The organism is Rathayibacter festucae DSM 15932, from assembly GCF_004011135.1.
In the GTDB taxonomy this organism is placed as follows: Bacteria; Actinomycetota; Actinomycetes; order Actinomycetales; family Microbacteriaceae; genus Rathayibacter; species Rathayibacter festucae.
The window spans coordinates 3,343,909-3,400,222 of record NZ_CP028137.1 but is presented as its reverse complement, the minus strand read 5'-3'; the positions used below and the strand labels follow the sequence as shown (position 1 = coordinate 3,400,222).

Sequence of the window (56,314 nt, the reverse complement as noted above, 5' to 3'; positions counted from 1 at the left end):
CTGCCAGGCGACGGCGTAGGCGTAGTCGCGGATCCACCAGACGGCGTCGCGGACGAGGTGCGTCATGCGGGCACCGGGGACGGGTCGGCGTCGGGCGCCGGGGCGGCGCCGGGGCGGCGTCGGGGGCGGCCTCGGGCGCCGGGGTGGTGTCCGGAGCGATGTCGGCGGCGAAGGACGCGAGGGCGAGCGCGAGCGACTCCGGCTGCGTGCGCGGGACGACGTGGCGGGAGCCGGCGAACTCGAGGAGGCGCCCGTCCGCCGCGTGGGCGAGGAGGCGCTCGCACCAGTCGCGGGTGGCGATCGGGTCGTCCTGTCCGCGCACGATCAGCACGGGCGCGGTGACCGCGGCGAGCCGCCGCTGGATCGGGTAGTGCAGCATCTCGGGCAGCTGGCGCAGGTACCAGCCGAGACCGCCGCGGACGTAGTCGGCGAAGAGCAGGGCGTCGACGCCGAGCGGCTCGCCCAGGCAGTCGCGGGCGAGCGCGAGGCCCTGCCGGACGGCGCCGGGGCGCTGCGGATCGACGACTGGGCCGATGAGGACCGCGCCCGCGACGAGGCCGGGCGCGCGGGCGGCGAGCTCGACCGCCACCTGGGCGCCCATCGAGTGGCCGACGACGACCGCCCGGGTGACGCCCTGCTCCGCCAGCGCTCTCTCGACGAGGCGGGCGTGGTCGGCGATGCCGATGCGGCGGCGGGGCGAGCGGTTGGCGCCGAAGCCGGCGAGGTCGACGGCGACGACGCGGCCGTGCGCGCGGAGGGCGACGGCGAGGGTCGAGAAGGTGTGGTGCGACATCCCGATGCCGTGGATCAGGACGAAGGTGCGCTCGGCGTCGGCGCGACCGGTCGCGAGGGTCCGGAGCTCGATCCCGTCGATCCGGTGGCGGACGACGGGCGAGGGGCGGGGCATGCCCTCCAGGCTAGGCACGGCGGTGCCGGCGCGCGCGGGGGTGCGCGGCGCCGGTCGGGTGGGCTAGGCGGTCGGGCGGGACGGTCGGCGGGGCGGGGAGTGTCAAGCGGCTGCTGCGGCGGGGGAGCGGTGCCTAGCCTCGGAGCAGGACGGCGGACGCCGCCCTCGGAGGGACATCATGCGGATCGCGATCGTCGGAGCGACGGGCAACCTGGGCACGGCCCTGCTGAGGCGCCTCCAGCGGGAGGCCGCGGTGACGGAGATCGTCGGGATCGCCCGGCGCGAGCCGCGACCCGGAGCGGACGAGTACCGCGACGTGCGCTGGCACGAGGTCGACGTGGCCTCGAGCGACGCGGAGCGGCAGCTGCGGGAGGCGTTCACCGGCGTGGACGCGGTCGTGCACCTGGCCTGGGCGCTGCAGCCGAGCCACGACGAGCCGTTCCAGCGCCTCGTCGACGTCGGCGGCACCGCGGCGGTGCTGGCGGCCGCGGCGGCGAGCGGAGTCGGCCAGGTCGCGGTGGCGTCGTCCGTCGGCGCCTACAGCGCGGCGCCGAAGAGCCTGCGCGTGGACGAGACCTGGCCGACCGGCGGGCTGCACACCTCGACCTACAGCCGGCACAAGGCGGCGAACGAGCGCGCGATGGACGCGTTCGAGACGGAGCACCCGGAGGTGGTGCTCACCCGGCTGCGCCCGGGGCTGGTGTTCCAGCGCGGGGCGGCGACCGAGATCGCCGGGCTCTTCGCCGGGCCGAGGTACCCGACGCGCTGGCTGCGGGCGGTCCGGCCGCCGGTGCTGCCGCTGCCGCGGACGCTGATCTTCCAGGGCGTGCACGCCGACGACGTCGCGGACGCGTTCTGGCGCGCGCTCGACCGCCGGGCCGGCGGGGCCTTCAACATCGCCGCGGAGCCGGTGCTCACGCCGCAGCGGATCGCGAACGTCGTCGGCGCGCGGCTCGTGACGGTGCCCGCGGGGCTGCTCCGCTCGATCGTCACGGCGACCTGGCGGCTCCGGCTGCAGCGCACCGACGCGGGCTGGCTCGACATAGCCACGAACACGCCGGTCATGTCGACGGAGAAGGCGCGCACCGTCCTCGGCTGGGAGCCGACGACCACCGCCGAGGAGGCGCTGCGCGAGCTGCTCGACGGCCTCGCCGACCGCGCGACGGTCGCGGGCTCCCCGCCGCTGCGCGGCTGACCGCGGATCTCGATGCGCCCGCTCCGCGGGCTGCTCGATCAGCATGCATCGACCCAGCGGCGCGAGCACGCAGAGACGGGCACGGGCGCGCCGCACCGCAGGGGTGGGCATGCGCCCTCCATGCTGGTCGAGTAGCGCGCAGCGCGTATCGAGACCCGCCCACCGGATGACGGCGGATCTCGATACGCCCTCTGCGAGGGCTACTCGATCAGCATGCCTACTCCGCGGCGACGCGGATCAGCACCTTGCCCGTCACTCCGCTCTCGACGGCGTCGTGGGCGGCGGCGGTCTCCTCGAGCGGGAACCAGGTCAGCGGCAGGCCGGCCTCCTCGCCGACGGGAAGGGCTCCGTCGTGCAGGGCCGCGGTGATGTCCTCGGCCGCGGCCTGGAGCGGCGCCTCGCCGACCGTGTAGAGCAGCAGACCCTGCCAGCGGGCGTTCTTGGCGAAGCTCGGCACGATCGGGATGGTGAACTCGTCGCCGTTGTTGTTCGCGTAGTAGCCGATGCTCCCGTGGTTCGCGAGCACCTCGACGTCGAGCGCGGCGTTCTGCGTCGGCGCGACCTCGACGATCTGCTGGACGCCGTCGGGGGCGAGCTCCAGGATCCTCTCCGCGAGCTGCTCGTCGGGGTACTGCAGTACGTGCTGAGCGCCGGCGGCCGTCGCGAGCCGCGCCTTCGCATCGCTGCTGACCGTGGCGATGACGGTCGCCCCGGCCCAGACGGCGAGCTGGATGGCGGCGTGGCCGACCGCTCCCGCGCCGCCCTGCACCAGGACGGTGCGGCCGGCGAGCGCGCCGGGGGAGAGGCGGGCGGGCCCCTCCTCGTGCACGGTCAGGGCGCGGTGCGCGGTCATCGCGGGGACGCCGAGGCTCGCTCCGAGCTCGGCGTCGATGCCCTCGGGGAGGCGCACGACGTGCTCGGCGGCGAGGACGGTCGACTCCTGCGCGGAGCCGGTCGGCCGCTGGTGGGCGGCGAGGTAGAACCAGACGCGGTCGCCGACCGCGAACCCGTCGACGCCCTCGCCGACGGCGTCGATCACGCCGGCGCCGTCCTGGTTGGGGACGACCTCGTCGAAGGGCGGCTCGCCACCGGCGCGCGCCTTCCAGTCGGTCGGATTGACGCCGGAGACGAGGACGCGGACGCGCACCTCGCCGGTGCCCGGCGTGCCGGCCTCCCGGTCGACGAGCGAGAGGACGGAGGAGGAACCGGAGCGGGAGTAGACGATGGATCGCATACGACCCAGAAGCCCCGCGAGCCGCCCCCTATTCCCGCGCACCCCGTCCCGGACAGCGAGATGCCACTTGTGTACGCGACACGCCGTGAAAGGCGTACACAAGTGGCATCTCGCGGGGAGGGGGAGTTACGAGCGGTCGCTGTCCTGCGTCACGTTCTCCTGCACCGCGTGCTTGGCCTCTCGGGCGGAGTCCTTCACGTCCTCGGCGGCGGAGCCACCCGCCTCCTTGACGTTCTGCGCGGCGTCGGTCGCGGTGTCCTTCACCGAGGCGAAGGCCTGCTGCGCCGGCTCGCGGAGCTCGTTCGCGACGTCCTTCGCGGCACCGGTCACGGAGTCGACGACGGGCTGCGCCTGCTCCTTGACCTTGCCGGCCGCGTCCTTCTCGGCGTCCGAGGCGGGGATGAGCGACGCGATCAGGAGCCCGGCGCCGAAGGCCATCAAGCCCACCGCGAAGGGGTTGCCGTTCGCCTTGCTCTTCACCGATCCGGCCGTGCCGGAGAGCGAGTCGCCGGCGTCGTGCGCCGAGCCCATCACCCGGTCGCGCACGGAGCCCACGGCCGCCTTGACCTTGTCGGTCTGCCGGTCGACGATCGCGCTCGGGCTGACCTTCTCGGCCAGCGCGTCCACGTCTCCGCCGAGCTCGAGCCGCGTGCGCTCGATGTCGGCCCGGATCTCCTCCGGAGTCTTGCTCTGTCCTGCGTCGTACGTCATCGTCCTGCCCCGTTCGGCTTGAGGGTTTCGGGAATCTGCTTGAGGGTGTCGACCGTCTCGGGGACTCCGTCGACCTGCTTGAGGCTCTTGCGGCCGACGGCGAAGAGGATCGCCGCGACGACGCCCCAGATCACGGCGACGATCACACCCGACCAGCCGTTGCCGACCAGCGTCCCGAGCGCCCACCAGAGGGCGATCGAGAGGAAGAGCACGGCCATCAGCGCCGCGTAGCCCGCGCCGCCGAGGAGTCCGGCGCCCTTGCCGGCCTTGCCGGCCGACTCCTTGATCTCGGCCTTGGCCAGCGCCATCTCCTGACGGATCAGCGTCGAGAGGTCGCGGGAGACCTCGCCGAGCAGATCGCCCAGGGAGGTCGAGCCCGCGCGCTCTCCGGGCGTCGGCTCGGCGGAGGCGCGATGCGCGCCCAGCGGATCGCTCACGGCCGGGTTCCGTTCGGGAAGGCGTCGTAGCCGGGGGTGATCGGCGTGCTCAGCGGGTCGGCGACGGGCTCGGTCGGCGCGAAGTCGCCGCGCTCGTCGAACGAGGTCGTCGTGGTCGCGCCACCGGAGTAGTCCGCGGCGGCGGGAGCGGCGAACTCGGGTCCGGAGGTGTCCGCGGTCGCGGCCTTCTCGTCCTTCGCCTCGGCGGTCAGCGCGCGGACGAGGCGTCCGGCGACCAGGCCGGTCGCGGCGGCGATCAGGATGAACGCACCCGGACGGCGGCGCGCGAACGAGCGGACGTCGTCCAGCAGCTCGGAGGGGTCGCGGTTCTCGAGCCACGAGGCGACGCCCTGGACGCGCTCGGCGGCCTGCGAGACGAGCTTCGACGCCGCGTTGTCGTCGCCGCCCTCGCCGTTCGCGAGCGCGGTGAGGTCGTCGCTGAAGGCGCGGGCGCCCTTGGCGGCGTTCTCCTTCTGGGCGTGCGCCTGCTCGGTGAGCTGGGTGCGGCTCTGGTCGAGGAGGTCCTTGACCTGCACCTTCGCCTCCTGGGCGACGTTGGCGGCCTCCTCCTTGCCGGTGGCGAGCACGTCGCCCGCGGCCTGCTTGGCGTCGCCGGCGACGGCGCCGGCCTGCTCCTTCGCCGCGCCCGCGGTCTCGGCGGCCTTCTCCTTGGCGGAGCCGGCGGCGTCCGAGACGCTGCCCGAGGTGCCCCCGCCGACGCTGTGCGCGCCGGAGGTCGTGTCCGTGGTCGTCGTGTCCGACGAGTACGGCTCGGAGGTGAGCGGTGCGTCGTAGGTGCTGTCGTACGAGGGGTCGGCGGCGCGGGCGTTCGCCGCGCCGTCTCCGAACGGAGGTGAAGCGGGATCGATGTTCGACATCGTCTGTCCCTTCCAGGATCGAGAAATGGTGGTCTGCGTGCCGGCGTCGCCAGTCTGGACAGTGCGCCGCGCACCGAGATAGGGCGTAGCGGACAGAAGGCGTGAGGGCGTACGATCCCGCGCATCCGTGCTCTGACGCCGCTGCGGCGCTTCCTGGACGTCGGCTCCGGATCCGGTCGACCGCGGCGTCAAGCCCTTCTCGCCGGCGAGGAGCCCTGCCTAGCGTCGAGGGGGACGGGGGCACGACCGCCCCGTCTCCGCTTCCGGAAAGGCACCCCATGCTCAGCACTCGACCGTCCCGCACCGTGCGCGTCCTCGGCGCGCTCGGCGCCTCCGCCCTGACCATCGGCCTGCTCGCGGGCTGCACCGGCGACGCGCAGACCCCGAATCAGTCCGGGAGCGCCGTGCCCACCAGCGCCGACGACGGCTCGACCCGCACGCCGACGATGGAGCCGACGCAGACCGCGCCGTCGGACACCGCGACGCCCGTCATGTGACCCCGCCGGGAGCGGGCAACCGACGATCGTGGCACCTCGGCGATCGTCCGGGCAAGCCCCTTCCGGCTCCCAGCCGACGAGCAGAAACGGCTCCTACCTTCGGGTGACAGTTCAGCGCACGACGATCACGAAGGAGGCACCACTATGGGGCTCGATGACAAGATCAAGAACGCCGCTCAGGACATCGCCGGCAAGGCGAAGGAAGCCCTGGGCGACCACAAGAACGACGACAGCCTGAAGGCCGAGGGCCAGAAGGACCAGGCCTCGGCCTCCGCGAAGCAGACCGGCGAGGACATCAAGGACGTCTTCAAGTAGGTCTTCCCCGCACCACGACTCAGGCGGCGCCCCCTCGGGGACGCCGCCTTCGTCGTGTCCGGGCGGGTGGATCTCGATACGCCGCGTGCCGCGGCTACTCGATCAGCATGAGCGGCCCATGCTGGTCGAGTAGCGCCGCCAGGCGCGTATCGAGACCCCGCGCCGCCGCTACGGCTGCAGGACGACCTTGATGCAGCCGTCCTCCTTCTTCTGGAAGGTCTCGTAGAGGCCGGGGGCGTCCTCGAGCGGGGCGCGGTGGGTGACGAGGTCGTTGACGCCCAGCGGGTCGCTCGAGTCCTCGACCAGCGGCAGCAGGTCGTCGATCCAGCGCTTGACGTTGCACTGGCCCATCGTCAGGGTGATCTGCTTGTCGAACATCGACTTCAGGGGCAGCGGGTCCGCCTCGCCGCCGTAGACGCCGCTCAGCGAGACCGTGCCGCCGCGGCGCACCAGATCGAGCGAGGAGACGACCGCGGCGAGCCGGTCGACGCCGACCGTGTCCATCGCCTTCCGCGCGATCGGGTCGGGCAGCAGCCCGGCGACGGTCTGGGCGAACGAGCCCATCGGCGAGCCGTGCGCCTCCATGCCGACCGCGTCGACGACGGAGTCGGGGCCGCGGCCGTCGGTGAGGTCGCGCAGCTGGTCGTTGATGTCGTCGGTGAAGTCGAAGACCTCGATACCGTGACGGGCGGCCATCGCGCGGCGCTCGGCGACCGGGTCGACCGCGAGCACGCGGTAGCCCTTGTGCGCGCCGATGCGGGCCGCGAACTGGCCGACCGGCCCGAGGCCGAAGACGACGAGCGAGCCGCCGTCGGGGACGTTCGCGTACTCGACGCCCTGCCAGGCCGTCGGCACGATGTCGCTGAGGAAGAGGTAGTTCTCGTCCGGCAGGACGGTGTCGACGACGACGGTGTTGTAGTCGGCGAGCGGCACGCGGAGGAACTCCGCCTGGCCGCCGGGGACCTGGCCGTACATCTTCGTGTAGCCGAAGAGCGAGGCTCCGGAGCCGTACTCCGTCACCTGGGTGGTCTCGCACTGAGACTGCAGGCCGCGGCGGCACATGAAGCACTCGCCGCAGGAGATGTTGAACGGGACGACGACGCGGTCGCCGACCTTGAGCTTCGTAATGCCGGCGCCGACCTCCTCGACGACTCCCATCGGCTCGTGGCCGAGGATGTCGCCCTTGTCGAGGTACGGGCCGAGCAGGCGGTACAGGTGCAGGTCCGAGCCGCAGATGGCGGTCGAGGTGATCCGGACGATGGCGTCCGTCGGCTGCTGGATGCGGGGATCGGGAACCGTCTCGACCGAGACCTTCTCGACGCCCTGCCACGTGAGTGCGCGCATGCTTCCTCCTTCTCCCGGCGCTGACGCCGGTGGTTCTCCGGCGCTCGCCGGGTACCTCTCCAGGCCACACCCGGCGGCGCGGAGTCGCGAGGGGGTTGACGGCCGGACGGCGCGGTTCGGAGGCTCTTCCCTGGCAGCGGCCGTGCCGTGCGGTGGCGATGTCGAGAGGACGTGCACCCGACGCTCACCCCGCTCCCGGCCGCGCAGTGGTGTGATGGAGGGATGGATGCTCTCTACACCGCCATCGCCCACGCCTCCGGTGGAGGACGCGACGGCCACGTCCGCACCGAGGACGACCGGCTCGACCTCGACACCCGCCCGCCCCAGGAGCTCGGCGGCTCCGGCGAGGGCACGAACCCCGAGCAGCTCTTCGCCGCCGGCTTCGCCGCCTGCTTCCTGAGCGCGCTGCACGGCTCCGGCAAGGCGCTCTCGATCGACACCACCGACGCGCAGGTGTCGGCGAGCGTCTCGATCGGCAAAAACGACGACGACGGCTTCGGCCTCGCGGTCGAGCTCGACATCCACGTGCCCAAGGCGAGCTCGGAGGACGCGCACGCCGTCGCCGAGAAGGCGCACACCATGTGCCCGTACTCGAACGCGACCCGCGGCAACGTGGACGTCGTCCTCAACATCGTCGACTGACGCCGCCTCTCCTCGAAGGCCCCTGCCCGGTGACGGGCGGGGGCCTTCGTCGTGCCGCCGCGGGTCGTCCGGTGCCGGTCCGTTAGGGTCGGAGGCATGATCGAGGAACCGTCGCGCGAGGGGTCGGACGCCGAGGCGCTGGCCGAGCTCGAGCAGATCCGTCAGAGCATCGACAACATCGACGCGGCGCTGATCCACCTGCTCGCCGAGCGCTTCAAGTTCACTCAGAAGGTCGGGCGGCTGAAGGCGGCGCACGGGCTGCCGCCCGCCGACCTCGAGCGCGAGTCGCGCCAGATCGCGCGCCTGCGGGCCCTGGCGGAGGACGCGCACCTCGACCCGGCCTTCGCGGAGAAGTTCCTCGGCTTCATCGTCGCCGAGGTCATCCACCACCACGAGCAGATCGCGAGCGGCGCGGCGGACTGACGGCGGCCCGGCGGGCTTGCCTGGGGTCTCGATACGCCCCTGCCGGGCTACTCGACCAGCATGGGTGGCGCCTGCGGCGGCTGCTCGACCGGCAGGGGAGGGTGCCCGCCCGGCAGGGTGGGCGGCCGCTCACCGAGCGGGCCTCCTTCCTGCTGATCGAGCAGCGCGCGCAGCGAGATCCGGTGGTCAGCGGAAGTCGAGGAGCACCTTGCTGGAGCGCTCGGGGTCGCGGGCGATCTCGAAGGCCTCGAGCGCGCGCGACGCCGGCAGGACGTGCGTCACGACGGCGTCGACCGCCAGGCTCCCGTCCGCCAGCGCCGCCAGCACGTCGCTCATCTCCTCGACGAAGCGGAACGAGCCGACCAGCCGCAGCTCGCGGGTGATCGCGAGCGACAGCAGCGCCGGCTGCTCGCCCGAGGGCAGCAGCCCCACCATGACGACGGTGCCGCCGCGGGCGGCGCCGCGCACCGCCGAGGCGAGCCCGCGCGGGTTGCCCGACGACTCGAAGACGACGTCGGCGGCCACCGCGGCGATCGCCTCGGCGTCGGTCGCCAGGAGCGTGCGGGTGGCTCCGGCGGCGCGCGCGACCGCGAGCGGAGCCTCCGCGAGGTCGACGGCGACGATCTCCCGCGCGCCCGCCCTCTTCAGCACCGCGATGATCAGGGCGCCGATCGGCCCGCTGCCGAGGACGAGCGCCCGCGTCCCGGCGACCTCGCCGGCGCGGGAGACGGCGTGCCAGGCGACCGCCGCGGGCTCGGCCAGCGCCGCCCGCCGCAGACTCAGGCCGGCGGGCAGCCGGCGCAGCATCCGCGCGGGGAGGACGGCGTGCTGCGCGAAGGCCCCCTGCGTGTGCGGCAGCCGGGCCGCGCTGCCGAGGTAGGTGCCCTCGGCGGCGAGGTTCGGCCGGCCGGGCGGGTGCTCGCCGTGCGCGGTCCCGGGATGGACGGCGACCTCCGCGCCCACCGGCGGTCCGGACCCGTCGGCCGCCGCCTCGACGACCGTGCCGACCACTTCGTGACCGAGCACCAGCGGCTCGCGCAGGATCGACTCGCCGGCGGCGCCGTGCGTCCAGTAGTGCAGATCGGAGCCGCAGACGCCCCCGTAGGCGACCGCGACCACGGCGTCGGAGGCGGCGCGCGCGGGCAGCGGCGCCTCCTCGATCCGGAGGTCGCCGGCGGCGTGCACGACGACCCGGGTCGTGGTGGCGGGGACGGCGGCGGGCGCTGCGCTCATGCTGTTCTGCTCCTGGTGAGGGGGTCGGCGCTCAGACGACGATCGTCATGCCGCCGTCGACGAAGACGACCTGGCCGTTGACGTAGTCGGAGCCGTCGGAGGCCAGCCAGACCGCCGGGCCGACGAGGTCCTCGACGCGACCCCAGCGCGCCGCGGGCGTGCGGCCGAGGATCCAGGCGTTGAAGGCCTCGTCGTCGACGAGTCCCTGCGTCATCTCGGTGTGGATGTAGCCCGGGGCGATCGCGTTGACCTGGATGCCGTGCTGCGCCCACTCCGCGGTCATCGCGCGGGTGAGGTTGCGCACCCCGCCCTTGGCCGCGGTGTAGGCCGCGATGGTGGGGCGGGCGAGGTCGGCCTGCACCGAGGCGACGTTGACGATCTTGCCGGCGCCGCGCGGGATCATCCGGCGGGCGGCGGCCCGGCCGACGACGAACGCGCTGGTCAGGTTGGTGCGCAGCACCCGCTCCCAGTCGGCGACCTCGAGGTCGAGAAGGGGCACCCGGTGCTGCACGCCGGCGTTGTTGACGAGGATGCGCAGCGGACCGACGGCCTCCTCGATCCAGGCGACTCCCTCCTCCGCCCGGGCGTCGTCGGTGACGTCGAACGCGCGGGCTCGGATGCGGGGCCGGCCCGACGCGTCGTCGCCGAAGCGCTCCGCGAGCTGGGCGCGCGTCCGCTCGAGGCGCTCGGGGTCGAGGCCGTTGAGCACCACGGTGGCGCCGGCCTCGGCCAGGCCGATGGCGACGGCGCGGCCGATGCCCCGGCTCGAACCGGTGACGAGGGCGATGCGCCCGGTGAGGTCGAAGAGCAAGGGGTCCTCCAGGAGGGGCTGGGCGGGGGAGTGCGCGGGGGTCGGGGCCGTCAGGGTGCCGGCGGAGCGCCCCGCGCAGGACCCGCGACCGTGCGGTTGACGAGCTCGCCGAGGCCGGCGACGCCGATCCGCACCTCCTGCCCCGGCTGCACCGGGACCGCCGTGCCCGGCGAGCCGGTCAGCACGACGTCGCCGGGCCGCAGCGTCAGGTGCGCGGACAGGTGGACGAGGATCTCGCGGGCCTTCCAGCCGAGCGCCGCCGTCGAGGAGCTCGCGCGGAGGACGCCGTCGACGTGGACGGTGAGGGCGGCGGCGTCGGGGTCGAGGGTCGTCTCGATCCAGGGTCCGAGCGGAGTCCAGCCGTCGCCGTTCTTGCCCTGGAGGAAGAGGCTGTCCGCGGCGATCTGCGCGGGAGCCGTGACGTCGTTCGCGATCGTCGCTCCGAGGACGTGGTCGAGCGCGTTCTCCGCGGTGAGCCGCCGAGCGGTGCGCCCGATCACGAGGGCGAGCTCGCCCTCGGCGTCGATCGGCCCGATGCCCTCGTCGAGCACGATCGCGTCGCCGGGGCCGGCGAGGGTGTGCGCGGTCTTGTGGAAGGCCTGCGGCGGGCGGGACCGGTCGGACGCCGAGGCGTTGTGCGCCATGCCGAGGATCACCCGGGGGAGGACGGGGGCGAGCAGGCGTGCACCGTCGAGCGGCCAGGAGCCGCCGGTCTCGCGCGGTGCCGCGGCGAACGGGTCGTCGATCGCCCGCCACGCGCCGTCGCGCTCGAGGACGGCGACCGGGCCGGAGGACGTGTCCAGGCGGGCGATCCTCATCGGGCTGCCCGTGTCTCGTCGCGCATCCGCAGCCCTCGCTCGCCTCACCGCCCGCGCCGGCGGGATGCCCCGAAGCTATCAGTACTCTGAACCGGGTTCAATCCTGTGAACGCCCATCGTGCGGTCAGGCGGAGGGCTCCGGTCCCAGTCGGGGGCGTCCCAGGGTGCGAGCGGCCTGCCGCAGCGCCTCGACGACGGGGGCGCGGTCCTCCTCCGCTGTCCGCGGGCGCACCAGCGAGACGCCGATGGCGAGGGACAGGTCCGCGCGCTCGGGGGACGGGATCGCGACGGCGAGGCCGACGACACTGGGGTGCAGCTCGCCGTCGTCGACGGCGTAGCCGCGCTCGCGCGCCCGGCGCACCTTCTCGAGGAGACCGGCGAGGGAGGACGTCGACCGGTCGGTGAAGACGACGAGGTCGCGGTCGTCCGCGAAGCGCGCCTCCAGCTCGGCGTCGGTCAGGCCGGCGAGCAGGGCGGTGCCGACGGCGGTCGCGGAGGCGGGGTAGCGGTCGCCGACGCTCGCCGAGAGGGCGAAGCGCTCCCGCCCCTCGTGCACCGCGAGGTAGAGCACCCGGGTGCCGTCGAGGAGCGCGATCTGGACGAGCCGGCGCGAGAGGACGGGCGAGTCCTCGCAGAGCCGGTAGAACTCGCGCACGGAGTCGAACCCGGCGAGATAAGAGCTGCCCAGCTCGACCGTCCGGCGTCCGAGCAGGTATCCCGAGCCGACCCGGCGGACGAGCCGGCCGTCCTCGAGCGCCGCGCACAGGTTCGAGGTCGACGACTTCGCGATCCCGAGCTCGCGGGCGATGTCGGTCAGCGTCCGGGGCTGCCCGCCCGCCTCGGCGAGGTAGTCGAGGATCCGCACCGAGCGCTCGACGGCGGGCGCGCCCGAGCCCTTCTCCGCGTCGGCGGGGCCGTCCGCGCTCGTGCCGGAGCGTGCCATGTCGTCCTCTCGCCGGAGCGGTGTCCGCGGTGTCAGTAGAACTCCACCGTATCGACCCGGTTGATCAGCTCCTCGCCGTCGAGGTAGCGGGTGGCGTTGCGGGCGAAGAGCTCGGCGATCAGGCGGTCCTCGGCCGCGTTCAGCGCGGCGGTGTGCGGGCTGAGCAGCACGTTCGGGTGGCTCCAGAGCGGGCTGTCCTGCGCGAGCGGCTCCTCCGCCACGACGTCGAGGGCCGCGAAGCCGACCCGGCCGTCTTCGAGCGCGGCGAGCAGCGCGTCCTCGTCGATCACGGTGCCGCGGCCGACGCTGACGAGCGTCGCTCCGGGGCGCAGCGCGGCGAAGAAGTCCGCGCCGACGAGCTTCTCGGTCTGCTCGGTGCCGGGGAGGGTGACGACGACGCCGTCGATCCGCCCGGCGACGTCGGCGATCGCCGACGGCTGGACGATCTCGTCGACGTGCTCGACGGAGTCGGCGTGCCGGCTGGTGCCGATCACCCGGGCGCCCAGCGCCGACAGCTTCTGCGCGGTCGCCCGGCCGATGGTGCCCAGCCCGACGATCAGGATCGTCTGCTCCGAGAGCAGCCCCATCGTCCAGCGCGAGCCCCACTCGCGGGCGCCCTGCAGCGCCTGCAGCTTCGGCAGCGTCTTCGCGCCCGCCAGCAGGCCGAAGAGGGAGAACTCGGCCAGCGGGTCGGAGTGCACTCCCGCGGAGGTGGAGAACGCGACCCGTGCGAGCTGCTCCTCGCTCAGGCCGGCCTTCTTCACCTGCGCGCCGCCGCCCGCGGGCATCGTCTGCACCCAGCGCAGCGCCGGGTTCGCGGCGACCGTGCGGGCCAGCTCCGACGGGTCCTCGTCCGGGATCCCGTAGAGCACCTCGGCCGAGTCGACCAGCTCCTCGAACGCGGCCTGCTGCTCCGCAGTCCGCTCGAAGGCCGGGTCGCCGCCGTGATCGCCCGGGTGCCGCATCGGCGGCAGCAGACTCTGGTCCGCGACGAAGTCGATCCGCGGCTCCAGCTCCACCACCCGTGCGATCAGCTCCTCGCTGATCGGCGTGGCGGCCACCACGCGCAGGCGTCCGGGCGCGGGGTCGAGGCGATCGATCACGGGGTGTCCTTCCGCGGACCGAGTGCGGTGCTGCGAGTGGCTCCGCTCGGTTCGGCCCGTGGCCACTGTAGCCGCCTTCCACTCCACTGAACCGCGTTCGGTACGCTGGCCGCATGACCTCGACGGCCTCAGCCTCCTCTCCGACGCCCCTGCGAGTCGGCCTCGTCGGCCTCGGCAGCATGGGTGCTCCGATGGCGCGTCGCGTGCTCGCCGCGGGCTTCGCGCTGGGCATCACGGCGCGCCCCGCCTCGGCCGATCGCGCCAGGGCGGCGGCCCCGGGGGCGGTGTGGCGCGACTCGCCCCGCGCGCTCGCCCTGGCGTCCGACGTGCTCCTGCTGATGGTGCCCGACCTCCCGCAGATCGAGGAGCTGCTGTCCGGGGACGAGAGCGTGCCGGTCGACGGCACCGGCCCCCTGCTCGTCGTGTGCTCCAGCGTCTCGCCGGAGGGGCTGCGCGCCCTCGCCCGGCGGCACCCGCGGCTGCGGCTGATCGACGCGCCCGTCAGCGGCGGGACCGAGGGCGCGGAGGCGGGGACGCTCTCGATCATGGTCGGCGGCGAGGAGGACGACGTCGCCTGCGCGCTCCCCGTGCTCGCCGCCTGCGGGACGGCGCTGCACCTCGGCCCGCTCGGAGCCGGGGAGGTGGCCAAGGCCTGCAACCAGCTGATCGTCGCGGCGACGATGACGGCGATCGCCGAGGCCGCGGTGATCGCGGAGCGCTCGGGTCTCGACCTCGGCGCGCTGCTGGAGCTGCTGCAGGGCGGCTACGCGGGCAGCCGCGTCCTCGAGACCAAGCGGGCCGCGCTGGTCGCCCGCGACTACCGGCCGACCGGGGTCGCCTCCTACATGGTGAAGGATCTCCGCGCGGCCGCCGACGAGGCGGAGGCGACCGGCACCGCGGCGCCCGTGCTGGCGACGGTGGCCGACGTCTTCCGCGAGCTCACCGAGGCCGGCCTCGGCGACCAGGACCTCTCGGTGGTGCACCGCTTCGTCGCCGAGCGTCCCTGATCCACGGCGACGGCGACGGCGGGGTCAGTCCGCCATCGCCTCGGTGGCGCGGAGGACGCGCATCGTGTTGCGGCCGGCGAGGTCGAGGAGGTCGTCCGGCGACCAGCCGCGCGCTGAGAGCTCGGCGAGCAGGAGCGGATAGCCCGCGACGTCGCCGAGCCCGTCCGGCAGGTCGGCGACGCCGTCGAAGTCGCTGCCGAGGCCGACGTGCGCGACGCCCATCGTGTCGCGGGCGGCCTCGACGTGGTCCGCGACGTGCCCCACGGTGACCCGCGGTGCCGGATGCGCCAGCGCCCAGCGCGAGAACGCCTCCAGGGCCGACGGGTCCTGGGCGGGCATCGCGCTCCTGTTCGCGGCGCGCGCCGCGTCGGCCGTCTCCGCCGGTCGCGGAGCGCGCGGCCACGGCAGGGAGGTGTCGATCCCGAGCCGGCCGCGCTCGCCGTCCGCCTCCGCCGACCAGTCGGCGAACTCGCGCGAGAGGAACTGCGCGACGAAGGCGACCTGGAGGACACCGCCCTGACCCGCGAGCCGGTGGAGGACGTCCTCGCCGACGTTCCGCGGGTGCTCGGCGACGGCGGCGACCCCCGAGTGCGAGAAGAACAGGGGCGCGCGGGCGACGTCCAGCACCGCCCGCTGGGTGCGCTCGGAGGTGTGCGACAGGTCGACGACGACGCCCAGGCGCTCGAGCTCGCCGACGATCGCGACGCCGTCCGCGGTGAGCCCGCCGGCGCGGGCGGTGTCGGTGGCGGAGTCCGCCCAGTCGAGCGAGGTGGTGTGCGTGAGCGAGAACAGGCGCACGCCGAGCCGGGCCAGCATCCGGAGCACGCCCAGCGACCCCGCGATCGACTGCCCGCCCTCGACGCCCAGGAAGGAGGCGATCCGGCCCTGGGCGATCGCGCGCTCGGCCTCGTCGGCCGTGCGGACGATCGCCAGGTCGCGGGGGTGGGCCGCCGCGAACCGGTGGGCGGCGTCGATCTGCTCCAGGGTGCCGACCACGGCCTCCGCCTCCGGCTGCTGCGACGAGGCGAACACCGACCAGACCTGGGCCGAGACCGCGCCGGCGCGCAGCCGCGGGAGGTCGGTGTGGAAGGAGGGGCGGGCGCCGTCGAAGCCGTCGACGGCGTAGCCCTCCCATCGGCGGAGGCCGCAGAGCAGGTCGTTGTGAGTGTCGATCAGCACGCGGCCCTCGAGGAGCCGCCGGATCTGCGCCGGGGAGAGCGGAGCGTCCGTCACTCCGACGGCCCGTCCGGCAGGGGGCCCCTGCCGCGCCAGCGAGAGAAGACGAGTGTCGTGTAGGTGTCGGCGACGACCGGATCCGAGGTGACGCAGTCGAGGACGAAGTCGCTGAGGTCGTCGGGGCTGCTCGCGACGACCTCGATCAGGTAGTCGTCCTCGCCGGCGACGAGCCAGAGGTTCACGACCTGCGGGAGCTGGGCCATGGCCGCGGCGAACCGGGCGTTCTCCGCCCGCGAGTGCTCCTTGAGCTGCACGCGGAGGATGGCGCGGATCCCCTTGCCGAGGAGCCGGGCGTCCACCTCGGCGTGGAAGCCCGAGATGACGCCGCTCTCGATCAGTGCGCGCACCCGGGCCAGCGAGGAGGACGGCGCGAGGCCGACCTTGTCGGCGAGGTCCTTGTTCGGGATGCGGCCGTCCGTGACCAGCACATCGATGATCGCGCGGTCGATGTCGTCGAGTCGGACGGACCTAATAATGTTCGGCAAGTGGGGCGCCTTTCCCGGTCGCGGTGCGGTTCCGTGCAGAGTGTGGAGCTTTAGCAGCACAGGATACAGAGTGTTTGCCTCCAAGTGCATGAGAGTGCAGACTTTCGGGGTATCGACCGAATGCGCTGCAGCACCTCCCCCACCGGCACCGCGTCCTCCGCACCCCCACCCGACTCAGCCGAGTCCTCCGATGCATCTCCCGAAAGGGCACCTCCTCCCATGAAAAAGCTCTCGAAGCTCCTGACCGCCGCGGTCGCCCTGACCGCGGCCGTCGGTCTGCTCTCCGCCTGCAGCACCGATCCGGCGACCAGCGCCTCCGGCGGCGCCTCGTCGCACGTGCTGACCGTCGGCAAGCTCCTCCCCCTCCAGGCCGTCGATCCGCACAAGGTGAACGACGGCATGTCGAACGAGGTCCTCACGGCCGTGTTCGACGGGCTCTACACGCTCGACGCGGACGGCGAGATCGACCCGCTGATGGCCGAGAGCTTCGAGAAGTCGGAGGACGGGCTCACCTACACGTTCACCATCCGCGACGCGACCTGGAGCGACGGGACGCCGGTCACCGCGCAGGACTTCGAGTTCTCCTGGAAGCGCCTGGTGAACCCCGCCACCGCCGCACCGAACAGCAACGAGGCGGTGGCCGCGGGCATCAAGAACGCCAACGAGATCGTCAACCAGGGCATGGACTACGACCAGCTCGGCGTCACGGCGCTCGACGACAAGACCCTGCAGGTCGAGCTCGCCGCCGACGTGCCCTACTTCCAGGCGCTGCTCGTGCGCCCCGCCTTCCTGCCGGTCAACGAGGCGTACCTCGCCGAGGTCGGCGACAAGTACGGCCAGACGCCGGAGACCACCATCTACAACGGCCCGTTCACCTGGGACTCGTGGGACTTCGCCAACAACTTCTCGGTCGCGAAGAACGCCGACTACTGGAACGCGGACGGCATCGACCTGGACGAGATCAAGTGGCAGGTCGTGAAGGACTCGCAGACCGCTGCCCTGCTGCAGGAGAGCGGTGACCTCGACTTCACCGAGATCTCCGGGAGCCTCATCGACCGCTACGCGGACTCCGCCGAGCTGACCACCGCGCTCGAGGTGCACATGTGGTACATGTACCCGAACCTCGACAATCCGGCCCTCGCGAACAAGGACGTCCGCACCGCTCTGGCCACCTCGTTCGACAAGGACGCGCTCGCGAACAGCGTGCTCAAGAACGGCGCGGAGCCGGCCGACTACTTCGTCGGCAAGAACCTGGCGATCGGACCCGACGGCGAGCAGTTCCGCGACACCGGCGACACCTACCTCCCCTACGACGTCGACGCCGCGCAGGCCGCGTGGACCTCGGGACTCGCCGCCCTCGGCACCGACTCCGTGACGCTGCGCCTGTCCTACTGGGACGACGAGGCCTCGATCGCGCAGGCCGAGTTCATCGCCTCGCAGTGGGAGGCGAACCTCCCCGGCCTCTCGATCGAGCTGACGAGCCAGCCCAAGGCCACGGCCAACGAGCAGGCCACCGCCGGCGACTTCGACCTCTACCTGTTCCGCTGGGGCCCCGACTACAAGGACCCGATGGCGTTCCTCGAGCTGCTCTCCTCGACGTCGATCCGCGACTTCGGCGGCTACGCGAACCCCGAGTACGACTCGATCATCGCCGCAGCCCGCACGGCCGACATGCTCAGCCAGCCGCAGGCGCGCTGGGACAGCCTGCACCAGGCGGAGGACGTCCTCCTCGGGGACGTGGCCGTGCTCCCGACCGTGCAGAACGGCATCGCGATGCTGATCAACCCCGACGTGCACGGCATGGAGGTCAGGAACGTCAGCCTGACCTGGAACTACCGCATCGTCACGAAGGACGACTGATGACCACCCGTCGAGAGGACAGCGCACGATGACCGCGAAGAGGACCCTGCTCGAGCTCATGCAGTCGGGGAGCGTGCTGGCCCCCTGCGTCTTCGACTGCTCGTCGGCGCGCGCGGTCGAGCTGGCCGGCTTCGAGGCCATGCTGCTCAGCGGGTCGGAGGTGTCGATGTCGATGAAGGGCATCCCCGACCTCGGCCTGCTCTCCCTCGAGGAGCTGCTCTGGGCCGTCGAGCGGATCGTCGACATGTCGCCGCTGCCGCTGGCGGTCGACATCGAGGACGGCTTCGGCGCCAGCCCGCTCCAGGTCTACGAGACCTGCCGCCGGGTCGCCAAGGCCGGCGCGATGGCCGTGCTGATGGAGGACGAGTTCGAGCCCGGCTACGCCCGGGACGTCTCGACCGACAACCTGATCCCGCGGGAGGAGTACTACGCGAAGATCCGCGCGGCGGTGAAGGCCGTCGAGGGCACCGACTGCATGGTGATCGCCCGCAGCAACTACGGCAGTGCGAACCTGGAGGAGGGCATCCAGCGGATGATCGACTGCGTGGCCCTGGGGGCGCATGCGACGGTCGTGGTCAACGTGACGACGCTGGAGGACGCCGCCGAGGTCGCCCGGCGCGTGCCGGGGCTCAAGATGTTCGCCGACATCAACGCCAAGCGCGGACTCCAGCAGATGTCGTTCGCGCAGCTGGCGGAGCTCGGATTCCAGCTCGTGACGATGCACTTCACCATGAAGGCGGCGATGGCCGGCATGATCGAGGCCGGCCGGGCGAACCTCGAGGAGATGGGCAACACCTACTCGAACGAGCTGATGCCGGACGAGTACCCGGGGCACAGCGGGATGGCGTTCTTCGCCGCCCAGGAGCTCCTGGATCTCGAGTCCGAGTTCTCGGGCCGCGCGCAGTCGTTCAACGACCCGCGCACGGTGCACGCCGCTCCTCCGAGCTGACGCCGTCCACCGCCGGAAGGGCCGTCTCCGCGCTGAGCGCGGGGGCGGCCCTTCCTGTCGTCCGCCGGCGGTCCGCGACCGCCGAATCCTGTGCGGCGGCGGCCGTCCTTCGCGGGCGACAGCCGAATCCTCTGCGCCACACCCGACGGTTGCACGACTCTGTTCGGTCGACTTGAAGGATCGAGCCTGTCTCTGCAGACTTGAGGCAGAAAGACCGAACAGCCGAGGCGTCGAAGCCGGATCAACGAAAGAGACTCTCCCCATGACTGAACTGGCCCAGGCCGTCGTCGACACTGCCGCTGCCGACACCGCCGTCGTCGAGATCGACGGCTTCACCCTCACGATCGAGGACGTCGCGCTCGTCGCCCGAGGCCTCCCGGACGGATCGTTCCCCCACGTCGTGCTGAGCGACGAGGCCCGCCGCGTCACGAACGAGGCCCGCGCCTACGTCGACGAGCACTTCCTCGCCCCCGACGCGCCCGCCATCTACGGCATCAACACCGGGCTCGGTCGGCTGATGGACGTCCGCGTCCCCGCCGCCGACCAGGCGCGCTTCCAGCGGCTGGTCATCAACTCGCACTCGGCCGGCGTCGGCGAGCCCCTCCCGCTCGACGAGACCCGCGCTCTCCTGCTGCTGCGCACGAACGCGATCGCGAAGGGCATGTCCGGCGTCCGCATCGAGTGCATCGACCGCCTCATCGCGATGCTCAACGCGGACGTCCTCCCCGTCATCCCCGGGCAGGGCTCGGTCGGCGCCTCCGGCGACCTCGCCCCGCTCGCGCACATGGTGAGCGTGATGGTCGGCCACGAGAAGGCCGAGGCGTACCACCGCGGCGTGCGCATGCCGGCCGTCGAGGCGCTCGCCGCCGCCGGGCTGGAGATCGAGTTCGACCTCAAGCCCAAGGACGTCCTCGCCCTCATCAACGGCTCGACGATCTCGCTCGCGACCGCCTGCCTCGCCCTGCACGACGCCTGGAGCCTCACCCGCCAGGCGGACGTGGCCCTCGCGCTCTCGCTCGAGGCGGTGCGCGGCGAGCTCGACGCGTTCGACGAGCGCATCCACCTCGCCCGCAACGCTCCCGGCCAGGTCGACGTCGCCGCCAACGTGCGCGCGCTGACCGCCGGCAGCGAGCGCACCGTCGAGGACGCCCGCCGCATCCAGCTCCCCGACGAGCACCGCGCGGGCCCCTACAAGCCGCGGGTGCAGGACGCCTACTCGCTGCGCTGCGCGCCGCAGGTGCACGGCACGACGCGCGAGTCCCTCCTGTTCGCCGAGACGCTGCTCGTGCGCGAGGCCAACGCCGCGACCGACAACCCGCTCGTGCTGCCGGACGGCCAGGGCGGCTACGACGTCCTCTCGGGCGGCAACTTCCACGGCGAGCCGATCGGCGTGGCCGCCGACCTGATCTCGATCGCGGTCGCCGAGATCGGCGCGATCTCCGAGCGCCGCTCGTTCCGGCTCACCGACCCGAACCTCAGCTACGGCCTGCCGCTGAACCTCGTCGGCGGTCAGCTCGGCCTGAACACCGGCTTCTCGATCGTGCACTGCGCCGCCGCGGCGATCGCCTCCGAGAACAAGGTGCTCTGCTTCCCCTCGGTCGTCGACTCGATCCCGACGAAGGCGAACCAGGAGGACCACGTCTCGATGTGCACCTTCTCTTCGCGCAAGGCGCGGAGCATCATCAAGAACACGCAGGTCATCCTGGGCGTCGAGTTCATCCTCGCCACGCAGGGCATCGATCTGGCCGCCCCGCACCTCGACGGACGCGCTCTCGGCGAGGGCAGCGCCGCCGCCTACGAGGCGGTCCGCTCGATCGTGCCGATGACCCGCGAGGACATCTACCAGTCGGAGCAGATGATGAACGCGCAGGCGATGGTCGTGCTCGGCACGGTGCTCTCGGCCGTCGAGTCGCGCATCGGAGTCGTGCGGTGACCCGAGGAGGATCGGTGGTCCGCGGGCGCATCGTCACGCCCGGCGCCGTGATCGACGACGGCGCCGTCCTCGTCGAGGGCGGCCGCATCACCGCGGTGCTCGAGGGGCGCGCGGCGGCCGAGGCCGTCGCGGGTGCCGAGCGGGTCCTCGGCGGCGAGGGCCTCCTCGTGCTGCCCGGGGCCGTCGATGCGCACGTCCACGCGTTCTCCGAGCCGGCCGAGACCTTCGTCGGAGCGACGTCGGCGGCCGCGGCGGGGGGTGTCACCACGATCCTCGACATGCCCTACGACGCCGGCAGCCCCGTCAACACGGCGGCCGCGGTCGTCGCCAAGCGCGAGCGCCTCGAGCGCGAGGCGGTCGTCGACGTCGCGCTGCACGGCACGGTCCGCCCCGGCGACGGGGCGCGCGACGTCGCCGGGATGATCGACGAGGGCGTCTGCGGCTTCAAGGTGTCGCTGTTCGAGACCGACCCGATCCGCTTCCCGCGCCTCCCCTCGGACGAGCTGCTCGAGGCCTTCGCGATCATGGCCGAGCGCGGCGTCCGCGTGGGCGTGCACGCCGAGGACGGCGAGATCATCGGCGCGCTCGTCGCCGCGGCGAAGGCCGCCGGCCGCACCGCGCCGATCGACCACGTGCGCAGCCGCCCGCCCGTCTCCGAGACGTCGTCCGTGGCGCTCGGGCTGGAGCTGGCGTCCGCCGCGGGCGCGCGCTTCCACATCTTCCACGCGAGCCTGCCCGCCACCGTCGACCTGGTCGAGGCGAGCGCCGGCCGCGGCCTCGACGCCACCCTCGAGACCTGCCCGCACTACCTCGTCCTCACCGAGGACGACATGGAGCGCCTGGGCGCGCGGGGCAAGATCAACCCGCCGCTGCGCACCGCCGAGCACGCCCGCGGGATGTGGGCGGCGCTGGCCGACGGCCGCATCGACATGGTGACGTCCGATCACGCCCCCTGGCCGCTCTCGAAGAAGAGCTCCGAGGTGATCTTCGACAACGCCTCCGGGGCCCCCGGGGTGCAGACCCTGCTGCCGATCGTGCTCGGGGCCGGCTACTTCGGCGGCCGCCTCTCGCTGCTCCGGGCCGCCGAGGTGCTCGCCGGGAACCCGGCGCGCGCGTTCGGGATCGACCACCGGAAGGGCGCGATCGCCGTCGGCCTCGACGCCGACTTCGCGATCGTCGACCCCGCCGGCTCGACCGTCGTCGACGAGACCCCGATGCTCTCCACCGCCACCTGGAGCCCCTACGCGGGCATGACCTTCCCCGGCGAGCTCGTCCTGACGGTCGTGCGGGGGACGCCGGTCTTCTCGAGGGCCGAGGGCCTCCTCGCCCGCCCGGGCGACGGCCGCTTCGTCGCGAGGGCCGCCTGATGGGCGAGCAGTCGCTGCGGGCCTACGTCGACGCCCTGCCTGCGGACGAGCTCGTGGTGATCGACCGCGCGGTCGACGCGCGCTTCGAGCTCGCCAGCGTGCTGGCGCTGCTCGACCGCGGTCCGGCCGTGCGCCTGAGCGCGGTCACCGGATCGGCGCACCCCGTCGTCGGCAACGCCCTGTCGAGCCGCAGCCGCCTCGCCCGCGCGGTGGGCTGCGACGTCGACCAGCTGCTCGACACGCTGACGGCAGCCGTGGCCGACCGGCAGCCGGTGCTCCTCGTCGACGACGCCCCGGTGCAGGAGGTCCGCCTCCCCGCGTCGGCGGTCTGGGACGAGGTCGTCGCCCCCACCTGGTTCGAGAAGGACTCCGGCGGCTACGTGACGGCCGGCATGATCGTCGCCTTCGATCCCGTGACCGGGCACCGCAACGCCTCCTACGCGCGGATCAAGCCGCTGGGCGAGACGACCGGCTTCGTCGGCATCGCACCGAACCACCACCTCACGGCGATGTCGCGCTCGGCCGCCGCGGCGGGCGGGCTCCCGGTCGCCGTCGTGCTCGGCGCGCACCCCGCGATCCAGATGGCGGCCTGCTGCTACCTCGCGCTCGGCGACGACGAGCTCGAGCACGCCGCGCACCTGCTCGGCGAGCCCGTCCGCGTGGCCCGCGCCACCACGAGCGACGTGCTCGTGCCGGCCGACGCGGAGATCGTCGTCGAGGGGCTGCTGCACGCCGACCGTCCGGTGCACGAGGGGCTCGTCAACGAGTACCACGGCATGTACGAGGACTACGGCGACGGCATCACCCTCGAGGTCACCGCGGTCACCCGGCGCTCGGCGCCCGAGGTGCAGGTCATCCTGCCGGGGCTCTCCTCCGAGCACAGCTACATCGCGGCGCTGCCGATCGCCGCGGGGATCAAGCACGCGCTGCGGAACGTCGGCTGCGACATCGTCGACGTCGCCGTCACGCACTCCGGCGGCGGGCGGGTCGACGTCGTCGTCTCGATCGCGAACGGGCGGCCCGGCGCGGCCAAGCGTGTGATGTTCGGGGCCTTCGCCGCCGTCAGCATGGTCAAGCAGGTGACGGTGGTCGACGCGGACGTCGACGCCTGGGACCAGGAGCACGTGCACTGGGCGCGGACCAGCCGTCTGCGCTGGGACCGCGACCTCGTCCTCGTCGACGGGGTCGCCACCGACCGCAACGTGCCGATGCAGATCGGCGGGACGGTCACCAAGGTCGGCATGGACGCGACCCGGAAGGAGGGCGACCGCGCGATCGGCGCCGACCTCGCCGTCCCGCCGCCCGCGATCCTCCGGCGCATCCGCGACGCGCTCGTCGCCGACGGGCTCGGCGGCGCGCTGCGTCCCGCGATCGTCGTGCACGGCTCGCTGACCGAGGGGGAGGGCGCCCGATGACCGCCGAGGTGGCCTTCCCCGACGTCGCGCGGCTGACGCGCGACCTCGACGAGATCTCCGGACTCGTCGACACCTCCCGACCCGGCTGGAGCCGGGTGGCGATGACCGAGGTCGACACCGATTCGCGCCACTGGGTCGCCGAGCGCATGCGCGCGGCCGGCCTCGAGGTCCGGATCGACGGCATCGGCAACGTCATCGGCACCCTCGCCGGCACGGGCGCCGCCCGCCGCGCCATCGTGATCGGCTCCCACACCGACACGGTCGACGGCGGCGGGCGCTACGACGGGATCGTCGGAGTGATGGGGGCGATCGAGGTCGCGCGGCTCCTGCAGGAGTCCGGCATCCGGCTGCACCACGATCTGCGCGTCGTCGACTTCTACAACGAGGAGGCGAACCGCTTCGAGCTCTCCTGTCTCGGCAGCCGCGCGCTAGCCGGCTCGCTGACCGCGGAGCACCTCTCGGCCACCGACGAGACCGGCCGCACCCTGGGAGCCGCGCTCGAGGCGGCCGGGTGGGCGGATCCGCTCACCGGCACCCGCTGGAGCAGCGACGAGGTGCTCGGCTTCCTGGAGCTGCACATCGAGCAGGGGCCGATCCTCGAGCGCGAGGGGCTGCCGCTCGGTGTCGTCACCTCGATCGCCGGCATCTCGCGGTTCCGCACGCTGTTCACCGGCCGCCGCGACCACGCCGGCACCATGCCGATGTCCCTCCGCCACGACGCCGGCTGCGCCGCCGCCGGGGTCGTGCTCGCGGTCGAGCGCATCGCCTCCACCGCCGCCCAGGCGGTCGGCACGGTCGGCAGCGTCACCTTCACCCCGGAGGCGACCAGCGTCATCACCGAGAGCGCCCTGGTCACCGCCGAGTTCCGCAGCCCGGACCTCGACTGGTTCACCCTCGCCCGCGAGGAGATCGCCGAGATCACCGCGATCGAGGCGGGCAAGCGCGGACTGCGCCACGAGGTCACCTGGCTGCCCTGGGAGCGGCCGACCGCGATCGACCCGCGCCTCGCCGGGAGCATCGGCCGGTCCATCGACCGCCTCGGGCACCCCGCCGCCCAGCTCTACAGCGGAGCGGGGCACGACGGGGTGCAGATGGCCCGGCTCGGCCCGATCGGCATGATCTTCATCCCCTCCCGCGACGGGCGCAGCCACTGCCCGGAGGAGTTCACCGAGACGACGGACATCGCCCTCGGCGTGCACGCGCTCGCCCAGTCCGTCGTCACCCTCGACAAGGAAGGCCTCGCATGAACCGCACCCGTCAGGAACCGCCCGGTCGCGTGATCGTCGCCATCACCGGGGCCTCCGGCGTCGGCATCGGCGTCCGCATCCTCGAGCTGCTGCGCATGGACCCGGGCCTGCACAGCGACGTCATCGTGTCGAAGGCGGGCGCGATGACCCTCGACCAGGAGTGCGGGATGACGCAGAAGCAGGTGGAGGCGCTCGCCGACGTCGCGCACCGGCCCGCCCACATCGGGGCGTCGATCGCGTCGGGCTCGACCCCGGCGACCGCCATGATCATCGCGCCGTGCACCATCAAGACCCTGAGCGGCATCGCGTACGGCCTCGCCGACAACCTGATCACCCGGGCCGCCGACGTCTGCCTCAAGGAGGGCGTGCCCACGCTGCTGATGGTGCGCGAGTCGCCGCTGCACCGCGGCCACCTGGCCGCGATGGACGCCGTGGCACGCTCGGGCGGCATCATCGCGCCGCCGGTGCCTGCCTTCTACACCCGTCCCGCGTCGGTCGAGGAGATCATCGACTCCCTCGCCCGCCGCGCGCTCGTGCGGGTCGGGCTCACCCAGTTCCACGCGCGGTCCTGGGCCGGGATCCCCGAGGACGGCGAGCGCGTCCGCGACGAAGCCCTCGGGCGCACCCCGTGACGAAGTACATCGCGACGAGGCTCGTCACCTCGGTCTTCACGATCGTCGCCATCGCGATCGTGATGTTCGCGCTGCTGCAGCTGCTCCCCGGCTCGCCGTTCAACAGCGAGAAGCTGGACGCGGTGCAGAAGGAGCTGCTCACGCAGAAGTACGGACTCGACGAGCCGGTCCTGCTGCGGCTGGGCACCTACCTGGTCAACCTCGCGCGCGGCGACTTCGGCATCTCCTACAACCTCATCCCCGACTTCCCCGTGTCCGAGATGCTGGGCTCGCGGCTGCCGGTGACGATCCGCATCGGACTGCAGGCGCTCGCCCTGGGCGTCGTGCTCGGGCTGCTGATCGGCATCGTCTCGGCCATCCGCAAGCGCGGCTGGTTCGACAACCTCTCCACCTTCGTCTCGGTGATCGCCTTCAGCGTCCCGTCGTTCGTGATCGCGCTGCTGCTGGTCTACTTCGTGGGCTTCGAGTGGAAGCTCCTCCCGATCCGCTACTCGGAGGACGACCCCTTCACCTCGAGCGTGCTGCCGACGATCTCGCTCGCCGCCTACGTGATGGCCGTGACCGCGCGGTACGCCCGCTCCGAGATGCTCGACTGCCTCGAGAGCGACTACATCCTGCTGGCGAAGGCCAAGGGCATCAGCCCGGCGAAGGTCATCGGCCGGCACGCCCTGCGCAACACGATGGTCTCGATCATCACCGTGCTCTCGCCGCTGCTGATCGGCCTGATCACCGGCTCCGTCGTGATCGAGCAGATCTTCGGCGCCCCCGGCCTCGGGCAGCTGCTGCTGACCGCGATCCAGAACGTCGACTACAACATCGTCATCGCGATCAGCCTCGTCTACAGCATCATCTACATCGTCGTGATGCTCGTGGTCGACGTGCTCTACGGACTGATCGACCCCCGCATCCGACTGGCAGGACAGGCACGATGAGCGACCCGGCAGTGCACCGCACCCCGATCTCCCCGACCGCGGGCCTCGACGCCGGTGTCGCGCCCGAGGGCCTGCGACTCGTCACGCCGGGCAACCGGCCCGCCGGCCCGCCCACCACGTCGACCCGCGTCGTGCGCGGCGGCGGGACCGACATCGCCCGCCGCTTCCGCCGCAACTGGCCGGCGATGGCCGGGCTCGTGATCCTGGCCGTGATCGTGGTGCTGAGCCTGGTCGTCCCGTTCTTCCCGGCGACCGGCGGCGGACCGGAGATCGCCTCGCGCTTCCTCCCGCCGCGCGTGCCGCTGCTCGAGTCCTTCGGGATCCTCGACGGGAGCCGCGACGGCGTCGACGCCTACGCGGCGGCGGACCTGCCGCCGGGCACCTACTTCCTGTTCGGCACCGACGAGCTCGGCCGCGACGTCTGGTCGCGGGTCTGGAGCGGCACCCGGGTCTCGCTGCTGATCGCCGTCATCGCCTTCGCGATCGACGTCGTCATCGGCATGACCTACGGCCTGGTGTCCGGCTACTTCGGCGGCCGCACCGACTCGCTGATGCAGCGCGTGGTCGAGGTGCTGTCCGGGATCCCGCAGCTGGTGATCGTCACCCTCTTCGTCGTCGCGGTCGGTCCCGGCATCGGCGCGATCGTGTTCGGGCTGCTCCTCAGCAACTGGCTCGCCATGAGCCGGGTCAGCCGCGCGCAGGCGCTGCGGCAGAAGACCGAGGAGTACGTGCTCGCCTCCCGGACCCTGGGCGCCCGGGACGCGCGGATCGTCTTCGTCGAGATCCTGCCGAACATCATCGGCCCGATCGTCACGATGAGCATGTTCTCGATCCCCTCGGCGATCTTCACCGAGTCCTACCTGTCGTTCGTCGGCCTCGGCGTGCAGGCGCCGATGGCCTCGCTCGGCTCGCTGGTGAGCGTCGGCTACAAGTCGTTCCTCGCCTACCCGTTCCTGGTGATCATCCCGGTCGTGGTCCTCGGTCTGCTGATGGTGGCGTTCACGCTCGTCGCCGACGGGCTGAAGGAAGCGACCGATCCCCGACTGACGACCTCGAGAGGCCACTGAGATGAGCACGAGCGTCACCACGAGCGGGTCGACCGCCGCCGGCGAGCGCGTCCGCCGGCCCCTGCTGTCGGTCCGCGACCTCGCGATCTCGTTCGAGAACGACGACGGAGCGGTCGAGGCGATCCGCGGGCTGAGCTTCGACCTCCACGCCGGCGAGGTCGTCGCGATCGTCGGGGAGTCGGGCAGCGGCAAGTCCGTGACCGCCCGCGCGATCCTCGGCCTGATGGGTCCGAGTCAGCGCATCACCGGGGGCTCGATCGAGTTCTCGCGCATCGCCGAGGACGGCTCCGCGGTGGTCAGCGACATCGCGGCGATGAGCGAGAGGGCGATCCGCCGCGAGATCTGCGGCCGGCGGATCGCGATGGTCTTCCAGGACGCGCTGACCTGCCTCGACCCGACGATGTCGGTCGGCAAGCAGGTGATGGAGGGCATCCAGGAGCACTTCGGCCTCGGCCGGCGCGAGGCGAGGGCGCGGGCGATCGAGCTGCTCGCCGAGGTCGGCATCGACCAGCCGGAGCGCCGCTTCAAGCAGTTCCCGCACCAGCTGTCCGGCGGGATGTGCCAGCGCGTGAACATCGCCATCGCACTCTCCTGCAATCCCGACGTCCTGATCTGCGACGAGCCGACGACCGCCCTGGACGTCACCATCCAGCTCCGGATCCTCGAGCTGCTGAAGCGCCTGCAGGCCGACCGCGGTCTGTCGGTGATCTTCATCACGCACGATCTCGGCGTCGTCGCGACGGTCGCCGACCACGTCAACGTGATGTACGCGGGCCGCATCATCGAGCAGGGCACCGCGGAGGAGGTCTTCTACGACCCCCGCCACCCCTACACCTGGGGGCTGCTCTCGGCGATGCCGGACCTCACCACCGATTCCCCCGAGCTGTTCGCGATCCCGGGCAGCCCGGCGAGCCTGGTGAACCGGCCGGCCGGCGATCCGTTCGCGCAGCGCAACCCGTTCGCCCTCGAGATCGACTTCGTCCAGGAGCCGCCCCTCTTCGATGTCGGCGGCGGCCACCGCGTCGCCTCGTGGCTCTGCCATCCCGATGCGCCGCCGGTCGAGATGCCGGCACCGCTGCGCGCCAAGATCGACGCGATGCTCGCCCTCAGCGAAGGAGGCCGGTCGTGACCGCCCTGCAGAACGACACCCCCCTGCTCTCGGTCCGCGGGCTGACGCAGGTCTTCGCCCTCGGGCGGCGCCACCGCGTGACGGCGATCGGCGGCGTCGACTTCGAGATCCGCCGGGGAGAGACCTTCGGGCTGGTCGGCGAGTCGGGCAGCGGCAAGTCGACCATCGGCCGCTCGATCATCCGGCTGATCGATCCCACCGCCGGGGAGGTCGTGCTGTCGGGCCGCAGCCTCAGCGGGCGGCTCGGCGCGGCGGAGCGCGACCACCTCCGCTCCAGCATCCAGATGATCTTCCAGAACCCGATGTCGAGCCTCAATCCGCGCAAGAAGGTGTTCGACATCGTCGCGCAGGGCCTGATGACGCAGCGCCGGTTCGCCTCCGTCGCCGAGCGCGACGAGAAGGTCTACGCGATCCTCGAGAAGGTGGGCCTGGATCGCGCCTACGCCGACCGCTACCCGCACCAGTTCTCCGGCGGGCAGCGCCAGCGGATCGGGATCGCGCGGGCCCTGGTGATGCAGCCCGACCTCGTGATCGCCGACGAGTGCGTCTCGGCGCTCGACGTCTCGATCCAGGCGCAGGTCGTCAACCTGATGCGCTCGCTGCAGAAGGAGCTCGGCACCGCCTACCTCTTCATCGCGCACGATCTGGCGATGGTGAAGTACATCTCGGACCGCATCGGGGTCATGCACAAGGGGCACCTCGTCGAGACGGGCACGACGGGCGAGATCTTCTCGAGCCCGGTCCACCCCTACACGAAGTCGCTCCTGCGGGCCGTGCTGTCGGCGGACCCGCGCGCCATGCGCAACCGCCCGCCGTCGGAGGCCTACGACCCCGTCGCCCTCGGCATCGACTACGCCGCCGGGACGGTGCACACGCTCTCGCCCACCCACCGCGTCCTGGCGACCCCCGAGCAGCTGACCGCCTGGACCTCCTGACCCCTCCCGCGAGATGCCACTTGTGCACGCTCGACACGGCGTGTCGCGTGCACAAGTGGCATCTCGCGGAGGGGAGGGGTTAGGCCTCGACCGGGCGGGTCAGGGCTCGGACCGAGGTGACTCGGCGGCGGGCGATGGCGGCGACCGTCAGCAGGAGGCCGAAGAGCAGCCAGATCAGCAGGCCGACGACGGCGGCGCCGACGCCGCCGGTGCCCTCGACCACGCCGGCCAGCGCGTTCTGCGCGGCCGAGAGCGGCAGGAAGGCGAGGGCGTCGTCGAAGACGCCCGGGACGGTCGAGATGATGCCGGCGCCGAGGCCGATCACGGCCGCGACCATCGAGACGAAGCGGCCGAGCCCGCCGAGCAGCGCGACCAGGCCCTGGTTGACGGCGGCGAAGGACGCCCCCGCGAGCATCGCCAGCGCGGCGAAGCCGAACCAGGTCACGAGGTCCAGGCTCGCGACCGCGCTCATCACGATCGCGACCGCGAGACCCTGCACGAGTCCGATCACGAGGGCCGGCACGTAGGAGGACAGCGCCAGCGCCGCGGAGGAACGGGTCGAGGAGAGCGCGCGGTGCGAGAACGCGGCGAGCACGAGGAAGGTCGCCAGGGCGCCGAGCCAGAGCGCGATCGTCGCGAAGAACGGCACGCTCGACGCTCCGAAGAGGTCCGTGCTGGTGCCGCTCGAGTTCTCGACCGGGTCGGAGACGACGTCGGCGAGATTCTGCGACTCCGACTCCGTGTAGGTCGGCAGCTGCGCCACCGCGGCGTCGAGGCCGGTGGCGAGCGAGCGGGTGCCGTCGGCGAGCTGGAGCGCGCCGTCCGAGACGCCGCCCGCGCCGTCGGCGAGCTGTCGCGCGCCGTCGGCCGCCGAGGAGGCGCCGGTCGAGAGCTGCGCGGCGCCGTCCGCGGCCGAGGTCGCGCCGGTCGCCAGCTGCCGGGCGCCGTCCGCGGCGGAGGCGGCGCCGGTGGCGAGCTGAGACGCTCCGCCGGCCGCCGTCGCGGCGCCGGTCGAGAGCTGAGTGAGTCCGCCCGCGAGGGATCCGGCGCCGTCGGCGACGCCGCGCGCCCCGGTCGCCGCGGACGCGACTCCGGAGACGAGCGAGGGCTGCCCGTTCGCTCCGACGCGGATCCCGGCGTCGAGCTGCGCGGTGGCGCCCGCGGCGGTGGTCGTCAGGGTCACCGGTCCGGTGGCGGAGGTCTGCGCATCGGCGATGACGCCCAGCGCGGTGAGGCACTCGGCGGTCTGGCAGGTGGCGAGGACCCGCTGGAGGCCCTGCAGCGTGCCCGCCGTCGACGCCGCGGCGCCCGCGCTGAGGGTCGCGATCTGCTGCGTGCTCGCGCCCAGCTGGGTCGTGCTGGCGCTGAGCGCGTCGAGGCCGTCCGCGAGCGAGCCCGCGCCGGTCGCGAGCTGCGTCGCGCCGTCGGCCGACTGCTGCGCGCCGGTCGCGAGCTGCGAGACGCCGCCCGAGAGGTCCGAGGCACCGGTGCCCACCTGCGCGACGCCGTCCGCCAGGGACGACGCGCCGGTGCCGAGCTGCGCGACGCCGTCGGAGAGCCCGGACGCGCCGGTCGCCAGGTCGTCGATGCCGTCCGCGAGCGTGCTGGTGCCGTCGGCGAGCGTCGAGGCGCCGGTGCCGAGCTGGTCGGCGCCGTCCGCGAGGGTGCCCGCGCCGTCGGCGGCCTGGCCGATCTGCTGGTTCAGGGTGTTGAAGCCGACGTAGATGTTCTCGAGGTAGGCGGTGGTCAGCTGCGTGTTCAGCAGCGCGGTCGCCGTGCTGGTGACCGTCGCCGAGATGGCGTCGTCGACGAGCTTCGCCTTCTCGCTGGTGGCGATGTCGATCGTGGCCTTCGTCGCGGCGGCGGCGTCTCCGGCGTAGGAGGTCGCGGCGGCCGAGAACGAGGACGGGATGGTGACGACGGTCGCGTAGCTGCCGTCGGCGAGTCCCTTCGCCGCGTCGTCCTTGTCGGTGAGGACCCAGGTGAAGTTGCCGGTGGAGTCGGAGCCCGAGACGTTCGCCGCGGGGCTCGAGGAGGGGGAGGGAGTGCCGGACGCGGAGGGCGCGGGCGTCGCCGCGTCCGTCTCCCCGCCGGTGACCAGCCCGGCCGCGAGCTGGCGGCCGAGCGGCACGGTCTGCCCGTTGAGCTCGACGGGGGTGTCCTCGTTCACGACCGCGGCCGTGATGGTGTCGAGGCGCTCGGTCGGGTTCCACAGCGCCCAGACGAGCAGGCCGCCGATGACGAGGGGGACGAGGACGATGCCGAGAAGGGTCACCCAGGACACCTTCTTGACGCCGCGGGGGCGTTCGAGGGAGAAGAGAGCCATCTGTCAGCGGACCTTCGCGATAGCGCGGCGCTCGGCCGCGGGGGAGACCGCGAGCTCGCCGCGGTCGGTGGGGAGGAGGTCGTCGAGCGCGTCCGCGTCGACGGAGGAGGCGATCACCGTGAAGGAGCGCTCCTTCTGCGCGGCCTTCGCGCGGGCCCGGTCGAGCTCGGCGCGGATCCCGTCGCGCAGCTGCGGGTCGGTGACGGTGTCGAGGTCGTCGAGCACGAGCAGCGGCGGGGCCGTCTGGAGCGCCGCACGCACCTCGGCCACCGGATCGGTGGCGCCGGCGAGCCGGACCAGTCCGACGCGCCCGCGGACGGCGGAGGAGCGGATCGGCACGACGAGGCCGTCGACCTTGAGCCGGCCGGCGTCGGGGGCGAGGCGTCCCGCGATCGTCAGCAGCAGCGCGGTGCGGCCCGAGCGGTGCGGGCCGTGCACGACGAGCGCGCCGCCCGCGGGCACCCGCACGTCGACGTCGCGGTAGACCGGGCCGTCCGGACCGTCGAGGCACAGCCCCTCGGCCGCCACCGCGTCGGTGGCGCCGGGCTCGGGCCAGTCGGCGAGCGCGAGCTCCTTGGTCAGGCCCTCGCCCTCCACGTCGAAGGAGGGGAGCACCCGGTCGAGCCAGCGCGGCATGTGCCAGGCGCGGTCGCCGAGGAGGTGCAGCACCGCCGGCACGAGCGTCATCCGGACGATGAAGGCGTCGACGAACACGCCCACCGCCAGGCCGAGCGCGATCGGCTTGATGTTGGTGTCGCCCTCCGGCACGAACGCCGCGAAGACGGAGAACATGATGACCGCGGCCGCGGTGACCACCTTCGCCGAGCCGACGAAGCCCGACTCGACCGCCGCGCGGGCCGGACGGCCGTGCACGTAGTCCTCGCGCATCCGCGAGACGAGGAACACCTCGTAGTCCATCGCCAGCCCGAAGAGCACGCCCATCAGGATGATCGGCATGAAGCTGATGATCGGGCCGGTCTTGTCCACGTGCAGGGCGTCGGCGAACCAGCCCCACTCGAAGACCGCCGCGACGGCGCCGAAGGACGCGCCGACGGAGAGCAGGTAGCCGAGCGTCGCCTTGAGCGGCACCCAGAGCGAGCGGAAGACCATCGTCAGCAGCACCAGCGAGAGCCCGACGACCAGCAGGCCGAACGGCAGCAGCGCGTTCGCCAGGGTGTCGGAGATGTCGATGCCGACCGCGGTCTGCCCGGTGACCGCGAGGTCGACCCCGTAGGTCTCCTCGAAGTAGTCGTGCCTGTCGCGGATCTCGGCGACGAGCGCCTTGGTGGCCTCGGAGTCGGGGCCGCCCTCGGGGATCACCTGGATGATCCCGGTGTCGGCGGTCTCGTTCGGGGTGGCGAGCGGCACGGAGGCGACGCCGTCCAGGCCCTCGATCTCGGTCTTGAGGTCGGCCATCAGGCCGAGCGGGTCGGTCGAGCCGATGATCGTGCCGGTGACGATGAGCGGGCCGTTGTAGCCGGGGCCGAAGTTCTCGGCGAGCAGGTCGTAGGTGTCGCGCGCGGGGGTGCCCTCGGCTTGGTAGCCGGCGTCGGGCAGCGCGAGGCGCAGGCTCAGCGCCGGTATCGACGCCATGCCGAGCACGCCGACGACGGCGATGATCGTGAGGATCGGGAAGCGGGTGACGACGCGCACCCAGCCGCGGAAGAAGCCGCGCGGGACCTCGGCGTGCACGTGCGAGCCGGGGGAGGGGGCGGCGGCGTCCTCGGCGGCGTCGGGGTCGGTGTGGGCGCCGGTGGTGACAGCGGCCCTCTCGGCGCCGGAGCTCGCGGCGGCCTGCTTCGCGGCGGCCTTCTTGGCCTTCCGCTCCTTCGGCCGGAGGCGCTCGCCGGCGAAGCCGAGCAGCGCGGGGGTGAGTGTGAGTGCGATGACCACGGCGATCGCGACTCCGCCCGCCGCCGCGATGCCCATCGTGGTGAGGAACGGGATGCCCGCGACCGAGAGGCCGGCGAGCGCGATGATGACGGTCAGGCCGGCGAAGACGACCGCGGAGCCGGCGGTCGCGGTCGCGCGGGCGGCCGACTCCTCCGGCGCCATGCCCTGCTTCAGCTGGTCCTGGTGCCGGCTGATGATGAAGAGCGCGTAGTCGATGCCGACCGCGAGGCCGAGCATCAGCGCCAGCAGCGGCGTGGTGGAGGAGATCGAGGCGAAGCGGGTCGCGATGAAGATCGCGGACATCGAGAGCGCGACGCCGAGCAGCGCGGTCACCAGCGGCATGCCGGCGGCGAGGAACGAGCCGAAGGTGAGCACCAGGACGACCAGCGCCACGAGGAGGCCGATCCCCTCGGTGACGGTGACGCCTGGCAGGCTCTGGGAGAAGAGGTCGCCGCCGAGCGAGACCACGGCGCCCGCGGGGAGCGCCTCCTGGAGGGTCGTGGCCTCGGCCTGGAGCGCGTCCCGCGACGCCTCGGAGGTCGTGGTGGCGGAGCCGTCCATCTGCGTGGTGATGACCAGCGCATTCCCGGCCTCGGAGATCGTGCCCTCGACGGTGTCGGAGTAGGGGTCGGTGACCGCGGCGACGCCGTCGATCCCCTCGAGCGCGGTGACCGCCTCGCCGACCGGGCCGCTGATGTCCGAGTCCTCGACGCTGCCGCCGTCGGGCGCGACGACGACGTAGCGCGCCGAAGTGCCGCTGACCTGGGGGAAGGTGCGCTCGAGCTGGTCCAGCGCGGTCTGCGACTGGGTGCCGGGGATCGAGAAGGTGTTGTCCGTGCCCTGGTTGAGCAGCAGCGCGCCACCGCCCGCGAGGACGACGACGGCGAGCCAGAGGACGGCGACCAGCCGGTGGGCGCGGAACACCCAGCGGCCGAGTCGGTAGAGCATCGACGACACGCGTGTCTCCTGACGACGGGGGAGCGGAAAGGGACACGACTCTGTGCTCGGAGAGCGCGGTCGTGCCGTCAGCACGAACGCGCGGGAGGCGACGTGCTCGACGCACGATCGTGCTCGATACACGAACGTATCCGATACGCGAATGTATCCGATACAGTGATGTATCTCAACACCGCCGACGCCCGCCCGGGAAGGACTCAGGATGACCGACTCCGTCGAGACCTCCCGCCGCGGCCGGACGCGCGAGCGGCTCCTCGACGCCGCGTACGACGTCTTCGCCGAGACCGGCGTGCACACCGCCTCAGTCGAGCAGATCTGCGAGCGCGCCGGGTTCAGCCGCGGCGCCTTCTACTCCAACTTCTCCACGAAGGAGGAACTGTTCTTCGCGCTGATGCAGCGGGAGAACGGCGCCCGCCTGGACGGCCTGGTCGAGCAGATGGGGCGCACGATCCCCAAGGTCGCCGAATCGGACGAGCCGCTCACCCCCGAGACGCTCGCGGTCGTCATCCTGGACTTCCTGCAGGGGCCGTTCACCGACAGCCGGCGCTGGTGCGTCGTGCAGTCCGAGTTCGAGCTGCTCGCGTTGCGCGACGCGGCGATCGCGCCGCAGTACAGCGCCTTCCGGGCGGGCTTCGACGCGACCCTCGTCGACATCGTGCGGGGGGCGCTGCAGCAGGTGCACCGCGACTTCTCGCTGGCGCCGACCACGGCCGTGCGCCTCCTGATCGCGAGCTACGACGACGCGGTGAAGACCTCGATCCTCGAGGGCGACTCGGAGGAGGCCGCGCTCGAGCGGCTCCGGGCCACGCTCACCGACGTGGTGCTGGCGATCTCGGCCGAGCGCTAGGCCGGGTGGGCCGGTCCGCCGGATGCTGAGCCGTCGGGCGCGGAGCCGCCGGGCGCTGAGTCATCGGGCGCTGAGTCGTCGGGCGCTGAGCCGCCGGCGCAACCGGTCCCGGTGGTGCCCGCGCGCGAGGAGGATGGACCCATGGAACTGCGCCAGCTCGAACACTTCCTCGCCGTCGCGAAGGAGCAGCACTTCACCCGCGCGGCGAGCGCGCTGCAGATCTCGCAGTCGGGCCTGTCGGCGTCGATCCGCGCGCTCGAGAGCGAGCTGGGCAGCCCGCTGTTCACCCGGAGCACCCGCCGGGTCGAGCTGACGCCGGCCGGCCGGGCGATGCTGGCGGAGTCGGAGCAGTCGGTCGCCAGCGCGCTCGCGGCCCGCGACGCGGTGCTGGCGGTGCAGGGCGTGCTGCGGGGGAGTCTCGCGGTCGGCACCGAGGAGTGCCTGGGCGGCGTGCACCTGCCGCGCGAGCTCGCGACCTTCCGCGAGCAGCACCCGGGCGTCGGGCTGCGGCTGACCCACGACGGCTCAGGCACGCTGCTGGACGCGGTGGGCAGTGGGCGGCTGGATCTCGCGCTGGTCGCCGACATCGGCGCGGTGCCGGCCGGAGTGGTCACGCGGCCGCTCGCGAGCGAGGGCTTCGCGGTGCTCGCGCATCCGGAGCATCCGCTGGCCGACCGGCCGGTCTGCCGGATCCCGGACCTCGAGGGGCAGACGATCGTCGGCCTGCAGGAGCACTGGGGCGCGAGCCACCTCGCGGCCCAGGCGTTCGCCGCGCACGGCCTGGCGTTCGAGGTGGAGCTCGAGGTGAACGACGTGCACACCCTGCTCGACCTCGTCGAGTACGGCATGGGCGTGGCCGTCGTGCCGGCCCACTTCGCCGAGAAGCGTCCGGCCGGCCTGCGCGCGGTGCCGCTGGAGGACCCGCTGCTCGTCTGGCGCACCATGGTGGCCCTCCCCGAGCGGCCGACGGCCGCGGCCCGCGCCTTCGTCGCGGCCCTGCCCCTCGCATGCTGATCGAGTAGCCCTCGGAGAGGGCGTATCGAGATCCACGCTCGTTCGGTGGGCGGGTCTCGATACCCGCTGCGCGCTACTCGACCAGCATGAAGAGCATGTTGATCGAGGAGCCCGCGCAGCGGGCGTATCGAGATCCACCGTCGTCCGGAGCGTGGGTCTCGATCCGCGCTGCGCGCTGCTCGACCAGCATGAGGCGATCGCTCAGTCGAGCGAGGCGAGCTCCTCCGCGGTCAGCTCCAGGTCGGCCGCCGTGGCCGAGTCGCGGATGCTCTCGGGGCGCGAGGAGCCGGGGATGGGGATGACGGTCGGCGACTTCGCCAGCTCCCAGGCCAGGCAGACCACCTGCGGCGAGACGTCGTGCGCCTCGGCGACGGTGGCGAACGCCGCGAACGAGGTGCCCAGCTCGGCGGCCGAGGTGATGCCGCCCAGCGGGCTCCACGGCAGGAAGGCGAGGCCCAGCTCGGCGCAGAGCTCGAGCTCCGGCTCGCTGGAGCGGAACTTCGGCGAGAACTGGTTCTGCACCGAGACCAGGCGGTCGCCGAGGATCCTGTGCGCCTCGCGGATCTGGTCCGGGTCGGCGTTCGAGATGCCGGCGCGGAGGATCACTCCCTCGTCGAGCAGCTCGGCGAGCGCGCCGATCGAGTCGGCGTAGGGCACCTCGGGGTCGGGGCGGTGGTACTGGTAGAGGCCGATCGCGTCGACGCCGAGGCGCTGCGCGGAGGCGCGGGCCGCCTCCTTGAGGTACTCGGGGCGGCCGTCCTGCGTCCAGACTCCCGGCTCGGGGCGGAGGTGGCCGCCCTTGGTGGCGACGAGCACCTCGGAGGTGTCGCCGCCGTAGCCGCGGAGCGCCTCCGCGATGAGCAGCTCGTTGTGGCCGAGGTCGGCGTCGCCGCCCTGGTGGTAGGCGTCCGCCGTGTCGATGAGGGTGACGCCGGCGTCGAGGGCGGCGTGGATCGTGGCGATCGACCGCTCGCGGTCGGGGCGGCCCTCGATCGACATCGGCATGCCGCCGAGTCCGATGCTGCCGACGCTGATGTCGCCGATGCTGCGCTGCTTCATGGGGGTCTCTTTCCGAGTGGGGGTGTCATGGGACGGGAGATCGACATGCTGGTCGAGTAGCCCCGGAGGGGCGTATCGAGACCCGCCGCTGTCCGGAGGGGGGTCTGCAGACCCGACTTCTGACGCTGGTGGATCTCGATACGCCCGCTGCGCGGGCTACTCGATCAGCATGAGATGCGCACGGTGCGCAGGCTGCTTGATCAGCATGAAATTCGCACGGTGCGCAGGCTGCTTGATCAGCATGAAATGTGCCCGCGGTGCGGGCTACTCGATCAGCATGAAAGGGGAGCGCCCCGCCCGATCAGCGGAGCAAGCCGCTCACCAGGCGTAGTCCTCCGGGGCCGTGCGGTGCCCGGGGAAGATCTCGTCGAGGCGGGCCAGGTCCGCGGGCTCGAGCGCGATGTCGACGGCGGCGACGGCGCTCTCGAGCTGCTCCATCGTGCGCGGCCCGGTGATCGGACCGGTAACGCCCGGCTGGTGCAGCAGCCAGGAGAGGGCGAGCTCACCCGGGGCGATCCCGCGCTCGCGGGCGAAGGCCTCGTACTGCTCCAGCGCCGGGCGGTTCTTCTCGATCGCCTCGAGCGAGCGGGCGGAGGCGCGGCGGCTGCCCGACTCCGTCTTCTCGATCACGCCGCCGAGCAGGCCGCCCTGCAGCGGCGACCACGGGATGACGCCGAGCCCGTAGTGCTGCGCGGCGGGCAGGACCTCGCGCTCGATGTCGCGGACGAGCAGGTTGTAGATCGACTGCTCGGAGGAGAGGCCGGTGAAGCGCCGGTCGCGCGCCGCCTCCTGCGCCTGCGCGATGTGCCAGCCGGCGAAGTTGCTCGAGCCGACGTAGAGGACCTTGCCCTGCTGCACGGCGACCTCCATCGCCTGCCAGATCTCGTCCCACGGCGTCGTGCGGTCGACGTGGTGGAACTGATACAGGTCGATGTGGTCGGTCTGCAGGCGGCGCAGGCTGTCGTCGAGCGCGCGGCGGATGTTGAGGGCGGAGAGGCGCCCGCCGTTGGGCCAGGAGTCGCGGCCGCGCTCGGCGCCGGGAGCGGCGTGCTGCTCCATGTCGCCGTAGAGCTTGGTCGCGAGGACGGTGCGCTCGCGGCGCTCGCCGCCCTGCGCGAACCAGCGGCCGACGATCTCCTCCGTCGCGCCGCGTCCGCCCTCGCCGCCGTAGACGTTCGCGGTGTCGAAGAAGTTGACGCCGAGCTCGTGCGCGCGGTCCATGATCGCGAACGAGTCGGGCTCGCTGGTCTCCGGGCCGAAGTTCATGGTGCCCAGGACGGCGCGGGAGACGGACAGACCGGTGCGGCCGAGATTCGTGTACTGCATGCCTCCAGTTGACGCCGTCGCGGGCCCGGTGTCCAACAGGCGTCGGCGATGGGATTCAGCGGGGGAGGAGGTCAATCGCCGTGCGGGTTAGAGTCTGGGAGTGGCATCGAAGACTACTCAACGCATCGTGATCGTGCTCGCGAGCACCCTCCTGCTCGCCGGCTGCACGTCGGCGGCCGACATCCCGGACGCGGCGCCGACCGCCGAGGCCGGTGCAGCGAGTTCCGCGACCGCCACGAGCGCGCCGAGCGCCGACGCCGATGCCGGTCCGCGTCCCGTGCCGAGCGTCTCGCTCGCGCCGGTGCCCGTCGCCGCGACCGGCGAGTGCGTGATCTCCGACCTCGTCGGCGGCGGCTCGATCGGCGACGTCGACCTCGAGGTCGTGCGCGACCGGGGGACCCGCGAGGGCGCGGCCGGGACGACGCGCACCGCGACCGACGGGACGCCCGCCGCGTACGTCGTCGCTGCCGGCGACAATCCCGCCCGCATCGCCGACCGCTTCTGCGTCAGCGCCGACTACCTCGACGCCCTGAACTCGGTCCGCCGCGACGGCGTCACTCTGAGCAGCCTCTTCGGCGGCGACACCCTCAATCTCAGCCCGTCGACGGTCCTGACCGTCGGCGACCAGAACGGCCGCGTCCTCGACAACGCCGAGCCCGAGCCGCTGCCGACCCAGGCCGGCTGAGCCGGTCCTCGCATGCTGATCGGGGCGGCTGCCGACTCCTGCTGATCGAGGCGGCTGCCGCATCATGCTGATCGAGTAGCCCGCGGAGCGGGCGTATCGGGATCCCGCGTCACCGGGAGTCGGGTCTGCAGTCCCGCCCTGCTGGCGATGGTGGGTCTCGATACGCCCCTGCGGGGCTACTCGACCAGCATGGGCGGGGCGAAGCGCCGAGATCCCGCGTCGCTCAGAGCCCGATCGCGCCGACGAGCACGGCCGAGAGCGCGACCGTGCCGGCGAAGCCGGTGGTCCGGGCCCGGCGCTTCGACGGGTCCTCGAGCCAGGGGAGGGCGTGCCAGCGCACGACGGCGCCCGCTGCCCCGGCCGCCGCCAGCGCCACGAGCGCGAACCACGGCACGAGGGTCACCAGCGTCCAGTCGGCGAACACCCGCACCAGCAGCAGCACGAGCGCCGACTCGACGCCGCGGGTGAGCACGCGCAGGCGGTCGCGGTCGAGATGCGCGGCGGTGCGGCGCGAGGGGATGCTCCCGAGTGCGAAGCGGCCGACGGTGAAGACCGCGACGGCGAGGGCGATCAGTGTGGCGAGGATCATGCCTCCTCCTCCAGGACGTGGGCGAGCAGGTCGAGGCCGAGCGCGTCGACCGAGGTCGCGGTGCTCGAGTTGACGAAGACGGCGACGCCGCGCTTCCGGTCCATCGCCAGCATGGTCGCGTAGCCGGCGGTGCCGCCGTTGTGCCAGGTCGTCGAGCCGCCGCCGTCCGCCGCGGAGGTGAACCAGGCGAGGCCGATGCGGTCGCCGTCGCCGGCGTCGAAGCGCGGCTCGAGGACGCTCGCGGCGGGAACGCCGAGCGCGGGGTCGTCGGTGAGCAGGGCGCTCGCGTACCGCGCCATGTCCGCGGCGGTCGAGCGGACGCCTCCCGCCGGCGCGTAGCCCTCGAGCGTCCACGGGCCGACCGAGCGGCCGCTCTCGGAGTAGCCCGTGGGCGCGTCCGACGCGAGCGCGTCCGCCGAGACGGGGACCGAGCTGCCGGTCATCCCGAGCGGCGCGAAGATCCGCTCCCGGACCAGATCCGCGTAGTCGGCTCCCTCGGCCCGGGCGAGAGTCTGCCCCAGGACGGCGACACCGAGGTTGGAGTAGGCGACCTCATCCGTCCCGCCGCCGCCGGCGCTCGCCGCCTGGCGCAGGACGTCGTCCGGCGAGAAGGTCGAGTACGGATCGACGCCGCGCAGCTGCGCGACGAGCGTCGCCGCCAGGTCGAGCGGCGCCGAGGACAGGCGCGGGAGCCCGGAGCGATGGCTCGCCAGCTCCTCCAGCGTGCCGTCGAAGCCGCCCAGCTCCGCGTGGTCGCGGGCGCGATCGGTGAGGGCGACCGTCCCGGCGTCGGCGCTCTGAGCGAGGAGCAGCGCCGTCATCGTCTTGGACACCGAGCCGATCTCGACCTCCGTGCGCTCGTCGGCGCCGAGTCCGGCGAACCGGACGCCGTCGGGAGTGACGACCGCGGCGACGAGCCGGTCGCGCGTGCCGTCGGCCTGCTCGGACAGCCACTGGGCGATGGCGGCGTCGCCGGTGCGCTCGTCCGAGAGCCGGGGTGCGGGCGGGCGCAGCAGCACCCCTCCGGCGAGCACGGCGACGGCCGCGGCGGCGGCGATCACGCGGGTTCGGGTTCTCATCGGGGACCTCCTGCGGCGAGAAGGATCGTCAGCAGGGGCACCAGCCGCTCGGGCGGGACGCCGTAGCGCCCGCGCCCGCGCGCCTCGAGCCAGCCCGCCGCGACCAGCTGGTTGACGTGGTGGTAGATCTGGCCGGTCGTGCCCGCGCCCTCGCTCTCGGCGAGCTGCGCGACCGTCTCGACTCCGCCCGCGACGGCCTGCAGGAAGCGCAGCCGCACCGGACTGCCCAGCGCGGCCAGCGCCGCCGGGCCCGGGCTCGACCCCCAGTCGCGCTCGAAGAACGCGTCGGTGCTGAGGCCGTACTGCCACTCCACCGGTCCGGCCGGAGTGGCGACGGCGCCCGCGAAGACGACCCCGCCCGGCGAGGGCAGCCGCTCCTTGAGCGCGGTGAGCGCCCAGAACGGGTCGTCCTGCGCCGGGGCGGCCGCGGTGCTGCCGGGCGTCGCGACGAGCGCGGCCCCCTCGAGCCGCTCGAGCCGCTCCCGCAGCTCGTCGAGCTCGCCGGCGAGATCACGTTCGGAGGTCATGCCTCCACTATTGCAAACATTCCGTAATCCCGGAACCCGAACGCCGGTCGCGGCACCCACTCCTCAAGAGTTGTCGTACGGGCCCCTCGAGTACGACAACTTCTGCGCCCCCGAGACGCACCCGCGGGGCCTCGCCCGCCCCACTCCTCAAAAGTTGCGGTAGTGGCGCGCGACTACCGCAACTTCTGGAGACTCGCCCGAGCGAGCCGGGCGGTGGCGCGGGCGACTCCTCGGAAGTTGCGGTAGCGGCGCGCGACTACCGCAACTTCTGGAGAGTGGGGCGGGCTCTACGGCGTGCGCAGGCATGCGCGGGCACCCGCCGCGGGGCGCGGGCGAACGCGCGCGTCGAGTCCTCGGGAGTTGCGGTCGTCGAGCGCGACTACCGCAACTTTCAGAGGCTCGGGCGGGGGTGCCGGCGGGCGGTGCGGGTGACTCCTCGGAAGTTGCGGTAGTCGAGCGCGACTACCGCAACTCTTGGAGGGTGGGGCGGGCTCCGGAGCGGAGCCGTCCGCGTCAGGCGAAGCGGGACGGCAGCACGGCGCCGTTCACGGCGCGCAGCTCCTCGAGCGGCACCGTGAAGAGGCCCTGGACCTCGACGACGGGCGACTCGGCGTCGGTGACGCCGATCCGGAGCACGGGGTAGCCCCGGCCCTCGCAGAGTCCGCGGAACTTCACGTCGTCCTCGCGCGGCACCGACACGAGCACGCGGCCGGTCGACTCCGAGAAGAGGGCGGCGGTCGCGTCGACGCCGTCGCGCTCCATCAGCTCGTCGAGCCAGATCCGCACGCCGACGCCGAAGCGCATCGCGGACTCGGCCAGCGCGACGACGAGGCCGCCGTCGGCGAGGTCGTGCGCGGAGGCGATCAGCGACTCGGTCGAGCCGGCCGCGATCAGCTCGGCCAGCGCCTTCTCGGCCGCGAGGTCGAGCTGCGGGGGACGCCCGCCGAGGTGGTCGTGCACCGTGCCGGCCCAGGCCGAGCCGTCGAGCTCGTCGCGGGTGACGCCGAGGAGGTAGACGTTGTCGCCCTCGTCCTGCCAGCCGGAGGGGATGCGGCGGGCGACGTCGTCGATCACGCCGAGCACGCCGACGACGGGGGTCGGGAAGATCGGCACGTCGCCGGTCTGGTTGTAGAACGAGACGTTGCCGCCGGTGACGGGGATCTCGAGCTCGAGGCACGCGTCGGCGAGCGCGCCGACGGCCTCGCGGAACTGCCACATCACCTCGGGGTTCTCCGGGCTGCCGAAGTTGAGGCAGTCCGAGACGGCGACGGGGGTCGCTCCGGTGACGGCGACGTTGCGGAACGCCTCGGCGAGCGCGAGACGCGCGCCCTGCGCGGGGTCGAGCTGGCACCAGCGTCCGTTGGCATCGGTGGCGACGGCGAAGCCGAGTCCGGACTCCTCGTCGACGCGGACCATGCCGCCGTCGTCGGGGTAGCTCAGCGCCGTGTTGCCGAGCACGTAGCGGTCGTACTGCGAGGTGATCCAGCTCTTGTCGGCGAGGTTCGCGGAGCCGAGCAGCGCGAGGGTCTCGGCGCGGAGAGCGTCGCCCTCGGTCGAGCGCGGCAGTCGCGAGGAGGAGTCGGCCTGCAGGGCGTCGAGCCAGGCGGGGTAGGCGATCGGGCGCTCGTAGACCGGGCCGTCGACGGCGACGGTGCGCGGGTCGACGTTGACGATCTCCTCGCCGTGCCAGTTGATGATGAGGCGGCCGGAGTCGGTGACCTCGCCGAGCACGCTGGTCTCGACGTCCCACTTGCGGACGACCTCGAGGAACGCGTCGAGCTTCTCGGGGCGGACGACCGCCATCATCCGCTCCTGCGACTCCGACATCAGGATCTCCTCGGCCGTCAGCGAGGGATCGCGCAGCAGCACCGAGTCGAGCTCGATGAACATGCCGCCGTCGCCGTTGGAGGCGAGCTCGGAGGTGGCGCAGGAGATGCCGGCCGCGCCGAGGTCCTGGATGCCCTCGACGAGGTCCTTGCGGAACAGCTCGAGGCAGCACTCGATGAGCACCTTCTCGGCGAACGGGTCGCCGACCTGCACGGCCGGCCGCTTGGTCGGGCCGCCGTCGGCGAAGCTGTCGGAAGCGAGGATCGACGCGCCGCCGATGCCGTCGCCGCCGGTGCGCGCGCCGAACAGCACGACCTTGTTGCCGACGCCGCGGGCGTTGGCGAGGTGCAGGTCCTCGTGGCGGAGGACGCCGACCGCGAGCGCGTTGACGAGCGGGTTGCCCTGGTAGACGGAGTCGAAGTACGTCTCGCCGCCGATGTTGGGCAGGCCGAGGCAGTTCGCGTAGAAGGAGATGCCGGCGACCACGCCGTGCACGACACGGGCGGTGTCCGGGTCGTCGATGTCGCCGAAGCGCAGCGCGTCCATCACGGCGACGGGGCGGGCGCCCATCGAGATGATGTCGCGGACGATGCCGCCGACGCCGGTGGCCGCGCCCTGGAACGGCTCGATGTAGCTGGGGTGGTTGTGGCTCTCGATCTTGAAGGTGACGGCCCAGCCCTCGCCCACGTCGACCACTCCGGCGTTCTCGCCCATGCCGACCATGAGGTTCTTCTTCATGGCGGGCGAGACCTTCTGCCCGAACTGGCGGAGGTACATCTTCGACGATTTGTAGGAGCAGTGCTCGCTCCACATCACCGAGTACATCGCCAGCTCGCCGCTCGTGGGGCGCCGGCCGAGGATCTCGCGGATGCTCGCGTACTCGTCGGGCTTCAGCCCCAGCGCCGCGTAGGGCTGCTCCTTCTCGGGAGTGACGGCCGCGTTCGCGGTGGTGTCGGGAACGGCGATGCGGGCGTCTGCGGTGCGGCTGTCTGCCATGTGCTGGAGGCTCCAGGAGAGAGGGTGGGGATGCGCGACGATCCTACCGGGGCGGGCGGTCGGCCCTCGGGAGTCCCGCGGACCGCCGCCCCGCCCGGGGTCCGGCCGGGATCAGGCCTCGCGGCAGGGCCCGGAGTCGACCGTGTCGGTCAGCGACGGCGCCTCGGCGGCCACCGGTCCGAGCACCGAGAGCGGGATCGCGTAGCCGACGTTGTCGACCGAGGCGGCCTTGCCGAAGACCACGCCCGAGACGGTGCCGTCGAGCGAGAGCAGCGGTCCGCCGGAGTTGCCCTGGTTGACGAGGGCGGCGAGCGTCAGCACCTCGCGCGAGGTCGGCGCGCCGTCGACCATCAGCGAGACGGTGGCGTCGGAGGAGATCTGCGCGGCGCCGAGGGTCAGCGGACCGCCGAAGGGGTAGCCGGCGACCACGCCGTCGTCGCCGGCCAGGACCGCGTCGTCGAGGGCGAGCGGCGCGGCGGAGAGCCCGTCGACGGCGATGACCGCGAGGTCGGCGGCGGCGTCGAGGTAGACGACGCGGCCGGTGCGCGGCGGCTCGTTCGGCGCCTCGACCACGGGCTGCGAGACTCCGGCCACCACGTGCGCGTTGGTGATCACCCGGTCGTCCGAGACGACGAAGCCGCTGCCCGTGACGCCGACGTCGCAGGCCCAGGCGGTGCCGGACACGCGCACGACCGAGTCGGTGGCGGTCGCCACCTCGGGGTCGTCCGTCGCGACGCTGGGGATGACCGGCGCCTCGGTGGGCGCGTCGAGGGCCTCGACGACCCAGGAGGTGCCCTCGTCGACGACGGTCGACTGCAGCTGCGCGAGGAAGCCTCGGACCGGGTCGGGCGTGAGGTCATCGATGGTGCGGATGACGGTGGAGCCCGCGACGGAGGTGGTCACCAGCGGGACGCCGAGCAGCGAGACGGCGGAGGTGACGGCGATCCAGACCAGGCCGGTGATGGCGACCCCGGCGACCCCTCCGGCGAGGCGGTCGAGGAGGCCGAGCTTGACCTTGTCGGCGCCGCGGCCGAAGACGGCGCCGATGGTCGCGCCGATCGCGTAGCCGACGCCGAGCAGCAGCACCGCGGTGCCGATCACGGCGAGCAGCCGCCACTCGCTGCCGGCCGCCCAGGTGGAGACCGCGGGAACGGCGAAGGAGGCGGCGATCGCCCCGGCGACCACGCCCGCCAGGCCGCCGAGCGTGCGGAGGAAGCCGCGGCGCAGACCGTCGACGAGCGCGCCGATGAGGCTCAGCACGACGACGGCGTCGACGATCACGGATGCGCCCATGCGGAACTCCTCGCGGGTCGGGATCCTCCAGCATGACCGACCGCGGTTGCGGGGACACCCGGAGGACCCTGCGAGTCCCGGACTCGGCATGCCGGTCGAGAGGACGCGGCTGCCCCGCGCGATGCCGGTCGAGAGGACGCGGCTGCGCCGCAACCTGCTGGTCGAGTAGCCCCGCAGGGGCGTATCGAGACCCGCCGTCCCCAGAAGGGCAGGCCTGCAGACCCCCGTTCCGGCGCTGGTGGATCTCGATACGCCCGCTCCGCGGGCTACTCGATCAGCATGTTCGGCCTAGAAGAAGGAGATGCAGTACGGCGCCGCGATCGGCGCGAAGAAGCGGTCGACGCTCTCGTGGTCCGCCTCCGCCAGCGTCACCGCGCCGGCCCGCGCCAGCGTGGACGGGCGGGCGGAGCCGAGCAGCAGCGTGCCGAGGTCGGCGACGTCCAGCGACAGGGTCGCCGCGTCGTCGCTGCGCTCCACCCGGCCCTCGCCGCCCTCGACCGTGATGCGGTAGCTGCCGTCGACGAGGCCGAGCTCGTCGCGGACCGCGAGCACCAGCGTGCCGTCGCTCGTCCACGGCCGCGCGCCGAACGCCGCCGCGACGTCGAGCACGCGGGTCCAGATCAGGTCGGCGACCTTCGTCACCTCCACGACGCGCGCGTCGCGCAGGGCCCAGGTCAGCGGGTCGTCGACGGGCGCCATGTCCCAGGTGACGGTCGAGGCGAGGTCGACGGCACCGAGGAAGCCCCAGAGCCCGAGGTAGGCGTCGGCGGTCGCGGCGACCAGGTCGACGACCTCGAGGGTGCGGTCGTCCTCGTCCGGCCCGACGGCCTTGTAGGTGACGTAGCCGTCGAGCTGTCCGTCGGCGTCGAGGTGCACGGCGGAGCGGACGGCGCGGCCCGGCGCGGTCTCGCCGGGCTCGGTGCCGACGGCGTTCGCGGCGTAGCGCGACTGCCGGGTCAGCGAGCCGGGCGTGCGCGCGTGGAAGGCGCGGAAGACCTCCTCCACCCGCGACTGCAGCCAGGTCGTCGCGACGACCTCGACGCGGCCGGCCGGCTCGACCTGCAGGGCGAAGCGCGGGCCGGTGTCGACGCGGATCGAGCGGGTGAACGCCGAGCGGCCGAAGCCGAACCGGCGGTAGATCGAGGCCTCGCTCGCGGTGAGCACGGCGACCGCGGCGCCCGATTCGCGGGCCAGGCGCAGGTCGTCGGTGATCATGGCGCGGAGGATCCCGCGGCGGCGGTGCGTGGCCCGGACGGTGACCTGCGAGACGAGGTGCGCGGCGAGCTCGCGCCCGCGGCCGACCTGCAGCGAGCCGGGGAACGCGGCGTAGGTGGCGACGGGGACGGACTCGCCGTCGATGCCCTCGGGGGAGGCGGAGTCGTGCACCGCGGTCAGCTCGCGCTGGTCGGCGACCATGTGCTCGGCCCAGTCGCGCCACTGCTCCGGCGTGTACTCCTTCTCGTGGAAGCCCGCGTTGATCGCGGTGCCCCAGGCGGCCGTGGCGGCGTCGGGTCCGCCCTCGGCGGTCAGTGCGGCGGGGAAGCGACGGAATTCGAGACCGGGAAGGGACATCCGTCCAGCTTAGGCACCCGGCCTGCGCGGGTGCTGCCCGGGGCGCCGCGGGCGTCCGGCGGCGCTCGCCGGGTGCCCGCCGGGCCCACCTCCGGCTCGTGGAATCGCGTCCGGCTTGCTGGATCCACCCGTTTCCGCGAGCCGAGGGCGTTGCCGCGTGCCGGAGGTGCGGACCGGGGACCTCCGGCTCGTGGATTCGGGTCGGGCTCGCTGCATCCGCGAGTTTCGGCGTGCCGAGGGTGTTTCCACGTGCCGGAGGCGTGGCCGGGGGAGCTCCGGCTCGTGAAATCGGGTCGGGCTCGTGCGATCAGCGGGCTTCCGCGTGCCGAGGGTGTTTCCGCGTGCCGGAGGTGCAGCCCCGGGAGCTTCGACACTCGGAATGGCATCGGGCTCGCTGCATCCGCGAGTTTCGGCGTGCCGAGGGTGTTTCCGCGTGCCGGAGGTGTGGCCCGGGGGAGTTCGGGCTCGCGGATTCGCGTCCGGCTCGCCGGATCAGCGGGTTCCCGCGGGCCGAGGCCGGTTCCGCGTGCCCGAGGTGGATCAGAGGGCGCGCCAGCGCTTCTCCAGCGCGTCGTCGACGGCCTCCGCCAGTGCGGCGAGCGCCCCGGGGTCCGGCGCCGCCGCCACGACTCGCCCGCAGGCCGCCGCGATCACCGCGCGCCGCCGCGGCAGCGTCGCCGTGAAGGCGCAGTCGCGCAGCAGCAGGAGCACCCGCTCGGCCGGCGCCTCGACCGCCAGCGCCAGCAGCAGCCGCCGCTCGAACGGCGCCTCCGGCACCATCAGCCGCCAGAAGCCGTCCGCGTCCTGGAACGCGGCCGGCGGATCCGGCACCCGGGCCAGCAGTGCGAGCGCCGCGGCCAGCCCGTCGACGTCCGCCCGCGCGACGAGTCCGCGCAGCCGCGACTCCGCATCCGCCCCGGGACCCGGCCCGAGCGTCACCGCGGCGAGCGCGCGCGCGTCGAGCCGTCGCTCCGTCTCCTCGTCCGGCACCGTCTCGTCCGCCGACCACCACGAGAGCAGCGGAGTCGCCGCGACGGCGAAGTCGCCGGGCCGCCGCTCCAGCGCGATCAGCAGGTCCTCCGAGGCGGCCAGCGCCACCAGCGCGTCGACGTCCACGGCGAGCACGGTCCCCGAGGTGGACGGCAGCACGAGGTGCCGCCCCGACGGCGGCACGATCTCCGCCCGGGTCCGCGCGCCGGGCCCGCGGGTGCTCGCGCGCAGGATCGCCGCCTCGAGTGTGTCCGAGCCCGCCTCCGAGCCCGCCCGCGCCGCATCGCCCCCGAAGATCCGTCCACCGCGCGCCATCCCGCCACGCTACCGTCGGCGGCATGACCCGCCTCGTCGCCCTCCTCCGCGGAGTGAACGTCAACGGCCGCACCGTCCGCAGCGCCGACCTCGCCGCCACCGTCGAGAGCGTCGGCGGCTCGGCCGTCCGCACCGTGCTCGCCAGCGGCAACGCCGCCTTCGACTCCGACCGAGACCCGGCCGAGGTGAAGCCCGCGCTCGAGGCCGCCCTCGGCGAGCGCTTCGGCTACGACGCCTGGATCGTCCTCGTCACGCAGGAGGCGCTCGCCGCGGCCGCCGCCGCCTACCCGTTCGAGCGGATCGACGACACCGCGCACCCCTACGTCGTCTTCGGCTCCGACCCCGCCGCCCTCGACGCCGCCGAGTCCGCGGTCGGCGCGACCGACCCGGCCGTCGAGCTGCTCGCCCGCGGTGACGGCGTCCTCTACTGGCGCTGCCCGAAGGGCTCCTCCACCGACACTCCGGCCGCGAAGATCCTGGCCCGCGCCGTCTTCCGCTCGACCACGACGACCCGGAACCTCCGCACCGTGGAGAAGCTCGTCACCGCCTGAGGTAGGGACATCCCGGCCCTTTCCGGCTGAGAACTCGCACATTCTTTGGTTAGGCTGTCCTTAGTGCACGGCGTCCGTCGCCCGTTGCGCGCCACGACCACAGCCTTCCGAAAGGGAACAATGCCCCGCGCCACCAAGTCGCTCGCGCTCGTCGCGACCGCCCTGCTCACCGTCGGCCTCGCCGGCTGCTCGTCCGCCGCGGCCGGCTCCGACACCGCCGACAGCGACTTCACCCCGATCACCATCGAGCACGCGCTCGGCACCACGACCATCGAGTCGCAGCCGGAGCGCGTCGCGACCGTCAACTGGGCCAACCACGAGGTCCCGCTCGCGCTCGGCGTGGTCCCGGTCGGCATGGCCGCCGCAAACTTCGGCGACGACGACGGCGACGGACTGCTCCCCTGGGTGTCCGAGAAGCTCGAGGAGCTCGGCGGCGAGACCCCCGTCCTCTTCGACGAGACCGACGGCATCGACTTCGAGGCCGTGGCCGACACCCAGCCCGACGTGATCCTCGCCGCCTACTCCGGCCTCACGCAGGAGGACTACGACACGCTGACCGAGATCGCGCCCGTCGTCGCCTACCCCGAGACCGCCTGGGGCACCTCCTGGCGCGACACCATCACCTTCAACAGCGAGGCGATGGGCATGGCCGACGAGGGCGCCGTGCTCATCGGCGAGCTCGAGACCGAGATCGAGGAGAAGGTCGCCGCGCACCCGCAGCTCGCCGGCGCCTCGGCGATGTTCCTCACCCACGTCGACCCGACCGATCTCAGCCAGGTCAGCTTCTACACGACCCACGACACCCGCCCGGCCTTCTTCGAGGACCTCGGCCTGACCACGCCGGAGAGCATCGCGACCGCCTCGGCCACCACCGACGCGTTCTCGCTCACCCAGAGCGCCGAGCAGGCCGACGCGTTCAACGACGTCGACGTCATCGTGACCTACGGCGACGACGAGCTCGTCAACACCCTCAAGGCCGACCCGCTGCTCTCGCAGATCCCGGCCGTGCAGAACGACGCCATCGTCCGCCTGCCCTCCACGCCGCTCGGCACCGCCGCGAACCCGACCCCGCTGTCGATCTCGTACGTCCTCGACGACTACCTCGCCATGCTGGCCGAGGCCGCCGACAAGGCGGCGTGATCCACTCCCGCCCGCCTGCGTGAGCTCCGACCGCGTGACCCTCACCGCACCTCCCGTCTCGGGTGCCGCCGCCGTGCGGCGCCCGAGACGTCTGCGCGCCCTCTGGCTGCTCGTCTCGCTTCTGGTGCTGGCCGGCGTCGCGGTGGTCTCGGTGATGATCGGCTCGCGCGACGTGGCCTGGAGCGACGTGGTCGCCGCGTTCGGCGGCTCCACCGACGGCTTCGGGCAGGCCGCGGTCGCCAAGCGCCTCCCGCGCACCGTCCTCGCCGCGATCGCCGGCGCCGCGCTCGGGGTCGCCGGCGTGCTGATGCAGGGCGTCACCCGCAATCCGCTCGCCGACCCCGGGATCCTCGGCGTCAACACCGGCGCCTCGCTCGCGGTCGTCACCGGCATCGTCTTCTTCGGCCTGTCCACCGCGACCGGCTTCATCTGGGTCGCGATCGGCGGCGCGGCCGTCGCCGCCGTCTTCGTCTACATCGTCGGCTCGCTCGGCCGCGGGGGAGCGACGCCGCTCAAGCTCGCGCTCGCCGGCGCCGCCACCTCCGCCGCGCTCGTCTCCGTGATCAGCGCCATCGTCCTGCCGCGTGCCGACCTCTCGGGCGGTATCCGCTCCTGGCAGATCGGCGGGGTCGGCGGCGGCACCTTCGCGAGTATCGGGCAGGTCCTGCCCTTCCTCGCCGTCGGGCTCGCGCTCTGCGTGCTCTCGGCGAAGAGCCTCAACACCCTGGCCCTCGGCGACGAGCTGGCGGCCGGCCTCGGCGAGCGCGTGGCGCTGGCCCGCGGCGCGGCGGCCCTCGGCGCCGTCGTCCTCTGCGGAGCGACCACCGCGGTCACCGGGCCGATCGGCTTCGTCGGGCTGGTCGTCCCGCACGCCTGCCGGCTGATCGTCGGCGTCGACCACCGCTGGCTGCTCCCCTTCTCCGCGGTCGCCGGCGCGGTCCTGCTGATCGGCGCGGACGTCGTCGGCCGGATCGTCGCGCGCCCGAGCGAGATCGACGTCGGCATCATCACCGCGCTGATCGGCGCCCCCGTCTTCATCGCGATCGTTCGCCGGCAGAAGGTGCGCGAGCTGTGACCGCCGTGCAGTCCCGGCCCGCGGCCCGTTCCGCCGCGCCCTCGGCCACGGCTCTCGCCGTCGCGGCGAGCCGCCGACGCCGCGGAGCCCGCCGCCGCACCGTGGTCGCCGTGCTCGTCGCGCTGCTCGTCGTCGTCTTCGCCGTCTCCCTGATCGTCGGGCAGACGATCTACTCGCCGGCCGAGGTCGTCCGGGTGATCCTCGGCGAGCAGGTCCCCGGCGCCTCCTTCACGGTCGGGCGCCTGCGCCTGCCGCGCGCGATCCTCGGCGTGCTCGTCGGCCTCTGCTTCGGCCTCGGCGGCGTCGCCTTCCAGACCATGCTGCGCAATCCGCTGGCCAGCCCCGACATCATCGGCATCAGCGCCGGAGCGAGCGCCGCCGCGGCCTTCGCCATCGTCACGCTCTCGCTCGGAGCGACGCAGGTCTCGGTCCTCGCCATCGCGGCCGGCCTCCTGGTCGCGCTCGTCGTCTACGCCCTCTCCTACCGCAGCGGAGTGGCGGGCACCCGGCTGATCCTGATCGGGATCGGCGTCGCCGCGATGCTCGACAGCGTCACCGCCTACGTGCTCTCCCGCGCCGCCGCCTTCGACTTCCAGGAGGCCAGCCGCTGGCTGACCGGCAGCCTCAACGGCGCGCGCTGGGCCGAGGTCGTGCCGGTGCTGATCGCCGTGGTCGTCCTGACCCCGGTGCTGCTCGCCCGCTCGCGCGACCTCTCCGGCACGCAGCTCGGCGACGACACCGCCTCCGCGCTCGGCATCCGGGTGAACCGCACCCGTCTCGTCGTGATCGTCGCCGCCGTCGGCCTGATCGCCTTCGCGACCGCCGCGGCCGGCCCGATCGCGTTCGTCGCCTTCCTCTCCGGCCCGATCGCCGCCCGGCTGGTCGGCCCCGGTCGCTCGCTGCTGATCCCGTCGGCGCTGGTCGGCGCGCTGCTCGTGCTCGTCGCCGACTTCGTCGGGCAGTACGCGCTGGGCCTGCGCTACCCGGTCGGCGTCGTCACCGGCGTGCTCGGCGCGCCGTACCTGATCTACCTCATCGTCCGCAGCAACCGATCGGGAGGGTCCCTGTGACCGCCGAGCACACCCTCACCGTCGACGCGCTCACCCTGGGCTACGGCGACCGCACCGTCGTCGAGGGACTCGACCTCGTCATCCCGCCCGGCCGGATCACCGCCATCGTCGGCGCGAACGCCTGCGGGAAGTCGACCCTCCTGCGCTCGATGTCGCGGCTGCTGGCGCCGCGCGCCGGCACCGTGCTGCTCGACGGCAAGGCCGTGCACAGGACGCCGGCGAAGCAGCTCGCCCGCACGCTGGGCCTGCTGCCGCAGTCGCCGATCGCTCCGGAGGGGATCACCGTCGCCGATCTCGTCGGCCGCGGCCGCCATCCGCACCAGGGGATCCTCAGCCGCTGGAACGCGCACGACGACGAGGCCGTCGCGACCGCGCTCGACGCGACCGACACCGCCGCCCTCGCCGACCGCGCCGTCGACGAGCTCAGCGGCGGCCAGCGCCAGCGCGTCTGGATCGCGATGGCCCTGGCCCAGGAGACCGACCTGCTGCTGCTGGACGAGCCGACCACCTTCCTCGACGTCAGCCACCAGGTCGAGGTGCTCGACCTGCTCGTCGATCTCAACCGGAACCGCGGCACGACCGTCGTGATGGTGCTGCACGACCTCAACCTCGCGGCCCGCTACGCCGACCACCTCGTCGCCCTGGCCGGCGGCACCGTGCACGCCGCCGGCACTCCCGCCGAGGTCCTGACCGAGGACACCGTCCGCGCCGTCTTCGGCCTCGACAGCCGGATCATCGCCGACCCCACCTCCGGCACCCCGCTGATGCTCCCCCTCGGCCGCCACCGCCTGACCGCCGGCCCGGACGAGGCCGACCTGCAGCCCCTCGGCTGACCGCCCCGCCCGCACCCTCCCGGCCGACGCGTCGCTGATCCGCCGAGTCGACGCGCAGTGGGGCCGGCGGCTCGGCCAGCTCCCGTCCCGGGTCCGCTCGCGGGCTGCGCCGCGACCGAGTGGACGCGAACCGGGGCCCGCGACCGCACCAGGGCCCGGTGCGCGTCCGTTCGGGGGCGCGGCGCCCGGACAGACCGCCTGACGGGCCGCACAACGAAGGCCGAGCGCCCGGAATCGCCCGGAGATCCGCGGATCCGGTCGTCCGGCCTTCGTTCCGCGGACGACTCCGCGCGCACCGGCGCGCACACGCCGCGCAGACCGTCCGGGGCCCGCAGATGTCGGACGTGTAAACGGTTCCAGACGGCGACCGGGGGGCGTATACGATACCCGGTGTCCGCGCGGACGGCCTGTCGACGGCGGAGCCCACCGCACCCGTGCCCCGACCAGAGGTCCTCCCCGCTGTGACTGCTTCACCGACGCGCCCCGACGCCTCCGCCCTCGGCCGGGCGAAGGCGCTGCTCTTCGACCTCGACGGGGTGCTCACCCCCACCGCCGACGTGCACATGCGGGCCTGGGCCCGCCTCTTCACGCCGTACCTCGAGTCGCGCGGCATCGCCGAGGGCTACACCGACGCCGACTACTTCCGGTACATCGACGGCCGCCCCCGCTACGACGGCGTCCGCGCGCTGCTCGCCTCGCGCGGCATCACCCTCCCCGAGGGCTCGCCGAGCGACGACCCCGCCCTCGAGACCGTCTGCGGGCTCGGCAACCGGAAGAACGACGCCTTCAACCAGACCCTCGCCGAGAACGGCGTCGCCCCGTACCCGGGCTCGCTCGCCCTGGTCGACGCCGCGATCGCCGCGGGCGTCGAGGTGGCCGTCGTCACCTCCTCCCGCAACGGCGTGCCGGTGCTCGAGGCCGCGGGGATCCGCGACCGCTTCGAGGTCGTCGTCGACGGGCTGCTCGCCGCCCGCGACTCGATCGCCGGCAAGCCCGCGCCGGACACCTATCTGCACGCCGCGCAGCTGCTCGGGCTGACCGCGGCCGAGTGCGTGGTCGTCGAGGACGCCCACTCCGGAGTCGCCGCCGGCCGCGCGGGCGCCTTCGGCCTCGTCGTCGGCGTCGACCGCGGCGTCGGCCGCGACACCCTCCTCGAGCACGGCGCCGACATCGTCGTCGACGACCTGGCCGAGCTGCTCCCCTTCCTCCCCTCCGCCCCCGCCCCCGAGGACGCCGCATGAACCCCATCACCTCCGACCCGCTCGACCGCAACCGCTTCCCGGTCGACGAGTGGTCGCTGATCGAGACCGAGTTCGCCACCGAGCTGCAGGGGCGCACCGAGACCCTCTTCGCCACCGGCAACGGCTACCTCGGCCTGCGCGGCAACGTCGAGGAGGGCCGCGACGGCTACGCCTACGGCACCTTCATCAACGGCTTCCACGAGACCTGGCCCATCCGGCACGCGGAGGAGGCGTTCGGCTTCGCCCGCGTCGGCCAGACCATCGTCAACGTGCCGGACGCGAAGATCATCCGCCTCTACGTCGACGACGAGCCGTTCGTGCTGAGCGAGGCCGACGTCCTCGCCTACACGCGCCGCCTCGACTTCGCGAACGGCGTGCTCACCCGCGAGCTGGAGTGGCGCACCCCCTCCGGCAAGCGCGTGCTGATCCGCTCGCGCCGCCTGGTCTCCTTCACCGACCGGCACCTCGCGATCCTCGACTACGAGGTCGAGATGCTCGACCACGACGCCTCGGTGCTGATCTCGAGCCAGATCCTCAACCGCCAGGACGGCGTCGACGAGTACCACGCGCCCTCGGGCAGCGAGGCCGCCGGCTTCGACCCGCGCAAGGCCGAGTCCTTCGAGGACCGGGTGCTGCAGCCGCAGCTCAAGCGGGTCAGCGGCACGCGCTACCTGCTCGGCTACCGCACCACCAACTCCCGGATGACCGTCGCCTGCGGTGCCGAGCACGTGCTCGAGACCGAGAACGAGTGGGACCAGACCTCCCAGATCGACGACGACCTCGCCAAGCACGTCTACCGCGTGAAGGCGAAGGCCGGCGTCCCGGTGCGCCTGGTGAAGACGCTGACCTACCACACCTCTCGCGGCGTCCCCGTGCGCGAGCTCGCCGACCGCTGCGACCGCACGCTCGACCGCGCCCGCGAGACCCCGGTGGAGGAGCAGTTCACCAAGCAGCGCGAGTGGCTCGACGACTTCTGGCTCCGCTCCGACGTGCAGATCGACGGCCAGGCGGCGATCCAGCAGGCCACCCGCTGGAACCTCTTCCAGCTCGCGCAGTCGACCGCCCGCACGGACGGCGGCGGCGTCGCGGCCAAGGGCGTCTCGGGCTCCGGCTACGGCGGCCACTACTTCTGGGACACCGAGGTCTACGTCCTCCCGTTCCTCAGCTACACGGCGCCGCTCGTGGCGCGGAACGCCCTGCGCTTCCGTCAGAACATGCTCGAGGCGGCCCGCTCGCGCGCGGCCGAGCTCAACCAGCGCGGTGCGCTCTTCCCCTGGCGCACCATCAACGGCCAGGAGTCGTCGGCGTACTACGCCGCCGGCACCGCGCAGTACCACATCGACGCCGACATCTCCTATGCGCTGATGCAGTACGTGGGCGCGACCGGCGACGACGACTTCCTCGCCCGTGGCGCGATCGACATC

At 73.0% G+C, this 56,314-nt stretch carries 51 protein-coding genes and 1 pseudogene (2 of these 52 running past the window's edge); 27 read left to right on the top strand and 25 right to left on the bottom strand.

Going from position 1 to position 56,314, the window contains the following annotated elements; genetic code table 11:
- Positions 1-66, bottom strand: partial view of an esterase/lipase family protein gene (locus C1I64_RS15500; RefSeq protein WP_127887826.1) — the start only. Its footprint begins 624 nt before the window's first position; only the first 66 of its 690 coding nucleotides appear in the window; its start codon is at positions 64-66; its stop codon lies off the left edge, out of view.
- Between the two features lie 133 nt (positions 67-199).
- A pseudogene (locus C1I64_RS20900) lies at positions 200-907 on the bottom strand (alpha/beta fold hydrolase); the annotation flags it as partial.
- A 178-nt stretch (positions 908-1,085) separates the two neighbouring features.
- Here C1I64_RS20900 and C1I64_RS15490 point away from each other — a divergent pair.
- The gene (locus C1I64_RS15490; protein ID WP_127887825.1) at positions 1,086-2,102 is read left to right on the top strand and encodes an NAD-dependent epimerase/dehydratase family protein; all 1,017 of its coding nucleotides are present in this window, start codon (positions 1,086-1,088) and stop codon (positions 2,100-2,102) included.
- 217 nt (positions 2,103-2,319) lie between these two features.
- Here the strand turns inward: C1I64_RS15490 and C1I64_RS15485 are convergent, their stop codons facing one another.
- The 4 genes from C1I64_RS15485 to C1I64_RS20615 form a co-directional block, all read right to left on the bottom strand.
- The gene (locus C1I64_RS15485; protein ID WP_127887824.1) at positions 2,320-3,336 is read right to left on the bottom strand and encodes an NADPH:quinone reductase; all 1,017 of its coding nucleotides are present in this window, start codon (positions 3,334-3,336) and stop codon (positions 2,320-2,322) included.
- 126 nt (positions 3,337-3,462) lie between these two features.
- Positions 3,463-4,047 (bottom strand): DUF3618 domain-containing protein, encoded by a 585-nt coding sequence (locus C1I64_RS15480; RefSeq protein WP_127887823.1) that lies wholly within the window; start codon positions 4,045-4,047, stop codon positions 3,463-3,465.
- Positions 4,044-4,484 (bottom strand): phage holin family protein, encoded by a 441-nt coding sequence (locus C1I64_RS20620; RefSeq protein ID WP_372487831.1) that lies wholly within the window; start codon positions 4,482-4,484, stop codon positions 4,044-4,046. Before C1I64_RS20620 ends, C1I64_RS15480 begins: the two co-directional genes overlap by 4 nt.
- Positions 4,481-5,362: a hypothetical protein gene (locus C1I64_RS20615; protein WP_127887822.1), complete on the bottom strand. Its 882-nt coding sequence runs from the start codon at positions 5,360-5,362 to the stop codon at positions 4,481-4,483. The genes C1I64_RS20620 and C1I64_RS20615 overlap by 4 nt, the downstream gene beginning before the upstream one ends.
- A 278-nt stretch (positions 5,363-5,640) precedes the next feature.
- Here C1I64_RS20615 and C1I64_RS15465 point away from each other — a divergent pair, with 278 nt between their 5' ends.
- Together C1I64_RS15465 and C1I64_RS15460 are read left to right on the top strand one after the other, a co-directional pair.
- Positions 5,641-5,859: a hypothetical protein gene (locus C1I64_RS15465; RefSeq protein WP_123447108.1), complete on the top strand. Its 219-nt coding sequence runs from the start codon at positions 5,641-5,643 to the stop codon at positions 5,857-5,859.
- Positions 5,860-6,003: 144 nt separating this feature from the next.
- Positions 6,004-6,174: a CsbD family protein gene (locus C1I64_RS15460; protein ID WP_123447107.1), complete on the top strand. Its 171-nt coding sequence runs from the start codon at positions 6,004-6,006 to the stop codon at positions 6,172-6,174.
- 168 nt (positions 6,175-6,342) lie between these two features.
- Here C1I64_RS15460 and C1I64_RS15455 read toward each other — a convergent pair whose 3' ends face one another.
- Positions 6,343-7,518, bottom strand: coding sequence for a zinc-dependent alcohol dehydrogenase (locus C1I64_RS15455; RefSeq protein ID WP_127887821.1), 1,176 nt, complete (start codon positions 7,516-7,518; stop codon positions 6,343-6,345).
- Between the two features lie 222 nt (positions 7,519-7,740).
- Between C1I64_RS15455 and C1I64_RS15450 the strand changes: the two genes are divergently transcribed.
- Both C1I64_RS15450 and C1I64_RS15445 read left to right on the top strand, forming a co-directional pair.
- The gene (locus tag C1I64_RS15450; RefSeq protein WP_123447105.1) at positions 7,741-8,160 is read left to right on the top strand and encodes an organic hydroperoxide resistance protein; all 420 of its coding nucleotides are present in this window, start codon (positions 7,741-7,743) and stop codon (positions 8,158-8,160) included.
- Positions 8,161-8,256: 96 nt separating this feature from the next.
- Positions 8,257-8,583, top strand: coding sequence for a chorismate mutase (locus tag C1I64_RS15445; RefSeq protein WP_123447104.1), 327 nt, complete (start codon positions 8,257-8,259; stop codon positions 8,581-8,583).
- 186 nt (positions 8,584-8,769) lie between these two features.
- Here C1I64_RS15445 and C1I64_RS15440 read toward each other — a convergent pair whose 3' ends face one another.
- The 5 genes from C1I64_RS15440 to C1I64_RS15420 form a co-directional block, all read right to left on the bottom strand.
- Complete coding sequence (locus C1I64_RS15440) at positions 8,770-9,816, bottom strand: zinc-binding dehydrogenase (protein ID WP_127887820.1); 1,047 nt, start codon at positions 9,814-9,816, stop codon at positions 8,770-8,772.
- A gap of 31 nt (positions 9,817-9,847) precedes the next feature.
- A complete protein-coding gene (locus tag C1I64_RS15435; protein WP_127887819.1) occupies positions 9,848-10,627 on the bottom strand; it encodes an SDR family oxidoreductase in 780 nt (259 codons plus the stop codon).
- A 50-nt stretch (positions 10,628-10,677) separates the two neighbouring features.
- Complete coding sequence (locus C1I64_RS15430; RefSeq protein WP_127887818.1) at positions 10,678-11,445, bottom strand: fumarylacetoacetate hydrolase family protein; 768 nt, start codon at positions 11,443-11,445, stop codon at positions 10,678-10,680.
- Positions 11,446-11,569: 124 nt separating this feature from the next.
- Positions 11,570-12,388 (bottom strand): IclR family transcriptional regulator, encoded by an 819-nt coding sequence (locus tag C1I64_RS15425; RefSeq protein WP_127887817.1) that lies wholly within the window; start codon positions 12,386-12,388, stop codon positions 11,570-11,572.
- 32 nt (positions 12,389-12,420) lie between these two features.
- On the bottom strand, positions 12,421-13,491 hold the full coding sequence (locus C1I64_RS15420) for a D-2-hydroxyacid dehydrogenase (RefSeq protein WP_244209501.1): 1,071 nt from the start codon (positions 13,489-13,491) through the stop codon (positions 12,421-12,423).
- Positions 13,492-13,604: 113 nt separating this feature from the next.
- Here C1I64_RS15420 and C1I64_RS15415 point away from each other — a divergent pair, with 113 nt between their 5' ends.
- A complete protein-coding gene (locus C1I64_RS15415; RefSeq protein ID WP_127887816.1) occupies positions 13,605-14,498 on the top strand; it encodes an NAD(P)-dependent oxidoreductase in 894 nt (297 codons plus the stop codon).
- Positions 14,499-14,522: 24 nt separating this feature from the next.
- On the opposite strand, the gene C1I64_RS15410 is transcribed toward C1I64_RS15415, so the two are convergent.
- The gene (locus tag C1I64_RS15410; protein ID WP_127887815.1) at positions 14,523-15,731 is read right to left on the bottom strand and encodes a dipeptidase; all 1,209 of its coding nucleotides are present in this window, start codon (positions 15,729-15,731) and stop codon (positions 14,523-14,525) included.
- Complete coding sequence (locus tag C1I64_RS15405) at positions 15,728-16,219, bottom strand: Lrp/AsnC family transcriptional regulator (protein ID WP_207901756.1); 492 nt, start codon at positions 16,217-16,219, stop codon at positions 15,728-15,730. The genes C1I64_RS15410 and C1I64_RS15405 overlap by 4 nt, the downstream gene beginning before the upstream one ends.
- A 219-nt stretch (positions 16,220-16,438) precedes the next feature.
- Between C1I64_RS15405 and C1I64_RS15400 the strand changes: the two genes are divergently transcribed.
- The 11 genes from C1I64_RS15400 (at position 16,439) to C1I64_RS15350 (ending at position 29,685) form a co-directional block, all read left to right on the top strand.
- The gene (locus C1I64_RS15400; RefSeq protein ID WP_164874563.1) at positions 16,439-18,079 is read left to right on the top strand and encodes a peptide ABC transporter substrate-binding protein; all 1,641 of its coding nucleotides are present in this window, start codon (positions 16,439-16,441) and stop codon (positions 18,077-18,079) included.
- Positions 18,080-18,107: 28 nt separating this feature from the next.
- The gene (locus C1I64_RS15395) at positions 18,108-19,028 is read left to right on the top strand and encodes an isocitrate lyase/PEP mutase family protein (protein WP_127887812.1); all 921 of its coding nucleotides are present in this window, start codon (positions 18,108-18,110) and stop codon (positions 19,026-19,028) included.
- Positions 19,029-19,290: 262 nt separating this feature from the next.
- A complete protein-coding gene (locus C1I64_RS15390; protein WP_127887811.1) occupies positions 19,291-20,961 on the top strand; it encodes an HAL/PAL/TAL family ammonia-lyase in 1,671 nt (556 codons plus the stop codon).
- Positions 20,962-20,975: 14 nt separating this feature from the next.
- Entirely contained in the window at positions 20,976-22,328 is a 1,353-nt protein-coding gene (locus C1I64_RS15385; RefSeq protein WP_164874562.1) for a dihydroorotase, read from the top strand.
- Positions 22,328-23,743: a UbiD family decarboxylase gene (locus C1I64_RS15380; RefSeq protein ID WP_127887809.1), complete on the top strand. Its 1,416-nt coding sequence runs from the start codon at positions 22,328-22,330 to the stop codon at positions 23,741-23,743. The genes C1I64_RS15385 and C1I64_RS15380 overlap by 1 nt, the downstream gene beginning before the upstream one ends.
- Positions 23,740-24,990, top strand: a complete 1,251-nt coding sequence (locus C1I64_RS15375; RefSeq protein WP_127887808.1) for a M20 family metallo-hydrolase — start codon at positions 23,740-23,742, stop codon at positions 24,988-24,990. Before C1I64_RS15380 ends, C1I64_RS15375 begins: the two co-directional genes overlap by 4 nt.
- Positions 24,987-25,622 carry a UbiX family flavin prenyltransferase gene (locus C1I64_RS15370; RefSeq protein ID WP_127887807.1) on the top strand — a complete coding sequence of 212 codons (636 nt, stop codon included), beginning with the start codon at positions 24,987-24,989 and terminating at the stop codon, positions 25,620-25,622. The genes C1I64_RS15375 and C1I64_RS15370 overlap by 4 nt, the downstream gene beginning before the upstream one ends.
- Complete coding sequence (locus C1I64_RS15365; protein WP_127887806.1) at positions 25,619-26,554, top strand: ABC transporter permease; 936 nt, start codon at positions 25,619-25,621, stop codon at positions 26,552-26,554. Before C1I64_RS15370 ends, C1I64_RS15365 begins: the two co-directional genes overlap by 4 nt.
- Positions 26,551-27,621, top strand: coding sequence for an ABC transporter permease (locus C1I64_RS15360; protein ID WP_127887805.1), 1,071 nt, complete (start codon positions 26,551-26,553; stop codon positions 27,619-27,621). The genes C1I64_RS15365 and C1I64_RS15360 overlap by 4 nt, the downstream gene beginning before the upstream one ends.
- Position 27,622: 1 nt before the next feature.
- The gene (locus tag C1I64_RS15355) at positions 27,623-28,750 is read left to right on the top strand and encodes an ABC transporter ATP-binding protein (RefSeq protein ID WP_127887804.1); all 1,128 of its coding nucleotides are present in this window, start codon (positions 27,623-27,625) and stop codon (positions 28,748-28,750) included.
- The gene (locus C1I64_RS15350; protein WP_127887803.1) at positions 28,747-29,685 is read left to right on the top strand and encodes an ATP-binding cassette domain-containing protein; all 939 of its coding nucleotides are present in this window, start codon (positions 28,747-28,749) and stop codon (positions 29,683-29,685) included. Before C1I64_RS15355 ends, C1I64_RS15350 begins: the two co-directional genes overlap by 4 nt.
- Positions 29,686-29,764: 79 nt before the next feature.
- Here C1I64_RS15350 and C1I64_RS15345 read toward each other — a convergent pair whose 3' ends face one another.
- Positions 29,765-32,011, bottom strand: coding sequence for a YhgE/Pip domain-containing protein (locus C1I64_RS15345; protein WP_127887802.1), 2,247 nt, complete (start codon positions 32,009-32,011; stop codon positions 29,765-29,767).
- A 3-nt stretch (positions 32,012-32,014) separates the two neighbouring features.
- On the bottom strand, positions 32,015-34,861 hold the full coding sequence (locus C1I64_RS15340; protein ID WP_208645144.1) for an MMPL family transporter: 2,847 nt from the start codon (positions 34,859-34,861) through the stop codon (positions 32,015-32,017).
- A gap of 202 nt (positions 34,862-35,063) precedes the next feature.
- On the opposite strand from C1I64_RS15340, the gene C1I64_RS15335 reads away from it, so the two are divergent.
- Both C1I64_RS15335 and C1I64_RS15330 read left to right on the top strand, forming a co-directional pair.
- Positions 35,064-35,708 (top strand): TetR/AcrR family transcriptional regulator, encoded by a 645-nt coding sequence (locus C1I64_RS15335; protein WP_123447102.1) that lies wholly within the window; start codon positions 35,064-35,066, stop codon positions 35,706-35,708.
- 141 nt (positions 35,709-35,849) lie between these two features.
- A complete protein-coding gene (locus C1I64_RS15330) occupies positions 35,850-36,722 on the top strand; it encodes a LysR family transcriptional regulator (protein ID WP_127887801.1) in 873 nt (290 codons plus the stop codon).
- Between the two features lie 201 nt (positions 36,723-36,923).
- On the opposite strand, the gene C1I64_RS15325 is transcribed toward C1I64_RS15330, so the two are convergent.
- Together C1I64_RS15325 and C1I64_RS15320 are read right to left on the bottom strand one after the other, a co-directional pair.
- On the bottom strand, positions 36,924-37,781 hold the full coding sequence (locus C1I64_RS15325; protein ID WP_127887800.1) for an aldo/keto reductase: 858 nt from the start codon (positions 37,779-37,781) through the stop codon (positions 36,924-36,926).
- A 318-nt stretch (positions 37,782-38,099) separates the two neighbouring features.
- Entirely contained in the window at positions 38,100-39,107 is a 1,008-nt protein-coding gene (locus C1I64_RS15320) for an aldo/keto reductase (protein WP_127887799.1), read from the bottom strand.
- Between the two features lie 100 nt (positions 39,108-39,207).
- On the opposite strand from C1I64_RS15320, the gene C1I64_RS15315 reads away from it, so the two are divergent.
- Positions 39,208-39,792 (top strand): hypothetical protein, encoded by a 585-nt coding sequence (locus C1I64_RS15315; protein ID WP_127887798.1) that lies wholly within the window; start codon positions 39,208-39,210, stop codon positions 39,790-39,792.
- Positions 39,793-40,015: 223 nt separating this feature from the next.
- Here the strand turns inward: C1I64_RS15315 and C1I64_RS15310 are convergent, their stop codons facing one another.
- From C1I64_RS15310 to C1I64_RS15280, 7 genes are all read right to left on the bottom strand, one after another.
- The gene (locus C1I64_RS15310) at positions 40,016-40,381 is read right to left on the bottom strand and encodes a hypothetical protein (RefSeq protein ID WP_127887797.1); all 366 of its coding nucleotides are present in this window, start codon (positions 40,379-40,381) and stop codon (positions 40,016-40,018) included.
- Positions 40,378-41,460 (bottom strand): serine hydrolase domain-containing protein, encoded by a 1,083-nt coding sequence (locus tag C1I64_RS15305; RefSeq protein WP_127887796.1) that lies wholly within the window; start codon positions 41,458-41,460, stop codon positions 40,378-40,380. Before C1I64_RS15305 ends, C1I64_RS15310 begins: the two co-directional genes overlap by 4 nt.
- The gene (locus tag C1I64_RS15300) at positions 41,457-41,987 is read right to left on the bottom strand and encodes an ArsR/SmtB family transcription factor (RefSeq protein ID WP_127887795.1); all 531 of its coding nucleotides are present in this window, start codon (positions 41,985-41,987) and stop codon (positions 41,457-41,459) included. The genes C1I64_RS15305 and C1I64_RS15300 overlap by 4 nt, the downstream gene beginning before the upstream one ends.
- Positions 41,988-42,500: 513 nt before the next feature.
- Positions 42,501-44,810, bottom strand: coding sequence for a phosphoribosylformylglycinamidine synthase subunit PurL (purL, locus tag C1I64_RS15295; RefSeq protein ID WP_127887794.1), 2,310 nt, complete (start codon positions 44,808-44,810; stop codon positions 42,501-42,503).
- A 111-nt stretch (positions 44,811-44,921) separates the two neighbouring features.
- The gene (locus tag C1I64_RS15290) at positions 44,922-46,103 is read right to left on the bottom strand and encodes a MarP family serine protease (protein WP_164874561.1); all 1,182 of its coding nucleotides are present in this window, start codon (positions 46,101-46,103) and stop codon (positions 44,922-44,924) included.
- A gap of 288 nt (positions 46,104-46,391) precedes the next feature.
- Positions 46,392-47,675, bottom strand: coding sequence for a GNAT family N-acetyltransferase (locus C1I64_RS15285; RefSeq protein ID WP_127887792.1), 1,284 nt, complete (start codon positions 47,673-47,675; stop codon positions 46,392-46,394).
- 540 nt (positions 47,676-48,215) lie between these two features.
- Entirely contained in the window at positions 48,216-48,980 is a 765-nt protein-coding gene (locus C1I64_RS15280; RefSeq protein WP_127887791.1) for a DUF2254 family protein, read from the bottom strand.
- A 23-nt stretch (positions 48,981-49,003) separates the two neighbouring features.
- Between C1I64_RS15280 and C1I64_RS15275 the strand changes: the two genes are divergently transcribed.
- The 7 genes from C1I64_RS15275 to C1I64_RS15245 form a co-directional block, all read left to right on the top strand.
- Positions 49,004-49,531 (top strand): DUF1697 domain-containing protein, encoded by a 528-nt coding sequence (locus C1I64_RS15275; RefSeq protein ID WP_127887790.1) that lies wholly within the window; start codon positions 49,004-49,006, stop codon positions 49,529-49,531.
- 120 nt (positions 49,532-49,651) lie between these two features.
- Positions 49,652-50,671 (top strand): iron-siderophore ABC transporter substrate-binding protein, encoded by a 1,020-nt coding sequence (locus tag C1I64_RS15270; protein ID WP_127887789.1) that lies wholly within the window; start codon positions 49,652-49,654, stop codon positions 50,669-50,671.
- 19 nt (positions 50,672-50,690) lie between these two features.
- Complete coding sequence (locus C1I64_RS15265) at positions 50,691-51,746, top strand: FecCD family ABC transporter permease (protein ID WP_244209500.1); 1,056 nt, start codon at positions 50,691-50,693, stop codon at positions 51,744-51,746.
- Positions 51,743-52,816 carry a FecCD family ABC transporter permease gene (locus C1I64_RS15260; RefSeq protein ID WP_425272916.1) on the top strand — a complete coding sequence of 358 codons (1,074 nt, stop codon included), beginning with the start codon at positions 51,743-51,745 and terminating at the stop codon, positions 52,814-52,816. Before C1I64_RS15265 ends, C1I64_RS15260 begins: the two co-directional genes overlap by 4 nt.
- Positions 52,813-53,649: an ABC transporter ATP-binding protein gene (locus C1I64_RS15255; RefSeq protein ID WP_127887788.1), complete on the top strand. Its 837-nt coding sequence runs from the start codon at positions 52,813-52,815 to the stop codon at positions 53,647-53,649. Before C1I64_RS15260 ends, C1I64_RS15255 begins: the two co-directional genes overlap by 4 nt.
- 461 nt (positions 53,650-54,110) lie before the next feature.
- Positions 54,111-54,890, top strand: coding sequence for an HAD family hydrolase (locus C1I64_RS15250; RefSeq protein WP_127887787.1), 780 nt, complete (start codon positions 54,111-54,113; stop codon positions 54,888-54,890).
- Positions 54,887-56,314, top strand: partial view of a glycoside hydrolase family 65 protein gene (locus C1I64_RS15245; RefSeq protein ID WP_127887786.1) — the 5' portion only. 1,077 nt of this gene lie beyond the right edge of the window; 1,428 of the gene's 2,505 nt are visible here — the first part of the coding sequence; it begins with the start codon at positions 54,887-54,889; the stop codon falls past the right edge of the window. Before C1I64_RS15250 ends, C1I64_RS15245 begins: the two co-directional genes overlap by 4 nt.

Coding starts and splice junctions, on each gene's coding strand:
- C1I64_RS15490 (WP_127887825.1), top strand. CDS start 1,086: ATGCGGATCGCGATCGTCGGAGCGACGGGCAACCTGGGCACGGCCCTG.
- C1I64_RS15485 (WP_127887824.1), bottom strand. CDS start 3,336: ATGCGATCCATCGTCTACTCCCGCTCCGGTTCCTCCTCCGTCCTCTCG.
- C1I64_RS15480 (WP_127887823.1), bottom strand. CDS start 4,047: ATGACGTACGACGCAGGACAGAGCAAGACTCCGGAGGAGATCCGGGCC.
- C1I64_RS20615 (WP_127887822.1), bottom strand. CDS start 5,362: ATGTCGAACATCGATCCCGCTTCACCTCCGTTCGGAGACGGCGCGGCG.
- C1I64_RS15465 (WP_123447108.1), top strand. CDS start 5,641: ATGCTCAGCACTCGACCGTCCCGCACCGTGCGCGTCCTCGGCGCGCTC.
- C1I64_RS15460 (WP_123447107.1), top strand. CDS start 6,004: ATGGGGCTCGATGACAAGATCAAGAACGCCGCTCAGGACATCGCCGGC.
- C1I64_RS15455 (WP_127887821.1), bottom strand. CDS start 7,518: ATGCGCGCACTCACGTGGCAGGGCGTCGAGAAGGTCTCGGTCGAGACG.
- C1I64_RS15450 (WP_123447105.1), top strand. CDS start 7,741: ATGGATGCTCTCTACACCGCCATCGCCCACGCCTCCGGTGGAGGACGC.
- C1I64_RS15445 (WP_123447104.1), top strand. CDS start 8,257: ATGATCGAGGAACCGTCGCGCGAGGGGTCGGACGCCGAGGCGCTGGCC.
- C1I64_RS15440 (WP_127887820.1), bottom strand. CDS start 9,816: ATGAGCGCAGCGCCCGCCGCCGTCCCCGCCACCACGACCCGGGTCGTC.
- C1I64_RS15430 (WP_127887818.1), bottom strand. CDS start 11,445: ATGAGGATCGCCCGCCTGGACACGTCCTCCGGCCCGGTCGCCGTCCTC.
- C1I64_RS15425 (WP_127887817.1), bottom strand. CDS start 12,388: ATGGCACGCTCCGGCACGAGCGCGGACGGCCCCGCCGACGCGGAGAAG.
- C1I64_RS15415 (WP_127887816.1), top strand. CDS start 13,605: ATGACCTCGACGGCCTCAGCCTCCTCTCCGACGCCCCTGCGAGTCGGC.
- C1I64_RS15400 (WP_164874563.1), top strand. CDS start 16,439: ATGAAAAAGCTCTCGAAGCTCCTGACCGCCGCGGTCGCCCTGACCGCG.
- C1I64_RS15395 (WP_127887812.1), top strand. CDS start 18,108: ATGACCGCGAAGAGGACCCTGCTCGAGCTCATGCAGTCGGGGAGCGTG.
- C1I64_RS15390 (WP_127887811.1), top strand. CDS start 19,291: ATGACTGAACTGGCCCAGGCCGTCGTCGACACTGCCGCTGCCGACACC.
- C1I64_RS15380 (WP_127887809.1), top strand. CDS start 22,328: ATGGGCGAGCAGTCGCTGCGGGCCTACGTCGACGCCCTGCCTGCGGAC.
- C1I64_RS15375 (WP_127887808.1), top strand. CDS start 23,740: ATGACCGCCGAGGTGGCCTTCCCCGACGTCGCGCGGCTGACGCGCGAC.
- C1I64_RS15370 (WP_127887807.1), top strand. CDS start 24,987: ATGAACCGCACCCGTCAGGAACCGCCCGGTCGCGTGATCGTCGCCATC.
- C1I64_RS15360 (WP_127887805.1), top strand. CDS start 26,551: ATGAGCGACCCGGCAGTGCACCGCACCCCGATCTCCCCGACCGCGGGC.
- C1I64_RS15355 (WP_127887804.1), top strand. CDS start 27,623: ATGAGCACGAGCGTCACCACGAGCGGGTCGACCGCCGCCGGCGAGCGC.
- C1I64_RS15345 (WP_127887802.1), bottom strand. CDS start 32,011: ATGGCTCTCTTCTCCCTCGAACGCCCCCGCGGCGTCAAGAAGGTGTCC.
- C1I64_RS15335 (WP_123447102.1), top strand. CDS start 35,064: ATGACCGACTCCGTCGAGACCTCCCGCCGCGGCCGGACGCGCGAGCGG.
- C1I64_RS15330 (WP_127887801.1), top strand. CDS start 35,850: ATGGAACTGCGCCAGCTCGAACACTTCCTCGCCGTCGCGAAGGAGCAG.
- C1I64_RS15325 (WP_127887800.1), bottom strand. CDS start 37,781: ATGAAGCAGCGCAGCATCGGCGACATCAGCGTCGGCAGCATCGGACTC.
- C1I64_RS15320 (WP_127887799.1), bottom strand. CDS start 39,107: ATGCAGTACACGAATCTCGGCCGCACCGGTCTGTCCGTCTCCCGCGCC.
- C1I64_RS15310 (WP_127887797.1), bottom strand. CDS start 40,381: ATGATCCTCGCCACACTGATCGCCCTCGCCGTCGCGGTCTTCACCGTC.
- C1I64_RS15305 (WP_127887796.1), bottom strand. CDS start 41,460: ATGAGAACCCGAACCCGCGTGATCGCCGCCGCCGCGGCCGTCGCCGTG.
- C1I64_RS15300 (WP_127887795.1), bottom strand. CDS start 41,987: ATGACCTCCGAACGTGATCTCGCCGGCGAGCTCGACGAGCTGCGGGAG.
- purL (WP_127887794.1), bottom strand. CDS start 44,810: ATGGCAGACAGCCGCACCGCAGACGCCCGCATCGCCGTTCCCGACACC.
- C1I64_RS15290 (WP_164874561.1), bottom strand. CDS start 46,103: ATGGGCGCATCCGTGATCGTCGACGCCGTCGTCGTGCTGAGCCTCATC.
- C1I64_RS15285 (WP_127887792.1), bottom strand. CDS start 47,675: ATGTCCCTTCCCGGTCTCGAATTCCGTCGCTTCCCCGCCGCACTGACC.
- C1I64_RS15280 (WP_127887791.1), bottom strand. CDS start 48,980: ATGGCGCGCGGTGGACGGATCTTCGGGGGCGATGCGGCGCGGGCGGGC.
- C1I64_RS15275 (WP_127887790.1), top strand. CDS start 49,004: ATGACCCGCCTCGTCGCCCTCCTCCGCGGAGTGAACGTCAACGGCCGC.
- C1I64_RS15270 (WP_127887789.1), top strand. CDS start 49,652: ATGCCCCGCGCCACCAAGTCGCTCGCGCTCGTCGCGACCGCCCTGCTC.